This is a genomic window from Streptomyces sp. NPDC050842, from assembly GCF_044456565.1.
In the GTDB taxonomy this organism is placed as follows: domain Bacteria; phylum Actinomycetota; class Actinomycetes; order Streptomycetales; family Streptomycetaceae; genus Streptomyces.
Genome location: NZ_JBITGA010000001.1, coordinates 788954 through 845090, shown reverse-complemented (window position 1 = coordinate 845090; position 56137 = coordinate 788954). Strand labels below are relative to the sequence as shown.

Annotated in this window: 48 protein-coding genes (2 of these 48 cut by a window edge); 17 read left to right on the top strand and 31 right to left on the bottom strand. The window is 72.7% G+C overall.

What is annotated here, in order from left to right:
• Positions 1-237: the start of a GNAT family N-acetyltransferase gene (locus ACIBG6_RS03745; RefSeq protein ID WP_399220851.1), read on the bottom strand. Its footprint begins 237 nt before the window's first position; the window shows 237 of its 474 coding nt (coding positions 1-237); it begins with the start codon at positions 235-237; the stop codon falls past the left edge of the window.
• A 112-nt stretch (positions 238-349) separates the two neighbouring features.
• Between ACIBG6_RS03745 and ACIBG6_RS03740 the strand changes: the two genes are divergently transcribed.
• From ACIBG6_RS03740 to ACIBG6_RS03725, 4 genes are all read left to right on the top strand, one after another.
• Positions 350-571, top strand: a complete 222-nt coding sequence (locus ACIBG6_RS03740; RefSeq protein ID WP_399220850.1) for a hypothetical protein — start codon at positions 350-352, stop codon at positions 569-571.
• A 250-nt stretch (positions 572-821) separates the two neighbouring features.
• Positions 822-1721, top strand: a complete 900-nt coding sequence (locus tag ACIBG6_RS03735; protein ID WP_399220849.1) for a GNAT family N-acetyltransferase — start codon at positions 822-824, stop codon at positions 1719-1721.
• Positions 1722-2019: 298 nt separating this feature from the next.
• Positions 2020-2361, top strand: coding sequence for a DUF5713 family protein (locus ACIBG6_RS03730; RefSeq protein WP_399220848.1), 342 nt, complete (start codon positions 2020-2022; stop codon positions 2359-2361).
• A gap of 135 nt (positions 2362-2496) precedes the next feature.
• The gene (locus tag ACIBG6_RS03725) at positions 2497-3750 is read left to right on the top strand and encodes a serine hydrolase domain-containing protein (protein WP_399220847.1); all 1254 of its coding nucleotides are present in this window, start codon (positions 2497-2499) and stop codon (positions 3748-3750) included.
• On the opposite strand, the gene ACIBG6_RS03720 is transcribed toward ACIBG6_RS03725, so the two are convergent.
• From ACIBG6_RS03720 to ACIBG6_RS03675, 10 genes are all read right to left on the bottom strand, one after another.
• Positions 3741-4463 carry a GNAT family N-acetyltransferase gene (locus ACIBG6_RS03720; RefSeq protein ID WP_399220846.1) on the bottom strand — a complete coding sequence of 241 codons (723 nt, stop codon included), beginning with the start codon at positions 4461-4463 and terminating at the stop codon, positions 3741-3743. The two genes, ACIBG6_RS03725 and ACIBG6_RS03720, sit on opposite strands and share 10 nt — an antisense overlap.
• Complete coding sequence (locus ACIBG6_RS03715; protein WP_399220845.1) at positions 4460-4852, bottom strand: DUF4440 domain-containing protein; 393 nt, start codon at positions 4850-4852, stop codon at positions 4460-4462. The genes ACIBG6_RS03720 and ACIBG6_RS03715 overlap by 4 nt, the downstream gene beginning before the upstream one ends.
• Positions 4853-4924: 72 nt before the next feature.
• Positions 4925-7240, bottom strand: coding sequence for an arylsulfatase (locus ACIBG6_RS03710; protein ID WP_399220844.1), 2316 nt, complete (start codon positions 7238-7240; stop codon positions 4925-4927).
• Positions 7237-8079, bottom strand: coding sequence for a formylglycine-generating enzyme family protein (locus ACIBG6_RS03705; protein ID WP_399221181.1), 843 nt, complete (start codon positions 8077-8079; stop codon positions 7237-7239). The genes ACIBG6_RS03710 and ACIBG6_RS03705 overlap by 4 nt, the downstream gene beginning before the upstream one ends.
• 110 nt (positions 8080-8189) lie before the next feature.
• Entirely contained in the window at positions 8190-10154 is a 1965-nt protein-coding gene (locus ACIBG6_RS03700) for a dipeptide ABC transporter ATP-binding protein (RefSeq protein WP_399220843.1), read from the bottom strand.
• Positions 10151-11017, bottom strand: coding sequence for an ABC transporter permease (locus ACIBG6_RS03695; RefSeq protein WP_399220842.1), 867 nt, complete (start codon positions 11015-11017; stop codon positions 10151-10153). The genes ACIBG6_RS03700 and ACIBG6_RS03695 overlap by 4 nt, the downstream gene beginning before the upstream one ends.
• A gap of 5 nt (positions 11018-11022) precedes the next feature.
• On the bottom strand, positions 11023-11967 hold the full coding sequence (locus tag ACIBG6_RS03690) for an ABC transporter permease (RefSeq protein ID WP_399220841.1): 945 nt from the start codon (positions 11965-11967) through the stop codon (positions 11023-11025).
• 1 nt (position 11968) lies between these two features.
• Positions 11969-13579: an ABC transporter substrate-binding protein gene (locus ACIBG6_RS03685; protein WP_399220840.1), complete on the bottom strand. Its 1611-nt coding sequence runs from the start codon at positions 13577-13579 to the stop codon at positions 11969-11971.
• A gap of 322 nt (positions 13580-13901) precedes the next feature.
• Positions 13902-13973 carry a putative leader peptide gene (locus ACIBG6_RS03680; RefSeq protein ID WP_329625827.1) on the bottom strand — a complete coding sequence of 24 codons (72 nt, stop codon included), beginning with the start codon at positions 13971-13973 and terminating at the stop codon, positions 13902-13904.
• A 76-nt stretch (positions 13974-14049) separates the two neighbouring features.
• Positions 14050-15279, bottom strand: coding sequence for an ROK family protein (locus ACIBG6_RS03675; RefSeq protein WP_399220839.1), 1230 nt, complete (start codon positions 15277-15279; stop codon positions 14050-14052).
• A 515-nt stretch (positions 15280-15794) separates the two neighbouring features.
• Here ACIBG6_RS03675 and ACIBG6_RS03670 point away from each other — a divergent pair.
• The gene (locus ACIBG6_RS03670) at positions 15795-16742 is read left to right on the top strand and encodes a TauD/TfdA dioxygenase family protein (protein WP_399220838.1); all 948 of its coding nucleotides are present in this window, start codon (positions 15795-15797) and stop codon (positions 16740-16742) included.
• 49 nt (positions 16743-16791) lie between these two features.
• On the opposite strand, the gene ACIBG6_RS03665 is transcribed toward ACIBG6_RS03670, so the two are convergent.
• On the bottom strand, positions 16792-17163 hold the full coding sequence (locus ACIBG6_RS03665) for a cupin domain-containing protein (RefSeq protein WP_399221180.1): 372 nt from the start codon (positions 17161-17163) through the stop codon (positions 16792-16794).
• A 308-nt stretch (positions 17164-17471) separates the two neighbouring features.
• Here ACIBG6_RS03665 and ACIBG6_RS03660 point away from each other — a divergent pair, with 308 nt between their 5' ends.
• Both ACIBG6_RS03660 and ACIBG6_RS03655 read left to right on the top strand, forming a co-directional pair.
• On the top strand, positions 17472-17831 hold the full coding sequence (locus ACIBG6_RS03660) for an SPW repeat protein (protein WP_329625412.1): 360 nt from the start codon (positions 17472-17474) through the stop codon (positions 17829-17831).
• A gap of 190 nt (positions 17832-18021) precedes the next feature.
• Positions 18022-19308 (top strand): ATP-binding protein, encoded by a 1287-nt coding sequence (locus tag ACIBG6_RS03655; protein ID WP_399220837.1) that lies wholly within the window; start codon positions 18022-18024, stop codon positions 19306-19308.
• On the opposite strand, the gene ACIBG6_RS03650 is transcribed toward ACIBG6_RS03655, so the two are convergent.
• Positions 19286-20224, bottom strand: a complete 939-nt coding sequence (locus ACIBG6_RS03650; protein ID WP_399220836.1) for a carbohydrate kinase — start codon at positions 20222-20224, stop codon at positions 19286-19288. The two genes, ACIBG6_RS03655 and ACIBG6_RS03650, sit on opposite strands and share 23 nt — an antisense overlap.
• Positions 20225-20332: 108 nt before the next feature.
• Positions 20333-20917: a DinB family protein gene (locus tag ACIBG6_RS03645; protein WP_399220835.1), complete on the bottom strand. Its 585-nt coding sequence runs from the start codon at positions 20915-20917 to the stop codon at positions 20333-20335.
• A 164-nt stretch (positions 20918-21081) separates the two neighbouring features.
• Here ACIBG6_RS03645 and ACIBG6_RS03640 point away from each other — a divergent pair, with 164 nt between their 5' ends.
• The gene (locus ACIBG6_RS03640) at positions 21082-21666 is read left to right on the top strand and encodes a YdeI family protein (RefSeq protein ID WP_399220834.1); all 585 of its coding nucleotides are present in this window, start codon (positions 21082-21084) and stop codon (positions 21664-21666) included.
• Here ACIBG6_RS03640 and ACIBG6_RS03635 read toward each other — a convergent pair.
• Positions 21663-22178 carry a GNAT family N-acetyltransferase gene (locus ACIBG6_RS03635; protein WP_399220833.1) on the bottom strand — a complete coding sequence of 172 codons (516 nt, stop codon included), beginning with the start codon at positions 22176-22178 and terminating at the stop codon, positions 21663-21665. The genes ACIBG6_RS03640 and ACIBG6_RS03635 overlap by 4 nt on opposite strands.
• 96 nt (positions 22179-22274) lie before the next feature.
• On the opposite strand from ACIBG6_RS03635, the gene ACIBG6_RS03630 reads away from it, so the two are divergent.
• On the top strand, positions 22275-22715 hold the full coding sequence (locus ACIBG6_RS03630) for a hypothetical protein (protein ID WP_399220832.1): 441 nt from the start codon (positions 22275-22277) through the stop codon (positions 22713-22715).
• A 274-nt stretch (positions 22716-22989) separates the two neighbouring features.
• Positions 22990-23469, top strand: coding sequence for an anthrone oxygenase family protein (locus ACIBG6_RS03625; protein WP_399220831.1), 480 nt, complete (start codon positions 22990-22992; stop codon positions 23467-23469).
• Positions 23470-23525: 56 nt separating this feature from the next.
• Here ACIBG6_RS03625 and ACIBG6_RS03620 read toward each other — a convergent pair whose 3' ends face one another.
• Entirely contained in the window at positions 23526-24107 is a 582-nt protein-coding gene (locus ACIBG6_RS03620) for a GNAT family N-acetyltransferase (protein ID WP_399220830.1), read from the bottom strand.
• A gap of 132 nt (positions 24108-24239) precedes the next feature.
• Here ACIBG6_RS03620 and ACIBG6_RS03615 point away from each other — a divergent pair, with 132 nt between their 5' ends.
• The gene (locus tag ACIBG6_RS03615) at positions 24240-24911 is read left to right on the top strand and encodes an NADPH-dependent F420 reductase (protein ID WP_399220829.1); all 672 of its coding nucleotides are present in this window, start codon (positions 24240-24242) and stop codon (positions 24909-24911) included.
• Between the two features lie 23 nt (positions 24912-24934).
• Here the strand turns inward: ACIBG6_RS03615 and ACIBG6_RS03610 are convergent, their stop codons facing one another.
• Together ACIBG6_RS03610 and ACIBG6_RS03605 are read right to left on the bottom strand one after the other, a co-directional pair.
• Complete coding sequence (locus ACIBG6_RS03610) at positions 24935-26173, bottom strand: pyridoxal-phosphate dependent enzyme (protein WP_399220828.1); 1239 nt, start codon at positions 26171-26173, stop codon at positions 24935-24937.
• A 32-nt stretch (positions 26174-26205) separates the two neighbouring features.
• Complete coding sequence (locus ACIBG6_RS03605) at positions 26206-27237, bottom strand: hypothetical protein (protein ID WP_399221179.1); 1032 nt, start codon at positions 27235-27237, stop codon at positions 26206-26208.
• A 435-nt stretch (positions 27238-27672) separates the two neighbouring features.
• On the opposite strand from ACIBG6_RS03605, the gene ACIBG6_RS03600 reads away from it, so the two are divergent.
• On the top strand, positions 27673-29178 hold the full coding sequence (locus ACIBG6_RS03600; RefSeq protein WP_399220827.1) for a PP2C family protein-serine/threonine phosphatase: 1506 nt from the start codon (positions 27673-27675) through the stop codon (positions 29176-29178).
• Between the two features lie 146 nt (positions 29179-29324).
• On the opposite strand, the gene ACIBG6_RS03595 is transcribed toward ACIBG6_RS03600, so the two are convergent.
• Complete coding sequence (locus ACIBG6_RS03595) at positions 29325-30818, bottom strand: hypothetical protein (RefSeq protein WP_399220826.1); 1494 nt, start codon at positions 30816-30818, stop codon at positions 29325-29327.
• A 233-nt stretch (positions 30819-31051) separates the two neighbouring features.
• Here ACIBG6_RS03595 and ACIBG6_RS03590 point away from each other — a divergent pair, with 233 nt between their 5' ends.
• The 3 genes from ACIBG6_RS03590 (at position 31052) to ACIBG6_RS03580 (ending at position 36845) form a co-directional block, all read left to right on the top strand.
• Positions 31052-32179: an aminoglycoside phosphotransferase family protein gene (locus ACIBG6_RS03590; RefSeq protein WP_384149985.1), complete on the top strand. Its 1128-nt coding sequence runs from the start codon at positions 31052-31054 to the stop codon at positions 32177-32179.
• A 373-nt stretch (positions 32180-32552) separates the two neighbouring features.
• Entirely contained in the window at positions 32553-34487 is a 1935-nt protein-coding gene (locus tag ACIBG6_RS03585) for an N-acetylmuramoyl-L-alanine amidase (RefSeq protein WP_399220825.1), read from the top strand.
• Positions 34488-34646: 159 nt separating this feature from the next.
• Positions 34647-36845 carry a germacradienol/geosmin synthase gene (locus ACIBG6_RS03580; RefSeq protein WP_399220824.1) on the top strand — a complete coding sequence of 733 codons (2199 nt, stop codon included), beginning with the start codon at positions 34647-34649 and terminating at the stop codon, positions 36843-36845.
• 61 nt (positions 36846-36906) lie between these two features.
• Here ACIBG6_RS03580 and ACIBG6_RS03575 read toward each other — a convergent pair whose 3' ends face one another.
• The 8 genes from ACIBG6_RS03575 to ACIBG6_RS03540 form a co-directional block, all read right to left on the bottom strand.
• Positions 36907-37272, bottom strand: coding sequence for an RNA-binding S4 domain-containing protein (locus ACIBG6_RS03575; protein WP_399220823.1), 366 nt, complete (start codon positions 37270-37272; stop codon positions 36907-36909).
• Positions 37273-37288: 16 nt separating this feature from the next.
• A complete protein-coding gene (locus ACIBG6_RS03570) occupies positions 37289-37789 on the bottom strand; it encodes a hypothetical protein (protein ID WP_024757478.1) in 501 nt (166 codons plus the stop codon).
• A gap of 56 nt (positions 37790-37845) precedes the next feature.
• Entirely contained in the window at positions 37846-40635 is a 2790-nt protein-coding gene (locus ACIBG6_RS03565; protein WP_399221178.1) for an ATP-binding protein, read from the bottom strand.
• Between the two features lie 400 nt (positions 40636-41035).
• Positions 41036-41449 carry an ACT domain-containing protein gene (locus ACIBG6_RS03560; RefSeq protein ID WP_399220822.1) on the bottom strand — a complete coding sequence of 138 codons (414 nt, stop codon included), beginning with the start codon at positions 41447-41449 and terminating at the stop codon, positions 41036-41038.
• Between the two features lie 40 nt (positions 41450-41489).
• Positions 41490-42656 (bottom strand): thiolase domain-containing protein, encoded by a 1167-nt coding sequence (locus ACIBG6_RS03555; protein ID WP_399220821.1) that lies wholly within the window; start codon positions 42654-42656, stop codon positions 41490-41492.
• Positions 42649-43713 carry a thiolase domain-containing protein gene (locus ACIBG6_RS03550; protein ID WP_399220820.1) on the bottom strand — a complete coding sequence of 355 codons (1065 nt, stop codon included), beginning with the start codon at positions 43711-43713 and terminating at the stop codon, positions 42649-42651. Before ACIBG6_RS03550 ends, ACIBG6_RS03555 begins: the two co-directional genes overlap by 8 nt.
• On the bottom strand, positions 43713-44687 hold the full coding sequence (locus ACIBG6_RS03545; protein WP_399220819.1) for a Zn-ribbon domain-containing OB-fold protein: 975 nt from the start codon (positions 44685-44687) through the stop codon (positions 43713-43715). Before ACIBG6_RS03545 ends, ACIBG6_RS03550 begins: the two co-directional genes overlap by 1 nt.
• Before the next feature lie 167 nt (positions 44688-44854).
• The gene (locus tag ACIBG6_RS03540) at positions 44855-45655 is read right to left on the bottom strand and encodes a crotonase/enoyl-CoA hydratase family protein (RefSeq protein WP_399220818.1); all 801 of its coding nucleotides are present in this window, start codon (positions 45653-45655) and stop codon (positions 44855-44857) included.
• Positions 45656-45838: 183 nt separating this feature from the next.
• Between ACIBG6_RS03540 and ACIBG6_RS03535 the strand changes: the two genes are divergently transcribed.
• Complete coding sequence (locus ACIBG6_RS03535; RefSeq protein WP_399220817.1) at positions 45839-47536, top strand: acyl-CoA synthetase; 1698 nt, start codon at positions 45839-45841, stop codon at positions 47534-47536.
• Here ACIBG6_RS03535 and ACIBG6_RS03530 read toward each other — a convergent pair.
• The 4 genes from ACIBG6_RS03530 to ACIBG6_RS03515 all read right to left on the bottom strand — a co-directional run bounded on the left by ACIBG6_RS03530 (position 47523) and on the right by ACIBG6_RS03515 (position 55884).
• Positions 47523-48608: a hypothetical protein gene (locus ACIBG6_RS03530; protein WP_399220816.1), complete on the bottom strand. Its 1086-nt coding sequence runs from the start codon at positions 48606-48608 to the stop codon at positions 47523-47525. The two genes, ACIBG6_RS03535 and ACIBG6_RS03530, sit on opposite strands and share 14 nt — an antisense overlap.
• Positions 48609-48671: 63 nt before the next feature.
• A complete protein-coding gene (locus ACIBG6_RS03525; RefSeq protein WP_399220815.1) occupies positions 48672-53462 on the bottom strand; it encodes a DUF6531 domain-containing protein in 4791 nt (1596 codons plus the stop codon).
• Between the two features lie 150 nt (positions 53463-53612).
• Positions 53613-54278 (bottom strand): signal peptidase I, encoded by a 666-nt coding sequence (gene lepB, locus ACIBG6_RS03520; RefSeq protein WP_399220814.1) that lies wholly within the window; start codon positions 54276-54278, stop codon positions 53613-53615.
• Between the two features lie 85 nt (positions 54279-54363).
• Positions 54364-55884: an alpha/beta fold hydrolase gene (locus ACIBG6_RS03515; protein ID WP_399220813.1), complete on the bottom strand. Its 1521-nt coding sequence runs from the start codon at positions 55882-55884 to the stop codon at positions 54364-54366.
• A gap of 111 nt (positions 55885-55995) precedes the next feature.
• On the opposite strand from ACIBG6_RS03515, the gene ACIBG6_RS03510 reads away from it, so the two are divergent.
• Positions 55996-56137 carry the 5' end (the start) of a pentapeptide repeat-containing protein gene (locus tag ACIBG6_RS03510; RefSeq protein WP_399221176.1) on the top strand. Its footprint extends 695 nt past the window's final position, so the window shows 142 of its 837 coding nt (coding positions 1-142); the start codon lies at positions 55996-55998; its stop codon lies off the right edge, out of view.

Genomic DNA, 56137 nt, shown 5'->3' with positions numbered 1-56137 from the left:
CCGCTCCACCGGACAGAGGAAGACGTGACCGCAGATCTCGCCGCCCGTCTCCGCGACCCAGGCCGACCAGCGGCCATCGCCGAGCCGGTCGCGGATCCAGACCTCGGCCCCTTCCAGGCTCCGCGCAGGGACCGGCGGTCGCCCCTCGTAGTCCTCCTGCTTGAACGTCCACCGCAGTTCAGCCAAGGCCCAGGCATCGGAGGGCCGGGCCGGACGTACCAGGAAATCTGTGGCCATGGGGCGAGCCTCACTCCTGGGGCACGATGAAGCAAACCGATTTCCTTACGAGTCACAGGAAGCACATGCCTTGTCGGCCGGCACGCGACCAGCGGCTGAGAACATCAGTGGCGTGATCACTTGGGTGCACCGCACCCCACGCTGGGCGGTGACGGTGGTGTGCGCCATCGTGACGACCGACCTCGCCGCCAACTGGTACGCCACCTACGGCATCCAGCACAGCAGCCTCGCCGCTCAGCCCGGTCTCCAACGACTGGTCGTCTTCACCGCACTCGTTCTAGGCACGGCGCCGTTCGTCCGACGACTCCTCCAGTACTCCAGCTGTCGATCGTGATCGCCTGTTCCCGTACCGTCCCCACCACTGCAGTCCGCTCAAGGCCCCGCAGGCTTCAAGGGGCGCGGAAATCCGTGGACGGACCCGCGGAAGATCACGTACGGTGTGGATCCACGCCCTGATACACGGATGGAAGGAGGCGAGTGCCGTGCAGTTCACACCTTTCCAGCGCTCCCTCTTCCACTATCCCGGCGTGATTCGTCAATTCTGACCGGGAGCGCTCCAAGCAGCCTGTATCCCGGAGGAATCCATGACCGATCCGGTCATCCGCACGCTCTCCGCGAGCGACGCTCATCTCTTCGACGCCCTCCCCGACCCCCTGGGCGCCCGTGAAAACCATCGGCGTACCCGGTTCCGACCCGACTGGAAGCGCGTCGCCCTGCGCGACGGCGAGGTCGTCGCACGCGGCGCTTGGTGGGGCGGCCCCGACGACTCGGAGCCCGTGAACATCAACTGGTTCGACGTGGCCGAGGGCGAGGAGGAGGCCGGGGCCGAACTCCTGCGTTCCGCTCCCTGGCAGGTCGAACTCGAGATCAACCTGCCCGGCGGCTGGCGGGAGAAGACCGACCAGCGCGCCGCCGCCGAGGCGCGCTTCGCCGCCGCACGATCCGCGGGGTACGAACTCCTGGTGGAACGCTTCCTGTACCGCTGGACCCCGGAGCGGGGTCTGCCCGAGCGGCCCGGACGCCTGCGCTTCAGCGCCGAACCCGACGACACCGTGTTCCTCGACGCGTTGCGCCGCATCCACTCCGTCACCTTGGACGCCCACGCGCTCAGGGCCATCGAGGAGGGCGGCCTCCACCAGGCCGCCCAGGAGGAACTCGACTTCTTCCACTGGTGCCCCTCCCCACGGGAGTGGTGGCAGGTCGCGCGCACGCCGGAGGGTGACCTGGCCGGCATCCACATCCCGGCCCACAACCCCTCCGGCCCGACCATCGGCTTCATCGGAGTCGTCCCGGAACAGCGCGGTCGCGGTTACGCCTACGACCTCCTCGCGGAGTGCACCCACGTCCTCGTCGAGCAAGGCGCGGAGTTCATCAGCGGAGCGACGGACCAGGGCAACTTCCCCATGGCCGCGAACTTCGCCAAGGCCGGCTTCCCCGTCATCAGTGAACGCATCAACTTCCACCCGGCGGGCCAAGCGGCCTAGCGAGGAGTAGCACACGGTGAGCGGTCCGGTCCGAGAGCAGGGCCGGACCGCTTGTCGTGCCCGGTGTCGGTCGGCGACCTTCAGCCCGTGCACTCGCCCTGCCGGGGCGCGGCTCACGGAGGGAGTGACAGCTCCCTCGGGTGAGGGGGATCGTTTCCTCCACGGCCATTCGGGTGGGGAATCGGCGCGAGTCGCGCGAGGGGCCGGTCACGAGCGGGCCGGCGTCCACGGGCGGCGTCGTTGTCAGTGCGTTCGTGCATGATCGGCGCGTCAGTTCTTCTACGGAGGCGGGGAAACCATGCCGATCACCCACCAGCAGATGGCAGCGCACGCGTTTCTGCGGCCGCTCTACGCGGACTCGTACTTCCCCGATCACGTCGTCGACCAGGGCAAGGCGATCCTGTTGCGGCTGTGCGAGCGGATCGAGGCCGACCAGCCGTCGGAGCTGGAGGCGCTGTATGTGCTCACCCGGGCCGCGACGGAGGAGTTCAACCTCCTGGAGGCGGAGTTCGAGGCAGCGGGGAGTGAGATCGAGACGGTTGCCCGTGAGGCGATCGCCGAGGACTTCTGGTCCATCGCGTCGGCGTACGGGTTCACGGACGCGGACGTCGAGGAGCTGATCGCCGACCGGGACTGGTGAGCGGGCCCGTCTCAGCGATCCGCGCGGCGCCGAACGAGTGGACTCGATGGGGCGCTCCTCGGACGGAGGCCTCCGGTGGGGGTCCGGATGGTGATGTGGCTGCCTGCTCCCCGACCTGGAAGAGGCGCCCCCCACATGCGACGCACCCCCACCCGACGTCTGTTCGCCGCAGCGCTGCTCGTGGCGTCCGTGCTGGCCCCGACGGCCTTGGCCCCGGCCCCGGCGGTCCACGCCGCGAGCGTCGACCGGTACGACAAGGACGCGGCGGTCCACGCCGCGAGCGTCGACCGGTACGACAAGGACGACTGCCCGCCGGGCGGTCTCGGCCCCGAGGTGAACGCCCGGCTGGACAAGGCCATCGAGGACGTCCGCAAGCAGGCGGGCATCCCCGGCGTCGTCGTCGGCGTGTGGATGCCGGGCAAGGGGAGCTACGTCCGCGCGACCGGCGTCGCCGACACGGTGACCCGCGAGCCGATGTCCGCCGACTCGTACATCCGGATCGGCAGCGAGACCAAGACCTTCACGGTGACCGCGCTGCTCCAGCTCGTCGACGACGGCCGCGTCGGTCTCGACGACCCGATCGCGAAGTACATCCCCCATGTGCGCAACGGCCACCGGATCACGCTCCGCCAGCTCGCCGAGATGCGCAGCGGCCTGTTCCCGTACACCTCCGACGCGGAGTTCGTCCACGATCTGCTGAGCGACCCGCAGCGGACGTACACGCCGGAGCAGTTGCTCGCGTACGGCATGAGGCACAAGAACACCTTCAAGCCGGGTGCCCAGTTCGAGTACTCCAACTCCAACCTCGTCCTGCTCGGTCTGGTCGTCGAGAAGGTGACCGGCCAGCCGCTCCGGGACGTCATCCGCAACCGGGTGCTGCGCCCGTCCGGCCTGTTCCACACGCTGTTCCCGCAGGGGGCCGAGTTCCCCGAGCCGCACTCGCACGGCTACACCGACCAGACGCTGAGCGGCGAGGTCGAGGACGCGACGGACTGGAACCCGAGCTGGGCCTGGGCGGCCGGGGCGATGATCTCGAACCTGCACGACCTGCGCCACTGGGCCGAGGTCGTCGCCACCGGGAAGCTGCTCAGCCCGGATACCCAGGCGCAGCGGCTCAAGACGCTGCCGACCGGCTTCCCCGGCACCAGTTACGGCCTCGGCATCTTCGAGACCGAGGGCTGGATCGGGCACAACGGCTCCCTGCCGGGGTACGAGACGGTGACCGTCTACCTGCCCTCGCAGAAGGCCACCCTGGTCCTCATGCTCAACACGGACGTCCGCCGCGTCGACAACCAGGAGCCGTCGACGCTGCTCGCCCGGGCGGTCACGCGGATCGTCACCCCGGACAACGTCTACGACGGCGGCAACGTCACCCCGCGTCAGTCCTGAGCGAGCTCGACGGAGAGCTGGGCGCCCAGTTCCTCGAAGCCCAGTGTGGCGGCGACCCGTCGCGAGGCCCGGGGACGGGCGCGCCACTGCGGCAGCAGTCCGGCGGCGAGCGCGTGGGCGACGGCCGCCGATGCCACGGTCCGTGCGAGGCCGCGTCCCCGTGCGGCCGGCGCGGTCAGCACGCTGAGGTGGGCCGTCCGGCGGGGCCAGATACGGTACCCGGCGGCGGCCACCACCTCACCGTGTTCGCGGACCACGCATGCCGGGGACGTGATCTCGTCGAGGGCGGCCTCCACCGCGTCCTCGTGGCCCGCCACCCGTTCCAGGCCGCGCACTGCCGGGTGGTCGCCGGGCAGGTGTGCCACGTCCGAGGCCGCGGCCACCGGGCGGAAGCCTTGCGGAGAGACGTACGACAGTGACGCCGGGCCGAGCACCCGGGCCACGGGCAGTGCGTCGTGGAGCGAGGCGGCGTCCACCACGGCCTCCACGGGCAGGTCCGCCAGCGCGGCGCGCAGTCTCTCCGCGACGCGCTCAGTCGGCGCGGTCGCGATCGCCGACCCTTCTAGGGCGACCACCCCGACCCAACCGGGCGGACACAGCCCCGACTCCGCGGACACCACCACGTTCACCCCGCCCTGCGGCGGGAAGGACACCGGAACCCGCGCCAGGTCCTCCCACAGCTCTCGGGCCGCCGGGGCGGGTCGGGTCGTCATGCGAGGTGCTCGGGTACGGGCGTCCCCTGGTGGTAGTACATCCGCAGGGGCCCGTCGCCCGCCGTGCCGGGGGCGCGTCGCCACAGGGAACTGCGGCGGACGAGACGGCCGTCGTACACACACTCGTACGTGAGGTGGACGATTCCGGGGGCGAGCACCTCGCCCGTGAAGGCGGTGGCTTCGTGGCGCGGACCGTCCTCGGTGCTGCCGGTCAGCTCGGGGAGCGCGGCGAGCATCTCCTCGTACGTCCAGCGGCGGCCGGAGGCGCCGACCTCGACGAACTCGGGGTCGAGGAGGGCGACGGAGAGGGCGTGGGAGGCGCGGACGGCCGGGTCCAGCAGGCGCAGTTCGCCCTCGATGGCCTCGGCGATGTCGGGATCCTGGGTCATGGAGGGATTGTGGCAGGTCAGGAGGGGTGGGTCCCGGGACTTTCTGCCGAGACCCACCCCTCCCGCCTTCTGCTACTCGAAGGCCGCTGCCGCCTCCTTGAGGGCCGCCGCGACGACCTCGGGTGCGTCGGGGCCCGGTGCTCCGGGCCGGTAGGTGACGGAGCGGAGGCGGCCGGTGAAGCGGAAGGAGCGGTGGCGTTCGAAGAGGGGCCAGGAGACGGGGGACTTGCGGTCGATGCCGACGCTGATGCCCTGGAAGGGGGCCATGCCGACGAGCTGGTGGACGCTGTCGGGGGCGGCGCGGTGCTCGCCGTCCACGAGCACGGTGAACCGCCAGCGGAGGCCCTCCTCGGCCGCGGCGACGAGGATGATCTCGTGCGGGCCCGGGGTCAGGGGGCCCGCGTCGGTCTCGTGGAGGCGGCCGTATTCGTTGTACGCGAAGGTCAGCCGGCCGTTCTCGACGTAGAGGCTGTAGCCGCCGCCCTGGTCGCCGTGGGAGACGAGGACGCCGTCGCCGGTCTCCTCGACGGCCACGGCGATCTCGAAGGACCGCAGGGAGACGAGCCGGGAGGAGCGGTAGCGCTCCAGCTCCGGGGTGCCGGGGAGCAGGGTGACGGGGCGGGTGAGGCGTTGCTCCGCGGGGTTGCGGCGGGCGAGGGCGCCGCTGTGGTCGGGCAGCGGGAAGACGCCGTCGCGCCAGGCGGCCTCCTCCCAGGCCGCCGACAACTCCTTGACCAGTGCGGGCTGTTCGGCGGCTAGGTCGTGGATCTCCGTGGGGTCGGTGCGGATGTCGTACAGGGCCCACTCGGAGTCGTCGTAGGGCGTGCCGGGCCGGTGGAGGGTGACGAGTTTGCGGCCGTCGCGGTAGTGGCTGCGGTTGCCGGTCATCTCGCAGTACTGCTCGGGGTGGGTCGACTCGTGGGCGGGGTCGGCGAGGACGGGGGTGAAACTGATGCCGTCGGGTTCCTGGAGGGGGATGCCGCGGCGGCTCTCGGGCCGGGTGAGGCCGGCGAGTTCGAGGAGGGTGGGGGCGATGTCGGTGACGTACTGGTACTGGGGGCGCAGCCCCGTCGCGAGCCTGCCGTCCCGTGCCCCTTCGGGCCAGGAGAGGACGAAGGGGACGCGGACGCCGCCCGCGTAGGTGTGGCCCTTGTAGAGGCGGAAGGGGGTGTTGGAGGCCATGCCCCAGCCGCGGGGGTAGTGGACGAGGCTCCGGGGGCCGCCGATGAGTTCGGGGTCGCGGTCGACGTCGGGGTCCCAGTCGCCGGGGAGGCGGGGGTGGTGGACGAAGCGGCTGAAGTAGGAGCGGGTGCCCTCCGGGCCGCCCTCGCCGGTGCCGCCGTTGTCGGAGGTGAAGACGATGATGGTGTTGTCGAGTTCGCCGAGGGCGGCGAGGGTGTCGGTGAGCCGGCCGAGGTTCTGGTCGATGTTGTCGACGAGGGCCGCGTAGACCTCCATGTAGCGGGCGTAGAGCCGCTGTTGATCTTCCGTCAGGGAGTCCCAGGCGGGGACGTCGAGGCCGGCCTCGCTGTTGCGTTCGGGGAGTTCGGTGCCGGGCGGGAAGAGTCCGGCGGCGAGCTGGGCGGCGAAGCGGCGCTCGCGCAGGGTGTCCCAGCCGTCGTCGTAGCGGCCGCGGTGGCGGGCGATGTCCTCGGCCTTGGCCTGGAGGGGGCCGTGGACGGCGTTGTGGGCGAGGTAGAGGAGGAAGGGCTTGTCCGGGTCGTGGGCGCGCAGTGACGTCACCATGGAGATCGCCTGGTCGGTGATGTCGTCGGTGTAGTAGTAGTCGTCGGGGAACTCGTCGATGTCGAGGGGGCTGTTGTCCCGGACGAGCTGGTGCGGGTGGAAGAGGCTGGTGAGGCCCTCCAGGACGCCGTAGTACTGGTCGAAGCCCTTCTGGAGCGGCCAGTTGGCGCGGTCGTCGGCGGCGTTGGAGGCGGAGTCGCGGACGAGGTGCCATTTGCCGACGGCGTAGGTGGCGTAGCCGGCGTCGTGGAGGAGTTCGGCGAGGGTGGGGATGTCGTCGGCGACCTCCATGCCGTAGCCGGGGAAGCCGGGGTCCGCGTTGGCGACCATGGCGTAGCCGACGCGGTGCGGGTTGAGGCCGGTGAGCAGGGCGGCGCGGGCGGGCGAGCAGAGCGGCATGGTGTGGTAGTTGGTGAGCCGTACGCCGTCGTCGGCGAGGCCGTCGAGGACCGGTGTGGGGATCTCGGAGCCGAACGGTCCGATGTCGCTGAAACCCATGTCGTCGACGAGGACCACGACGATGTTGGGGGCCTTGGCCGGCGGAGTCGTACGGCTGGGCCAGGCGGGTTCGGACTCGGCGAAGGTGCGGCCGACACGGCCGGCGAAACCTTCGTAGGGGTCGCGACGGGGTGCGGTGGTCATGCGGGGGCGGGTCCTTCCGGGAGAGGGAGTGTCCGGGCGGTGCGGAATCCGCCGTGGCCGGTCGAGGAGTCGGGGGTGTTGTGGGAGCGGGCGGCGACCCGGTAGCGGTTGCAGTAGGAGGCGTGGCAGAGGTAGGAGCCGCCCCGGATGATGCGCTCGGCCGGGCGGGCGGCATCGGCCTGGGGGGCGAAGGCGTCCTGGCACCATTCCCAGACGTTGCCGGAGGTGTTGTAGAGGCCGTGGCCGTTGGGGGCGTACGCGGTGACGGGCACGGTGCCAACGCGTCCGCCGGGCCGGTCGGAGCGGTGGGGGAAGTCGCCGGTCCAGGTGTTGCACATCTCCGTGCCGCCGGGGGTGAAGTCGTCGCCCCACGGGTAGCGGGCGCCGTCGAGGCCGCCGCGGGCCGCGTACTCCCACTCGGCCTCCGTGGGCAGCCGGACGCCCGCCCAGGCGCAGTAGGCGAGGGCGTCGTCGTACGAGACGTGGACGACGGGGTGGTCGGCGCGGCCTTCGAGGCCGGAGCCGGGGCCCTCGGGGGTGTGCCAGGCCGCCCCGGTGACCCCCAGCCACCAGGGGGCCTGCGGGACCCGACCGAGGACGTGGCCCGCGGCGGCGGGGTGGAGCAGGAGGTGGAAGACGAAGGAGGAACCGAAGCGTTCGGCGTCGGTGCGGTACCCGGTGGCCTCGACGAACTCCGCGTACCGGGCGTTGGTGACGGCGGTGGCGTCGATCGCGAAGGCATCGACCGTGACCTCCCGTACGGGTCCCTCACGGTCGGCCGGGTAGCCCTCGCCGAAGGCGTCGCCCATGCGGAACGTGCCGCCGGGCAGTTCCACCATGGGAGGGGGCGGCGGGGCGGCGGTCCGTACGGTCGGCAAAGGCAGCAGATCGACGGCGCGGGCGGCTCCGGCGTCCCCCGTACAGCCCCGTCCCGGGGTGCAGCAGGCGCTCACGCGGACACCGCCCCGGCGGGTACCCGGACGGGTACGGGTTCGGGCGCGGCGGCCAGGAGCGCGCGGGTGTACGGGTCGCGGGGGTGCTCGCACAGCTCGTCGGCGGCTCCGGTCTCGACGATCCGGCCCTCGTGCATGACGGCGATGCGGTGGCTGACCTGGCGCACGACGGCGAGGTCATGGGCGATGAAGACGAGGGCGAGGCCCAGGTCGCGCTGGAGGTCGGTGAGGAGGCCGACGATCTGGGCCTGGACGGAGACGTCGAGCGCCGAGACGGGTTCGTCGCAGATGAGGACGGCGGGTTCGGGGGCGAGGGCGCGGGCGATGCCGATGCGCTGGCGCTGGCCGCCGGAGAAGGAGCGCGGGTGCCGGTCGGCGGCGGCCGGGTCGAGGCCGACGAGCCGCAGGAGTTCCGCGACGCGCGCGGCTCGCTCCCCCGGGGCGACGGTCCCGAAGGCCCGCAGCGGTTCGGCGACGATCTCCCCGACGGTCATGCGGGGGTTGAGCGAGGCGTACGGGTCCTGGAAGACCATCTGGACGCGGCGGCGTACGGCGTGCAGCGCGGCCCGGCCGGGGCGGGTGACGTCCCGGCCGTCGAGGAGGATCCGGCCACCGTCGGCGGGGTGGGCGTGGGCGAGGACGCGCGCGAGAGTGGACTTGCCGGAGCCGGACTCGCCGACGATGCCGAGGGTCTCGCCCGCGGCGAGGGTGAGGGAGACGCCGTCGAGGGCGGTGAAGGTACGTCGGCCACGACCCTTGTACGTCTTGCGGAGGCCCTCGCCGCTGAGGACGACGGCACCGGGCGCGGGCCGGTCGATCCGGACGGGCGGCGGGGGCGGCGGCAGCGGCTCCGTGCGCTCGGCGGCGGGCAGGCAGGCGGCGCGGACGGTCTCCGTGACGGCGGTGAGCGGCGGGGTGGCGGTGTGGCACCGGTCCTCGGCGAGCGCGCAGCGGGCCGCGAAGGCGCAGCCCGCGAGGGGCAGGCTCAGGTCGGGCGGGGTGCCGGGGATGCCGGTGAGCCGGGTGCCGGAGGGGGCGGAGAGCCGGGGTACGGCGGCGAGGAGGCCGGCGGTGTAGGGGTGGCGGGGGCGGGACAGGACTTCGGCGGTGGGGCCGTCCTCGACGACGGTGCCGCCGTACATGACGAGGACCCGGTCGCAGGCGCGGGCGACCACGCCCATGTTGTGGGTGATGAGGACGAGCGCCGTGCCTGTGGTGCGGGTGAGTTCGCCGAGGAGGGTGAGGATCTGGTCCTGGACGGTGGCGTCGAGGGCGGTGGTGGGTTCGTCCGCGAGGAGGATGTCGGGTTCGCCGGCGAGGGCCATGGCGATGAGCACGCGCTGGCGCTGGCCGCCGGAGAACTGGTGCGGGTGGTCGTCGAGGCGGCGCTCGGCGTCGGGGATGCCGACGAGGCGGAGCAGCTCGACGGCCCGGGCGCGCCGGGCGGCCTTGTCGCGGCGGGCGGGCCTGTCGGGGTGGGCGGGCCTGTCGGGGTGGGCTGGCCTGTCGGGGTGGGCTGGCCTGTCGGGGTGGGCGGGCCTGTCGCGGCGGGCGGGCCCGGCCCCGCGGTCTGCGGACCCGGCCCGCCCGTCGTGGGCGCGGAGTACCTCGTCCAAGTGGCGGCCGACGGTGAGGACGGGGTTGAGGGCCGTCATCGGGTCCTGGAAGACCATGCCGATACGGGTTCCGCGCACGGCCCGCAGCGCGGACTCGTCGGCGGTGGCGAGGTCCTGCCCGTCGAGCCGGACGGAGCCGCCGCTGATCCGGCCGGTGCCGGGGAGCATCCGGAGCAGGGCGAGGGCGGTGGTGGACTTGCCGGAGCCCGACTCGCCCACGACGGCGAGCGTCTCGCCCCGGCGGAGCGTGAAGGACACGTCCCGGACGGCGTGCAGCGCCCCGCCGTCGGGGGTGGTGAACTCCACCTCCAGGCCCTGGACTTCGAGGAGCGGCGGGCTGGTCATCGGCGTATCTCCCGGTTCAGTGCCTCGGCGGTCAGGGAGAGGCCGAGGACGAGCGCGGTCACGGTCACGAGCGGTCCCGCGGCGAAGTGCGGGGCCTGGGCGAGATAGGGCATGGACTGGCTGAGTACGGCTCCCAGGGTGGGCTCGGGCGGCCGGACTCCCACGCCGAGGAAGCTCATGGCGCCCTCGATGAAGACGGCGACGGTGAGGGAGACGGCCAGCTGGACGACGAGTGGGTCGGCGGCGTTGGGCAGGATGTGCCGGGTGAGGATCCGGCCGCCGGAGGTGCCGCCGACGCGGGCGGCCGTCACGTACTCCCGGCCGCGCTGGACGAGGATGCCGGTGCGGAGGAGCCGCCCGAAGACGGGGATCTCCGCGAGGGCGATGACCAGGATCACGGGTGTCCGGCCGGGGCCGAGGATCGCGGTGACGGCGAGCGCCAGGATCAGTCCGGGGAAGGCGAGGACCAGGTCGAAGGCGCGCTGGACGACGGTGTCCGCGACCGGGTGGGTGGCCGCCGCCAGGGCGAGGAGGCAGCCGAGGGCGGCGCCGAGCGGGACGGCGACGGCGACGATGCCGAGGTCCGCGCGGATGCCGTACAGGAGGCGGGCGAGGAGGTCGCGGCCGAGGTCGTCGGTGCCGAGCGGGTGGCCCGGTGTGCCGGGCCCGGCGAGCGCGAGGGCACTCTGGTCGGTGGGGCCGTGGCCGGAGAGGAGCGGGGCGAGGAGCCCGGCGAGGACGACCAGGCCGACGAGGGCGAGGCCGGCACGGCCACGGGCGGTGGCGAGGGCCGCCCGGTAGGGGTGGCGGGACTTGTGGGGCTGTCGGGCGAGGGGCGGCTTGGCCGCCGCGAGGGTGGTCATGGCGGTCACTCCCACCTGATCCGGGGGTCGAGCCAGGCGTGGACGAGGTCGGTCACGAGCTGGACGAGGACGAAGACGGTGACTAGGAGGAGCAGGAGGTCCTGGACGACGGGGTAGTCGCGGCGGACCAGGGCCTGTTCGGCGAGCTGGCCGAGGCCGGGCCAGGCGAAGATCGCCTCGACGAGGACGGCGCCGCCGAGGAGGTGGCCGGTCTGCATGCCGAGGAGGGTGACGACGGGCGGGAGGGCGTTCGGGAGGGCGTGGCGCCAGAGCAGGCGTCGGGGCGCGATGCCGGCCGCGGTGGCGGTGCGAACGTAGTCCTCGGCGAGGGCGCGGCCGATGCTGTCCTCCAGATAGCGGCCGAGGACGGCGGCGCTGGGCAGGGCGAGGCAGAGCGCGGGCAGCAGCAGGTACTGGACGCCGAGGTCGGGTGCGGTGAGGAGCGGGACGCGGCCGCCCGGGGGCAGGACGCCGAGGAGGACGGCGAAGAGGAGGACGAGGAGGACGCCGGTGACGAAGGGCGGTACGGCGAGCGCTCCGGTGGTGAGGATCCGTACGGTGCCGCGGAGCCAGCGGTTGCGGGAGGTGGCGCCGACGCTGCCGAAGAAGCCGCCGAGGACGACGACGAACAGCAGGGCTCCCAGGGTGAGTTCGACTGTGGCGCCGACGCCGTCGGCGATCAGGTCGGCGGTCTGGCCGCCGATCGCGTAGGAGGGTCCGAGGTCGCCGGTGAGGAGGCCGCCGATCCATCGCGCGTACTGGGCGGGCAGGGGGTCGTCGAGGCCGAGGCGGGCCCGGATGGCGGCCTCGACCTCGGCGCTCGCGTCGGGTCCGGCGAGGACTGCCGCGGGGTCGCCGGGGACGAGCCGCAGGACCGCGAAGACGAGGAAGGAGGCGAGGAGGAGGACGAGGAGGGCGGAGGGGAGCCTCCGCAGCAGATACCCGTGCATCTCAGCCCGCCAGGTAGGCGTCGTCGAGGTTGAGATAGGAGAACTTGTTGAGCGTGACGCCGTGGAGCTTCCTGGCGGAGACCTGGACGGCGCCGCGGATGGCGAGGTCGATGATGAACGCCTCGTCGAGGAGGGTGTCGGTGATCTGCTGCCGGAGGGCGTTGGCGCGGGCGCCGTCGGCGGGCGCGGTCCAGGCCTCGCGGACGACCTTCGTGTAGGCGGCGGAGCGGAACTTGGAGGTGTTCTTGGCCTCGTTGAAGGGGTAGGCGCTGACGGCGAGGGTGGACGGCTGGACCTGGGCGAAGCTGTGGCTCATCGTCCAGAGTCCGGGCATGTTCTGGGAGATGAGGTTCTTCTGGGCGGCGGCGGAGTCGGTGGGCTGGAGCGTGACGTGGACGCCGATCTGCCGGAGGTCGTACTGGACGGCCTCGGCGACGGCCGTCTCGCCGGGCAGGTTGACGTGGAGCAGGGGCAGGTCGAGGCGGGTGTGTCCGGCGGACTTGAGGAGCTCGCGGGCCTTGCCGGGGTTGTGCGTGTAGTGGGTGCGGCCGGCCTCGGTGAAGGCGGGCGAGGACTTGGGCCAGGGGGTGGCGGAGGCGAGTCCGTAGCCGCCGAGGACCTGCTTGAGGATCCGCTCGCGGTCGATGCCCCAGGCGAGGGCCTGCCGGACGGTCTTGTCGTTCAGCGGGGCGACGGTGGTGTTGACGCCGAGGTACACGGCTCCGCCGCCCGTGGAGTACTCGCTGATGGCGAGCTCGGGGCTGGCGGCGACGACGGCAAGGTTCTTGCCGGGGACGCTGAAGGAGAGCTGGGACTGTCCGGTCCTGAGGGAGGAGAGCAGCGCGTCGGCCTGCGGCACGACGCGGATCTCGACGCCGTCGAGGTAGGGGCGGCCGGGCTGCCAGTACGTCTCGTTGCGGCTGAGGCCGAGCCCGGAGCCGGGGCTCCACTTGGTCAGCCGGAAGGGTCCCGTGCCGTTGAGCTTCTTGCCGGTGACGGCGTCCTCGACGCTGGCGCGATCCGTGATGATCATGAATTCGAAGAGGTCGAAGAGGTTGTTCACCGGGTGGGCGAGCTTCAGGACCAGCTCGTGGTCACCGCGCTTCTCGAAGCCGGTGACGGCGGCGGCCGTGGCCCTCAACTGGGCGGCGCGGAGCGGGTTCTGAAGGTTCTTCACCGCGAAGATCACGTCGTCGGCGGTGAAGGGGCGGCCGTCATGGAAGGTGACGCCGCTGCGCAGCGCGAGGGTGATGGCGCGGCCGTCCTTCGCGTACTCCCAGGAGGTGGCGAGTTCCGGCTGCGGCTTCAGCCGGTCGTCGTAGCGGGTGAGGGTGTTGTAGATGAGCCGCTGCTGGAGCGACTGGGCGCTCTGGGCGAAGAGCAGGCTGGGCGTGAAGTCGGCGTTGACGGCGACGGTGAGGGTGCCGCCGCGCCGGGGCGCGGCACTCGCCTTGCCCGCCTCGCCCGCCTTGCCGGACGGGGCGTCGGCTTCGGAGACCGCCGAGCGGCAGCCCGTGAGACCGAGCCCGAGGAGCAGGGCGCCGCCGCCCGCGGCGCGCAGGGTGGTGCGCCGGGTGGGAGCGGTGGGCGTGGTGGGGTACGACTCGGTCATCGTTGCCTGCCTGTGAAAGAGGTCGGAGGCGCGCGGGGTGCGGCCATTCCTTCCGCTGCGGGAGGAATGGCCACGCCAGGCGTGCGGGGTACGCGGAAGTGCGCGGTAGCGGTACGGAACGGGGTGCGGGGCGATACGGCGGTACGACGCGGTACGGCGAGGGGGCCGGCCGACGGGCCTGAGCGCCCGGACGTCCGGGCGCGCCGGAATGCCGGAAAGCCGGAGGAGCCGGAAGGTCAGGGAAGCCGGGGGGAGTTCAGCGGGACCGGGACGGCATCAGCGGACCCGGCGGGGCGAACGGTTCGACGCCCGACGCGAAGGTTCAGACGCGGACGGCACAGACCGCACTGGCCTGTCGACAGAGGTCGACGTGCCTGCGGGAGATGAGGCGCATGTCCGGATTCACGGGAGCAATATGACAGCGGCTGCGCGAGGCGGTCAACCGGCTGCGCCCGCATTCTGAGACGACATCACTTCTCGCTACCCTCGGCGAGGAGCTCGTCGACCGTCTGAAGAGGCCTTCTGAACAGGGGATTCAGTAGAACCGTGCCCGCCGCTACGGGCAGCGTGGCCGGTCCGGCATGTGGACTGACGATGCGTTCGGGGTCGTCGCAGACATGCGAGAGGTCGATCGCCGCCCCGCGGATCTCCTCCAGGTAGTCCGGGTCGAGGACGCTGGAGTGTTCGGTCACGACGACCAGATCCGGGTTCAGGACGTCGAGGAGCAGCGCGACGGCGCGGCCCACCGCCCGCGCGCGCTCGCGCAGCAGCCGGTCGGCGCGCCGGTCCCCCGCCGCCGCCGCGTCCACGACGAGGAACGTGTCGGGCTCGGGGACGATCCCGCGTCGCACGGCGGTGAGTCCGAGCGCGGTGTTCGAGGCGGTGGCCTCCAGGCAGCCCGAACGCCCGCACGGGCAGGGGACGGTGGAGTCGGGTACGGGCAGGTGCGCCACGTCGCCGGCCGCCGAGCCGGGGCCCTGGTGCACGATCCCGGCCAGCCCGACGGCCGCGTCGACGACGTTCCCGATGAAGAGGTGGACGAGGCTGCGCCGGGCCGCGGGCCGCCCGAAGAGGATCTCCGACTGGGCGATGGAGCGGGCGTGGTTGTCGAGCCGTACGGTGTGCCCGCCGAGGCCCCGGGTGAGCTCCGCGGCCAGCGGACGGCGGCGCCAGCCGAAGGCGTCGTGGCGGACGACGACCCCCTCCGCGGGGTCTACCCAGCCGCCGACGGCGGCGCCGACCCCGAGCAGCGGGCGTCCCCCGGTGTGCTCGTCGAGGAAGCCGCGCAGGGCGCGGCCGACGGCGGTGGGCACGCCGTCCGGCGCGATGCCGTCGTGCGGGTGGGTGCGCCGGGCCAGGACGCGGCCGCGCAGGTCGACCAGGCCGAACGTCGAGCTGGGGACGCCGAGGTGGACGCCGCCGACGACCGGTCCGCCGGAGGCGCCGATGTGCAGGTCGATGGGGATCTGCGGACGTCCCACACCCCCGCCGCCGGCCAGTTCCGGCAGTTCGCGCAGGAGTCCGAGCCGGGTGAGGTCGGTGGCCTGGCGCGAGACGGCGGCGGGGCTGAGACCGGAGAGCCGGGCGACGGCGCCGCGGGCGACCGGACCGTGGTCGAGCACGGTCCGCAGCACGGTGGCGGCGTTGGCCTCGCGCCGGCCGTCTCCCGCCATCCGGGAACCGTGGGAGGTGGTCGTCATGGGTACCTCTCTGCGTCACTGTTGCGGCGGTGTGAATTCCCGCGCCGCCGACGGTGGGGCCGTCGCGGCTCCGCCCGTACGGGTCACCCCCTCCGGATTTCTTCGCATCACCGCTGGTCAGCACGGGTGAGCGGGGGTACGGATCTCGGGGGCGCGGGCGGCGGGCAGGCGCCGATTCAACCATCACCAGGCACGGCTCGGGGCCCCGCCGTTCGCTTGACGTCCCGCGACGGCCGCTGCGAGGCTCCGGGACATGTTCGCGACCTCCTCGTGTCCCGCCGGCTCCGGCGCCTGATCCTCGCGACCCTCTCGCGTGCCGGGCTCGCCGCCCGCACCCGTACCCCCGGCGCGCACCTCGCCGCCTCCGTACACCGCGCTCGTGCGCCGCACTCCCGTCATCCCGCGATCCGCTCCCGTGCGACTCCCCCGGCCGAGCCGGTCCCTCGTCGTCACGTCATTGCTTCCGCTCCGGAATTAATCCCCGAGCCGGTTCGCACACTTCCGAAAGGACCACCATGTCGACCGCTACCACCACCACCGTCACCGTCCAGAAGGTCGGCGGCCGCCTCGGCGCCGTCATCTCCGGCGTCCGCCTGGGAGGCGACCTCTCCGCCGGGACCGTCGCCGAGATCCGCGCCGCGCTCCTCGCGCACAAGGTCGTCTTCTTCCGCGGCCAGGACCACCTGGACGAGGACGCCCACGAGGCCTTCGGCAAGCTCCTCGGCACGCCCGTCGCGCACCCCACCGTCCCCTCTGCCGACGGCCGTTACTCCTTCCCCATCGACTCGGACTACGGCGCCCGGGCCAACCAGTGGCACACGGACGTCACGTTCGTGCCGGCGTACCCCGCCTTCTCGATCCTGCGCGCGGTGACCATTCCGCCGTACGGCGGCAACACCCTCTGGGCCAACACCGCGACCGCGTACGCCAAGCTCCCCGAGCCGCTGCGCGTCCTCGCCGACAGCCTGCGCGCCGTGCACTCCAACGACTACGACTACGCGGCCCTGCGCCCGGGCGTCCTGCCCGAACAGCTCGCGCGCTTCCGTGAGGTCTTCGCCTCGACGAAGTACCTCACCGAGCACCCGGTCGTACGGGTCCACCCGGAGACCGGCGAGCGCACGCTCCTCCTCGGCAACTTCGTGCAGCGCATCAGTGGCCTGACGGGCGCCGACTCCCGCGCGCTGCTCGCGCTCTTCCAGGCGCACATCGAGCGCCCGGAGAACACGGTGCGCTGGCAGTGGCAGGTCGGCGACGTGGCGATCTGGGACAACCGCGCCACCCAGCACTACGGCGTGGACGACTCCGACGACCACGAGCGCAAGCTGCGCCGGGTGACCATCGACGGCGACGTGCCGGTCGGCGTGGACGGTGCTGCCTCGGTCCTCCTCGCGCCCGAGTCCGTCCCGGACCCGGCGTTCGGCATCGCCTCCGGCGCGTCGACGGCGGAGCCCGTCACCGTGTGAGCGGAGCCTGCCATCCCGGCGCGCCTCGCGGGGCGCGCCGGGGAAGGCGTCAGGATCCGGGACGTTGGGCGTAGTCGCCGAAGCCGACCCAGTCGAGGGCCACGCAGGCTTCGTCACCGAGGACCCAGGCATCGTGCCCGGGCTTGACCTGCATGAAGTCACCGGCGCCGAACTCCACCGTCTCGCCGTCGTCCATGACCACCTTCATCCGGCCACTGACGATGTATCCGACATGGGACGCCTGACAACTGTCGGTGCCGGCGATCGGCTTCACGTGCTGGGACCACTGCCAACCCGGCTCGAACACGGCGCGGCCGACCGCTCCCTGTTCGGCGTTGATCAGGTCGAGCCTGCCCTTGCCGCCCTCGAAGGGACGGGTCTCGTCCGCTGAATCGAAGCTCTTCTGTACGATGCCGGCCATCACGCCTCCCGGCGGTGTAAAGGCCTGCCCCGAGTCCTCTTCCAGGCTACGCCGGGGTGGTCGGGCCCACCCACGTTTGGTGGTTCCGGGCATATCCACGGCGCGAATTCTGTGCGCTTCCCCTAGCGGTCAAACCTACACATAAAGGGCAGATAAGCGCACAATGGAGCCGCGGCATGATTGCCACACAAGCGGTCAGACGTGCATGACGCCAAAAGGAGGCGAGTCGTATGGCCGACGTCTCTCACCGTCCTGGTGATATCTCGGGGCACCCCGATGCGTCGGAAATGCGGGATCGTTACGCCCGCATGCTCCAGACCCGAGGTGTCGCGGCGGTCGAGGAACTCGTGATCCTCGCCGGAATCTACGCCGCGATCTCCGCGTGGACGGTTCACTTCTCCGCCGCCCGCCCCGAGCTCGCCATCAGCAATCTGGTCGTCGGCATCACGATCGCGGCCCTGGGCCTGTGCATGTCGATGGCCCCCGAGCGGTCGCAGGACCTGAACTTCGTCGTACTGCTCCTGGGCGCGTGGCTGATCATCGCCCCGTGGGTGGTCTCGTCGAACCCCGACACCGGCGTGATCCTGAGCAACGTGATCACCGGCGCGTGCGTCTGCCTGTTCGCCCTCACGGCCGGCGGACTGCTCATGACCAAGAGAAGGACGTGACATTCCGATCTCTCCCGGAACGGCGGCGCCTCCCACCCGTGGAGGTGCCGCCGTTCACCGTGTCCCCGCGGCGACATAGAGCCGGTACGGAGCGTTTGCCCGTACCGCCTTGTGCACGGCGGCGCACGACCCGTGTCCACGGCCGCGCCTAGCCTCGCCGCATCGGCACGAACGAGGGGCGGTACCACCGGTGAACTGGCACATCCACGACTATCGCGAGAGCGATCTCGCGGCCGTCGTCCATCTGATCGACACCACGGCCGAGCTCGGGCAGGAGTCCGTGTTCTCGCTCGCCGAGTGCATCGGAGCCCTCACCTCGCGGCAGCCGGCCGTGGTCGCCGTCCACCAGGGCGTGCCCATCGGCGCCGCGCTCGCCTGCGTCTCCGGCGAGCGTGCCTGGGTGATGCGGATCGCGATCTCCTCGGCGTGGCGCGGCCGAGGCCTGGCCAGCGCCCTGCTCGTGGAGCTGGAGCGGCGGCTGGTGGCGGCCCGCGTCGGGCGGATCGCGTACGTACTGCCGGAGGAGGAGCTCCTCGGCGAGGGGCTCCTGAACGCCGGGTACACCCGGCAGCCGGCCGTCGCGTACTTCGAGAAGGTCGAGCCGCTGCACGGGCCCGCCGCCGGGCTCCTCGACGACCTCGGCGGGCGGCTGCTCCCGGGCGACCTGTGGGCGAAGGTCGCCGGGATGGAGCGGGAGAAGGACCTCATCGAGCGCCGGGTCGTCCTGCCGCTCGCCGAGCCGGAGCGGGCGACCCGGCACGGGGTGCGGCCGCCGCGCGCGGTCTGCCTCTTCGGTCCGCCCGGCACCGGGAAGACGACGTTCGCGCGGGGCATCGCCTCCCGGCTCGGCTGGCCGTTCGTGGAGATCCTGCCGTCCCGCCTCGCCGACGAGGGGAACCTCGCCGCCGCCCTGCGGTCCGCGTTCGCGCGGATCGCCGAGCTGGAGCGGGTCCTCGTCTTCATCGACGAGGTCGAGGAGATCGCCCCGGTCCGCTCGGAGCCCGCGCAGCCCGGCGGCATGCACGGCGTCACCAACGAACTCCTCAAGCTGATACCGGGTTTCCGGGAGCGGGACGAGCGGCTGCTCGTCTGCGCCACCAACTCGATCCGCTCCCTCGACCCGGCGTTCCTGCGCCCCGGGCGGTTCGACTACCTCATCCCGATCGGTACGCCGGACAAGGTGGCGCGGGCCGCGATCTGGGCCCGGTACACGGACGGCCGGACGGACGTCGACATCGACGAACTGGTCCTGGCGAGCGATCTGTTCACCCCGGCCGACATCGAGCACGCGGCCCGGATCGCCGCCCAGGCATCCTTCGAGCGGGACCTGGTAGCGGTCGGCGGCCGGGCGGACGGCCCCGCGCCCGGGGCGAGTACGGCGGACTATCTGGAGGCCATCGGGCAGTGCCGCCCGACGGTCACCCCCGCGATGGTCGAGCAGTTCGCCTCGGACATCACGACGCACGCCCGGATCTGAGGGCGAACTCCTCACGCGCGGCGTCCAGTTCGGCCCGGTCGGGCGGCTGGGCGCCGGCCCGGGAGACGGTGACGGCCGCGGCCGCGCCGGCCCGCGCGAGCAGCCCGGCGAGCTCTTCCGCCGAGAGCGCGCCGAGCGTCGCCCTGTCCTGACCGGCGAGGGTATCGAGGACGGCGGACATGAAGGAGTCGCCCGCGCCGACGGTGTCGACGACGGCGACCGGCGGCGCCCCGACGGCGACGGTGTCGTGCCGGGTGAGGGCGAGCGAGCCGTCCGCGCCCCGGGTCACGAGGACGACGGTCGGGCCGAGGGCCAGCCATCGGGCCGCGACCGTCTGCGGGTCCTCGCCGGGGTAGAGCCATGCCAGGTCCTCGTCGCTCGCCTTGACGAGGTCGCTGAGGGCGACGCAGCGCTCGACCCGGGCGACGGCCTCCGTGTGCTCCCCCATCAACTCCGGGCGGACGTTGGGGTCGTAACTGACCGTGGCCCGGTCGCGGAGCCGTTCGGTCTCGGCGAGCACGGTGTCCGCACCAGGGGCCGTGACGGCGGCGATCGAGCCGATGTGCACATGGGAGGGCGACGCGTCGGCCGGTTCCCCGTCCTCCAGGGTCCAGGCGATGTCGAAGGTGTACGTGGCCCGTCCCCGGTCGTCGAGGCCCACGACAGCCGACGGGGTGCGCGCGGGGGCACCGCCGAGGGCGATCCGCACCCCTACGCCCTTCAGGTGGGCCTCGATCAGCCGTCCGGCGGGGTCGTCGGCGAGCTGGGTGAGCAGGGTGACGTCCCGGCCGAGGCGGGCGAGGCCGTAGGCGACGTTGGCAGGACTGCCGCCCGGGTGGACACGGTCGGCGGCGCCGGACCCTGCGGGGGCACGGACGATGTCGGCGACGCACTCGCCGATCACCAGGAAGGACATGGGTCAGAGCTCCTTGGCGTAGGTGTCCTGGTAGCCGTCCCGGCCGCCGAAGACGCTACCCACGACCGGCATCGTGCCGCACGAACATCACGTCACGTGAGACAACTTCTAAGCCTTGATCGGTGCGGCCGACCTGGCGGCCCGCTCGATCTTCGCGCAATAGGCCGCACGGGCTTCCTCGTCGATCTGCTTCTCGTGTTCGGCACGCAACCCGGTCCGGCCGTCGACGCCCTCGCGCAGGATATCGGCGTGCCCGGCATGCCGGATGGACTCGCCGAGGACATGGACGATGATGGCGAACAGGTTCGTGTGGGTATGAGGCTCCGGCCACCACGGCACGTGGCCGGGAGCGTCGAGGGGAAGCTCGTTGATCGTCACGTCCGAGTGTTCCCATGTGCGCCGGTAGAACCCGATGATCTGATCACGGGTCTCGTCCTCGGTCGCCCACAGGTCGCTGCCGTCGGAGTCCTGCCACCGGGGCAGCGGTTCCGGGGAAGGGCGGTCGAAGACCTCGCCGAAGTACCTGGCCTCGACGGTGGCCAGGTGTTTGACCAGGCCGAGGAGGTTGGTCCCGGTCGCTGTCAAAGGTCGGCGGGCGTCGTATTCGGACAAGCCGTCGAGTTTCCAGAGCAGCGCCTCGCGGTCCCGCCGCAGTCTCCCGTGCAGGTTGTCCTTCGCGAATTCGTCGATCATGCGGCATGAGCCTGCCATGGGCTGCTCGTGGTCTCAAGATCCCGTACGTGGTCCGCAACGACTGACGGAGCCGACCTCTTCCGGCCTCGGTCAAATATCTTGTTCACGAAGGACCGTCGGCGGACTCGCCGGCGGCGTCGGCGGTACGGGGGAAGGGTTTACCGGTGGAGACGGTCGAAACGGTCGAGGGGCTCGCGGTCATCGCGTTCGGCGGCGGGAAGGAGCTGGAGGCCTGGCTGGAAAAGCACCACGGGGACACCCCGGGCATCTGGCTGCTGCTCGCCAAGAAGGGCACGGACCTCCCCTCGCCGACGGCGGACGAGATCCTCGACGGCACGCTCGTGTACGGCTGGATCACCGGCAAGCGCATCACGCGCGACGAGCGCACGTACCTGCAGAAGATCACCCCGCGCCGGAAGCGCAGTCTCTGGTCCCAGGTCAACGTCCGCCAGGTCGAGGCGCTCACCGCCGCCGGCCGGATGCGCGAGCCGGGCCTCGCGGAGGTGCGGGCGGCGCAGGAGGACGGGCGGTGGGAGGCCGCGTACCCCTCCCAGAAGGACGCGACCGTCCCGGACGACCTGGCGGGCGCGCTGGCGGCGGACCCGCGGGCGGCGGCGGCCTTCGAGGCCCTCGGGAAGACGGACCGCTACCTGGTGATCCTGAGCCTGTGGCAGGCGCGTACGGCGAAGACGAGGGCGGCCCGTCTGGAGCGGGCGATCACGGCGCTCGCGGCGGGCGGGAAGCCTTAGGGGGTGACCCTCCGGTACAGGACCTGGCGGGCGTCCCATTCCACGAAGGACTCGGCGTGCTCCAGGCCGACGGCCTCCAGAAGGCGGCGCGACCGGTCGTTGGCCTCCTGCGTGACCGCGACTACGCTCGGCGTGCCTTCCAGGACCCGCGCGACGACCGCGCCGACGGCCTCCCGGGCGTAGCCCCTCCCCCAGTGCTCGGGCAGGAACTGGTACGACACCTCCGTCTCCCCGCTCCGCGCGCCCGGCTCCACGGTGACGAGCCCCAGCAGGACGTCGTCCTCGACCCGGATCACGGCATGGCAACCGGGCGCCCCGACGATGCGCCGCTGCCGGATACGGATGACGGGCTCGGTGACGGGGCCGCCGAGATGGCGCCGCACCTCAGGGTCGGTCCACAGGCGGGACACAGCCGCGACGTCACCGCGGCGAACGGCCCGGAGCAGCAGCCGGTCGGTGGCGAGGGGCACGGGGGGCGCCGTGACGGCGGCCGGGGTCGGAGAGGCGGGCATGGTTCCGATCCTCTCAGGCCGCGCACGGGAACGACGCGGGTGGTCCGCGCGTTTCCGTCGTCGGATCACCGGATCAAGGGTGTGGAGGGTGGGGGCATGGGGACTGTCGTACGACTGTGGGCGGCCGGGGAGATGCCGTACCGCGACGGGCTGTACCGCCCGGACGACACCGGCAGGGAGGTGCACGTGGACGGCCCGGGGGCGTACCACCCGGGCGCCCGGCAACCGATCCCCTTCCGCCTGGGCGATCCGATCGACGTGCTCCAGGCGGTCGAGGAGGACGGCACCGCCGAGGTGGACCACTTCTTCGAAGTCCCGCTGCCGGACGGATCGGGCCGGATGTGCGGAGGTGGCGGCGGCATGGGCAACACCGGCCACCTCGCCCGCCTGGACGCCGACGGCTCCTTGCGCTGGGTGGCCTTCATGTACGAGTCGAATCCCTTCGTGGGCGTGCGCTACGAGGGAGCGACGGCCGTCTTCACCAACGACTGGGGAAACGAACTGCGCCTCGACCTCACCGACCCGGCTCTCACCTGATCTCACGGGATCTCTTCGGTCATGAAGACGCGGCTGGTGCCCAGCTCACCGCTGCGGGCGCTCGGCACGACCCGCGCTCTGACCGTGACGCCCGCCGGCCGCCGGGCATGGCACGACCACCTCGGTCCGCGGCCGAAGCGAGCCACGCGATAGCTTTCACCGTCGTACAGACGTCCAGACGCTTGTACGTCTGCACGCCCAGAGGCCCGGACGCCTCTACGCCGGGACGTCGACGCGCCCCGGCCCACAGCCTCAGCAACGGGAGCCGGCGACCATGAACATCCGCGTCATCCAGGGACTCGCCCTGTTCGCCACCGGCCTCCTCACGGGCGCGTTCGGTTACGGCGCGGCCAACCTGGTCCCGACCTTCAACGCCGTACCGCTCGACATGCGGCTCTCGTTCCACGCCGAGCTGATGAAGATGAACGGCATCACCATGCAGGCGGCCATGGCGGTGTCGACGCTGAGCTCCCTGGCCCTCGCCCTCCTCACACGCGGCCGCGCGCGGCTGATCGCGGGTACGGCGGCCCTGCTGACGCTCGCGTCCTTCCTGATCACGCGACTCGGCAACGTGCCGATCAACGGCCGCATCAAGGAGTGGGCGCTCACCGCGGCCCCCGCCGATCACGCGGAGATCCTGCGGCGCTGGGAGCTGTTCAACAACCTGCGCACGCTCACGGCGCTCACCGCGTTCGTCCTGCTGATCGTCCTCTGCCTGTGGCAGCCGGCGCCGGCGGTCCAGAACCGGGCCTGAGGCCTGGTGTGTGGCTCGGCCCCGATCCTTGGCGGCACCGGCCTGCGTGGAGCGCGTCACCCGGGAAGATCGCGTCCTGCGGGGCAGTAGGGAAGAGCGAAGGGCAGACCGAGGTCGGCGGGCAGGAGAGCCCCGACCCAGGTGTCCCGCAGGCTGTTCCTGCTGGTCTGGGCCGCGCGCAGGGTGCCTTCCCTGACGAAGCCGACCTTCTCCGCCACGGCCCAGGAGGGCGTGTTCCCCGCCTCCGCTCGCCACTCCAGGCGCTGGACCCCTCGTTCGGTGAAGGACCACCTGGCCAGGGCGAGCACCGCCTCCGTCGCATAGCCGCGGCCTCGGTGCTCCGCCACGGTCCAGTACCCGATTCCCCAGGTGTCGGCGTGACGGTGCACATTGACGGACGCCACCATCACGCCGCTTTCCCGGTCCTCCACCGCGAAGTGGTACATCGTTCCGTCGCGCCGGCCCTGCGGCACGACTTCGCGCAGGTAGAAGGCCGCGTGCCGACGCTCGTACGGTGCGGGCAAGTCCGTCCACCGCTGAATGTCGGCGTCTTGGCAAGCGGCGAAGACCGTGTCCTCGTCGCTCGGATCATGCGGGCGTAACAGCAGGCGCTGGGTCGTCAGCGAGATGTGTTCCATGGGCGGTGATTCTGACGCCCCCTCACACGCTCGGCCATTCGATTTGTGTCCAGGCCCTAGGGCGAGAGGCCGACGCGGGTACGGTCCCGCGGCCGAGGCGGGGGCGGCTGTCCGCGCGCCAGGATGATCCGCATGCGAATCGGAATTCTCGGTACAGGCAATGTAGGACGGGCCGTCGCCGCAGCGTGGTTGCGGGCGGGTCATGACGTCGTCCTCGGGTCGCGGCGACCCGGCGACGAAGAGCTTCTGACGGGGGTCAAGGAACTTCTCCAGGCGGGGTTACGGGTCGACGACCCCGCCGGGACCGCCGCGCACGCGGAGGTCATCGTGAACGCGACCCCGGGCACGGCCTCCGTGGCTCTGCTCGAATCGATCGGGGCCCCGGCGCTCGCCGGGAAGGTCCTTCTCGACGTCGCGGTCGGCTTCCTGGAGGACGAGTCGCTCTCGCACCAGGTCGTCAGCCTCGGCGAGGAGATCCAGCGGGCGTTCCCGGACACCCGCGTGGTGAAGAGCCTCTGCACCATCGACCGCGAGGTGATGGTCTCACCGGACTCCCTGGTGGGCCCGAGCACCGTCTTCCTCTCCGGCGAGGACGCCGAGGCCAAGCGCGTCGTGGGCGGCCTCCTGGCCGATCTGGGCTGGCCCGCCGATTCGCTGCTCGACCTCGGCGGCATCGTCACCGCGCGGGGCCAGGAGCACTTCGCCCTGCTCTTCGTGGGGATCGCCCTGGCGACGGGCGACTTCAGGTTCAACATCCGGTTCGTGCCGCCCGCGACGGACGGGGCGAACACCGGGGCTGCCTGACGCCCCGCGCCGCTTCCGGTAGGTCAATCCGTCCTGGCAGCCGTCAGGGCGGATTTGATCGCACGCCAGTCCGGGGCCATCGGCTCGTACGTCTCCCCCGCCGCGGCCACGTCCTTGTAGCCGCTGGACGTGACCACGCACACCACCGGGCCGTCGGTCTCGCACGGCCCGTGGGCCCGCAGTCCGGCGAGGCCGGCCGCCGCCGAGGTCTCGCACCACAGCCCTTGAGCCGCCAACTCGGCTCGGGCCGCCACCATCTGATTGTCCGTCACCGTGCGTGCCGCTCCCCCGGTCGTCCGGACGGCGACGACGCCTCGGTAACTGTTGATCTCGCAGTCGATGGCGTACGCGAGGGTGGGCCCGACTGGGACCCGGGCCGCGGGCCGACCGGTACGGAGGGCCTCGGTGAGCGCACCGGCCGCGGCGGGTTCGGTCGCGTACATCCGGGGGACGGAGCCGGTCACGCCGAGCCGGGCGAGTTCCTGGAATCCCTTGGCCACACCGAAAAGCAACTCCCCGTATCCCGTGGGGAGGTGGACGGCGGCCGGAGCCCTCCCCAGGTCGAGGGCGATCTCGTACGCGAGGGTCTTGTAGCCCTCGGGCCCGAAGGGGTGACCGGTGTGCGCGGTGTCCGTGACGCTGCTGACGGCCTGGAAGCCGAGTTCGTCGACGATCCGGCGCATCAGGGGGCGGACCGTCTCGTACGGGACGGTGAGGACCGTCGCTCCGTAGGCGCGCAGGTGGGAGGCCATGGCGGGCGGCGCGTACGGGGAGGTGAAGACGGCGCAGGGCAGTCCGGCGCGGGCCGCGTAGGCGGCGGCCGCCGCGCCGTGGTTGCCGGAGGAGGAGACGACGATGCCGCGCGCGCCCGAGGCGACGGCCGCGCTGACGGCCACCCGGTTGAGTCGGTCCTTGTGGCTCCAAGTGGGGTTGCGGGACTCGTCCTTGACCCAGACGCCGTCGGGGAGCGCGACCATCGGGGTGTTGCCCTCGCCGAGGCCGGGCGCGGCGAGCGGCGGGAGCAGCGGCGCCCACCGGTCGAGACCGTGGGCCGCCGGACGTGTGAACAGGTCGTCGGGAACCTCGTCGTAGGCGTAGTCGATGTCGAGGGGGTACGCGACCTCGTCCGTGGAGGTGACCGGGCAGCCCGCGGTGAGCGGCGGCCAGAGGGGGTGGCGTACGGAGGGGTCGGCGAGCGAGCGCTGGGCGGTGGCGAGCGAGCGTCGGTCCGTGAGGGACGGGGTCACGCGGTGGCCTTTCATGGGCAGGGGCTCGGCTGGCGCGGCTGGCCGGGTCAGGCCATGCGGCGCCTGAGGGCGGCGAGTGCGCCCGGGCGGCGGCCTGGGACCCGCTCCCGCAGGGCGACGAGGGCGGGGCCGAGGGTGCCCGCCCTCGCACGGTCGCCGATCTGTTCCCACTGGTGGTGGGCCCGGTCGACGGCCGCCTCGACGTCGGGGTCGTCCGCCCGCTGCCGCAGGGCGAGCCTGGACTCGGCTGCGGCCAGCCACAGTTCGCAGCTGCGGGCCGGTTCGCCGGCGAGGCGGGCGAGGTCGGCCCGTACCTCCGTCCAGTGCACGGCCTCGGCGGACCGGGGGCCGTGGTGGCGCAGGGCCTCGCTCTCCCAGGCGGCCGCCAGGCCGGCGGCCTCGCCGTGCCGGCCGGCCATGGCGGCGGCGAGGATCGCGGGATGCGGGTCCTGGGCGACGACCGGCACCGGGGCGGCGGGTGCCGGCACGACGACCGGCGCGGGGGCCAGGTGGAACGCCTCCGGCGCGGTCGCTCGGGCCGCCGCCCGTACGGAGGCTTCGGCGTGCATCGCGGGGACCGGCAGACGGGCGCCGGCGCGCCAGAGTTCCGCCCAGGCCCTGAGGTATTCGGGGGTCGTGGGCTCGCCCCTGCGCGGGGCGGGGGTCACCCGTCCGTACAGGTGCGCTCCGGGCCCCAGGTTCAGCAACTCCGGTGCGGCGGTGAGGCGCTGCCAGACGTCGGGGTCCGCCGCGAGGTCGGCGACGACGGTCGTGGTGCCTGCGGGCCGGCCGCCGAGTTCGCCCGTGAGCCAGTGCCAGGGCAGGGCCGTGTAGCGCAGGGTCGCCGTGGTGGTGCGGGCCAGGGCGAGATGGGGCAGGTACTGCCGCTTGTCGAGGTGGAGTTGGCCCGCGAGGAAGACGACGAGGGGGCCGGGGCTCGCCGCCGCCGCGCGCAGACGCGTGAGGACGGTCTGGGGGTCCAGCGGATCGGCGAGCTCGACGACGGACGCGGTGGCGGTGCCGGTGAGGACGGCGGGCGGCACGGCGGCGAGGACCGGCAGCACGGACGCGGCGTCCATGGCGCGGCCGCGGCCGGCGGGCGCGGCCGCGAGCAGCACCGCGGTGCCCACCGCCGCCGCGCCTGGCGCGCCCGGCGTGCCCGGCGCGCCCTCGCGCGCGTCCGCGCCCCTGCCCGCGCCCCCGTCCGCATGTATGTCCGCACCCGGATACGCGCGGGGCTGCGCGTCGGCCCGCGTGCTCGCACGCGCGCTCGTTTCCCGCACCGGCGTACCTGCCGAGTACGTGCCCACCGTGCCGTTTCCGTCGTCGATCACCACCCCCGCACCGTAACGCGTCGCGGCCTGTCCGATAATCGTCGGGCCGTTGGCATATGTCAGATGCACCACCGGATCGAGTGTTGCCAAATCCCTTACGAGGTGTCGCGGGCTGTGCAACAGTCGTGTGCGGGCCTCCCTTTCCCACCTGGCCGCGCCGCGCCTGTATCGGAGTACGACATGCCGTCCCATCTGTTCGCGGACCGTCCCGCCCAGCCGCCGGAGCCGGGCGCTGTGGACGCGCTGATCTCGCAGACTCGTCGCCTGCGCGGCGAGGTGGACGCCGTCCGCCGGGACGCCGTGACGAACGACGACGACCCCCAGCAGCGGTGGCAGCGTGCTCTGTGCGACCTCGCCGTCCACCAACTCGACGACTTGGGCGCCCACTTGGGTCAGCTCCGCGTCGGCGTCCCGGAGGGGATCGCACCGGGGACCGAATGCGGGACCGACGCCGAGCACGATTCCGCCCCGGACTCCGTCCCGGACGCCGTCCTCGCCTCGGAGGCCGACCCCGGCACCGCCTACGGCGAGGCCGCCCCGGCGCGCACCGGTTCGCTGCTCTCCCGCGTCGGCAGCGCCGAGTGGAACCTCCTTACCGACGAGGTGAGTTGGTCCGAGGAGCTGTTCCAGATCTTCGGCCGCCCGCGCGAGAGCGGCCCGATGTCGCTGGACGAGTTGCCCTCCATGGTCTTCGCCGAGGACCAGTCCGTCCTCCAGGGGCTGGTGACGGACTGCCTCATCGACGGCAAGCCGATCGACGGCGAGTTCCGGATCGTCCGGACGGACGGCCGCGTGCGGACCGTGCACATGACGGGTGAGCCCGTCCTCGACGCCGACGGCTGCACCGCCTCCATGTGGGCCGTTCTACGAGACGTCAGCGAGCTGCGGCGCAGCCAGCGGGCGGTCCGCGAGAGCCGGGACAGCCTGGAGCGCAGCCGCCAGATCGAGCGCACCGAGCGACGCGTCGCGGTCGAGCTCCAGGAAGCCGTGCTCCCGCCGTGGCGCGGCTCGCTCCGCTTCGCCCACGACGGTCCCGCCCCGCTCGACGTGGCGGCCCACTACCTGCCGGCCGCCAGCACCGGTCTCATCGGCGGCGACTGGTACGACGCGCTGGCCCTGCCCGACGGCGACGCACTGCTGACCGTCGGCGATCTCACCGGTCACGGGGTCGCCGCGACCTCCTCCATGGCCATGCTCCTCGGCGCGCTGCGCGGCATGGCCGTCGCCGGGATCCGCCCAGGCGCCCTGATGGGACACCTCAACCAGCTCCTGGAGACCTCCGTACAGCCCGCGCTCGGCAGTGCGATGTGCTGCCGCTACGACCCGGTCGCCCAGACCCTCACCTGGGCGCAGGCCGGCCACCCCGCCCCGCTGCTCTTCCGCGACGGGACGGGGCACGCCCTCCGGCGGCCCGAGGGTGTGCTGCTCGGGGCGACGTCCGGCGGCCGGTACGGCGAGACCGAGACCCGGCTGTTCCCCGGCGACCTGCTGGTGCTGCACACGGACGGACTGACCCGCGGCAGCGGCGTACACGACGACACGGGCACACGGCGGCTGCTCGCCCTCGGCCCCCGGCTCACCGCGGCACGGGACGCGCTGGAATGCGTGCGTGCCGTGGTCGAGGAGTTCGGCGAGGCACCGCGCGAGGACGACGCCTGCGTGATGGTGGTGCGGGTCGGCAGCTGACGGAGACACGGATCGCCGAGGAAGTCCCGGAACCCTGGAAGGGTTTCGGGGCGTCGGCGCGTCCGGTCTCGATCGGCCCTGCCGCAGCCTGACCCCACGAGACTGGCTCAGAGGCCCCTCGCATGGCCCGCTGCCCCGCGAGGGGCTCAGGCCTCACCGGTTCTCGGTCGGTTGACCGGCGACTTGGGGAGGGCCAGCTCGATCTCCTCGCGCAGGACCCCGATCTGCGAGTGGCCCGCGTACTGCCCGGTGAGCCGGTACATCTCCCGCAGCCGGTGCCACGTCCGGTGGGAAGAGGTCTCCCCCATGGAGACGAGGGCGAGCCGGGCGTACCGGTCGGCCTGCTCCGGGTCGTCGGCGATGAAGCAGGCCGAGGCCATCGAGATGAAGTCGAAGAGCTTGGAGCGGTTGTGCCCGTGGCTGCGCAGCTCCAGGGCGAGCCTGGCGTGCCGCTGAGCGGGGACCGCCGCGGAGGCGTCGTGATCGGCGAGGGTCCGGTAGGCGAGGGCCTGCATGCCGTGCATGTCGGCCTCGTCGAAGTTCTGCATCCAGCTGGGCGGTTCCACGTCCGCCCGGTCGGAGACGAACAGCTCCTCGGCCTCGCCCAGCGTCCGCTTCATGGCCTGGCCGCGCCCCATCGATGCCTGTGCCCAGGCCTCGATGGTGTGCAGCATGGCCTGCGTCCGGGGCAGCATCTCCTCGCCCCCGCCGGCCTTGGCCAGCTTCATCAGGTCGAGGGCGTCGTCGGGCCGGCCCAGGTGCACCATCTGGCGGGCGGCCCTGGACAGGGCCTCGCCGGCCCGGGGACGGTCGCCGCCCTCTCGGGCCGCGTGGGCGGCGATGACGAAGTACTTCTGCGCGGTGGGTTCGAGGCCCACGTCATGGGACATCCAGCCCGCCAGGACGGCGAGGTTGGCCGCGACGCCCCAGAGGCGTCGCTGGAGGTGGTCGGCGTGGCGGTAGGCGAGCATGCCGCCCACCTCGTTGAGCTGGCCCACGACGGCCTTGCGCTGGAGACCGCCCCCGCGGGAGGCGTCCCACGCGCGGAACACATTCACCGAGTACTCCAGCGCCTCGATCTCCTCCGACCCGACGGGGGCGGCCTCGTAGCGGTCGAACCCGGCGGGGTCGGCGTGGAGGGGATCGGTGGCGCGCTGGGCGGTGGCCTTGCGTGCGGGGTCGGTCTGCAGCCAGTCGTACATGCTGCTGCTGAGTGCGGAGCCGGCGGCAAGCGCGGCACCCGCGCCCACCAGGCCGCGTCGGTTGAGCATGAGGTCCATTCCCGTGAATTCGGTGAGGACCGCAGCCGTACGATCGGGTGGCCAGGGCAGGTTGTCAGGGTTGTCGTCGTGCCTGACGGCCTGCCGCTTTCCGGCGCGCCCGTGTCGTTCGAACCCGAGGTCCTCGATGGTCACGACACGGCCGAGTCGCTCGGTGAACAGTGCTGCCAGCACCCGGGGGACGGGATCGCGCGGGGTCTCGCCCCGGTCGATCCACCGCCGCACCCGCGAGGTGTCGGTCGCCAGCTGGGGGTGGCCCATGGCCGCCGCCTGCCGGTTGACGAGTCTCGCGAGTTCGCCCTTGGACCAGCCGGCCAGGCCGAACAGGTCTGCCAGGCGGGTGTTGGTATGTCCGGTCACGTCTAAGCCCCCAGGTTCTCGGCTGAGTTGACAGTAACCCCCTGTCATAGGGCTGGCGACTATTCGCCAGGGTTCGCCAGGGTGCGCCCGATGTTCCGCCACCCGCGCCCGGGTGTCAGGTAGGAACGCGCCACCCCGCCCCGCCGACCGGCCCTCATTCCCCAGGGTGCGGACCGGGGGCGGGCGGGGCGACGCACGCAACTCGTCGGACCACGAAGGGATCTGTCACCTCCATGTACACAGCATCGTCCTCCGTGTCCGCCCCGCCCCGGCCGCAGCACCGCATCGTCCCGGCCGGTGCCGGGCCGTACCTCGCCCCCGCGCCCCAGGCCGTACGGCCCCGGCGCTGGACGGGCGGCACCGGCACGCAGCCGGTGAGCGGGAGAATCGACCTGTCCGGCCCGCAGGGGGCGCAGCTGAAGATGGCGATCGCCTCGGTCCACCGCATCTGCCCGGAGTTCAACCCGGTCCAGGTGCTGCGACGCAGCGGCCGCTCCGTCCTGATCGTCGGGACGACCGGACGGACCACGGCGGTCGCGAAGTGTTTACTGGACCACTCCCCCGCGTGGGTCGAGCGGTTCCGGCACGAAATAGCGTCCTACCGGTCCTTCGTCCGTCACCGCCCGCCGGTGCGGGCGCCCCGGCTCATCGCCGCGGACCCGGAGAACTGCACGCTGGTGATCGAGCGGATGCCCGGACGGGCGGCGGCGCTCTCGCGCCACCCCGTCGAGGCCCCGCCCCGCGCCGACGTGCGGGCCGCGCTCGGAGCGATCGCCCGGCTCAACGCCTGGCGGCCGCCGGCCGGGACCTTCGACGCCCCGCTGGACTACGGGACGCGGATCGCGCGCTACCACGAGCTCGGTCTCTTCACCGACCGGGACCGGGACGACCTGCAGAAGCTGCTGCACGGTCTGGCGCACGCGGGCGGACGACAGGGCATGGGCCAGTTCTGCCACGGTGACGCCCTGCTCTCCAACATCCTGCTCTCCCCCGCCGGTCCCGTCCTCGTCGACTGGGAGCACGCGGGCTGGTACCTGCCCGGCTACGACCTGGCGACGCTGTGGGCGGTGCTCGGTGACGCACCGCTGGCCCGGCGCCAGATCAGTCAGCTCGCCCAGCAGGCGGGCCCGGCCTCCCGGGACGCCTTCCTGGTGAACCTGATGATCGTGCTGACGCGGGAGATCCGTACCTACGAGACGGCGGTGCAGCGCACCATCAAGGAGGCTCCGCCGGCCGGGACCGTCCCGGTGCCCTCCGGCGCACTCTCCGCGGGCGAGGAACAGCGGCTGCTGCTGAGGCGGCTGCACGACGACTGCGCCATGGCACGCCGGGCCGTGCGCGCGGCGGTCGGGACGCGCTGAAGGCGCGGCCCAGGCGGGACTTTGACGACAGGGCCCTAGGGTGGCGCGCCGTGCGCCCGGTGCCGACACACCGGGACACGGCGCGCTGTCTTGTCCGCCGCGCGGGCCGCGCGGGCGGCGTCCCCATTGGTCCACTCCACTGACGCGTCCCAGGCCCGGGACCCGTCTCCGCGAAACTCCGCCGAACGGCCTCCATTCCCGCCCTGACGTGGGAACTTCCGTGTGCGCAGGCGTGATTGACGGATCGTCCGGGAGCCGATACCCCTGTACGGGTTCGGTCCCGCACGCCCCCGTGTCACCCCCGCCCCTGGAGGCTGCCTTGCTCCGTTCCGCGTCCGACAGACGTGTGTCGCCCCCGCCGCGGTCTCGCCGCGTGCCGAGGGTGGCGGGCGCCGTCGCGTCCGCCGCCCTGCTGTTCCCCCTGCTGTCCGCGGCTCCGTCCGCCGTCGCCGACGTGCCCGACGCGGGCACGCTCCAAGGGCAGTTCGCGCGGGCGGCCGCGCGCCACGGCGTGCCCGAGAGCGTCCTGCTCGGCGTCTCGTATCTGCAGTCCCGCTGGGACGCCCACGGCGGTGCGCCGAGCGTGACCGGCGGCTACGGGCCGATGCACCTGACGGACGCGGTGACGGCGCTCGCCGGGTCCACCGTCCCGCACCACTCCGACGGCGAGGAGGACGCCCGCGGCGACTCCTCGCGTGCGGCCCGGACGGCGTCGGAGGCTCCCGTCCCCGCGCCCGAGGCGCTGCCCGGCCGGCTGCGGACGCTGGAGCGGGCGTCCGCGCTCTCCGGAATCCCGGCCGAGGAGCTGCGCGGCTCCACGGCCGCGAACATCGAGGGCGGGGCGGCGCTGCTCGCCGCGGCGCAGCGGGAGGCCGGGCTGCCGGCGAGCGCCGAGCCCGCCGACTGGTACGGGGCGGTGGCGCGCTACTCGGGCGCCGACGACTCGGCGACGGCGGCGACCTACGCGAACGACGTGTTCGACGTGATCAGGACCGGGGAGTCCCGCACGACGGACAGCGGCCAGCGGGTGACGCTGCCGGCCGTCCCGACGGTGGCGCCCGCCACGGAGCAGGTCGACGCGCTCGGGCTGCGCCGGCCCGCCGCCGGTCCGGTGGAGTGCCCGCGCTCGGTCGCCTGCGAGTGGATCCCCGCACCGTACGAGGAGTTCGGCGACGGCGACTACGGGAACCACGACAAGGCGGACCGGCCCTCGTCCCAGACGATCGACTACATCGTCATCCATGACACCGAGGCGGTCTGGGACGTCACGCTGAAGCTGGTGCAGGACCCGACGTACGTGTCGTGGCAGTACTCGCTGCGCTCCTCCGACGGGCACATCGCGCAGCACCTGCCGCTCAAGGACGTCGGCTGGCACGCGGGCAACTGGTTCGTGAACGCCAAGTCGGTGGGTCTGGAGCACGAGGGCTTCCTCACCTCGCCGGACTCCTGGTACACGGAGGCGATGTACCGGACGTCGGCGCGGCTCGTGCGCTATCTCGCCCAGCGCTACGACATCCCGCTGGACCGGCAGCACATCCTGGGGCACGACACCGTGCCGGGGACGGTGACCTCGACGATCCGGGGCATGCACACGGACCCCGGACCGTACTGGGACTGGGCGCACTACTTCCGGCTGCTGGGCCGGCCGATCACGCCGAGCGCCGGTCCGAACGCCGGAGTGGTGACGATCCGGCCCGACTACAGCGCCCATCAGCCGGTCTACACGGGCTGCGTGAAGGCGGGCGAGGTGTGTGCGCCGCACGGGAGCGGGGCGGTGCGCCTGCACACCGCGCCGAGCGCCGACGCGCCCCTGGTGAAGGACATCGGGCTGCGGCCGGGTGGGCAGGACTCGACCACCGGGGTCAACGACACCGGGGCGCGCGCCTCGACGGGGCAGAGCTTCGCGGTGGCGGAGCGCCGGGGCGAGTGGACGGCGATCTGGTACCTGGGGCAGCAGGCGTGGTTCCACAACCCGCGCAGGGAGCCGACGGCGGTGAACGCGCGGGGGCTCGTCCTGACCCCCCGGGAGGGGCTCGCGGAGGTGCCGGTCTACGGGCGGGCGTATCCGGAGGCCTCGGCGTACCCGGCGGGGGTTCCGGTGCAGGCGGTGTCGCCGCTCCCGTACAAGCTGCTCGCGGGTCAGCGGTACGTGGTGGGTGACCGCACACCGGGCGAGTACTACTTCGCGCCGGTGTTCGACAGCAGCGGGCACACGGTGGTCCGGGGTCAGGAGGAGTATTACGAGATCCAGTTCGGCCATCGCGTGGCCTTTGTGAAGGCCTCTGACGTGCGGGTTTCGCAGAGCTGACAGAGGTGTGGCCGAAAGGCGTGGGGTGGTGCCGGGGAAACGCTTCGGCACCACCCCGTCGGCGTTCATACGACTATTCGGGAGATCGCGTGTGCCATCCGGGCGACGGGTAAGGCTGGGCCGGTCACAGCACTTGCTCACCGGAAGGCCCTTCAGGAAATGCCTCAGCCCTTCGTTATGCCGGATTTCTATGTTCCGTATCCGGCGCGGCTCAATCCCCATGTGGAGACGGCCCGCACGCACACCCGTGACTGGGCGCGGGAGATGGGGATGCTGGAGGGCTCGGGCGTCTGGGAGGAGCACGACCTCCAGTCCCACGACTACGCGCTGCTCTGCTCGTACACCCATCCCGACTGCGACGCGGAGGCCCTCGACCTCGTCACGGACTGGTACACGTGGGTCTTCTTCTTCGACGACCACTTCCTGGAGGTCTTCAAGCGCACCCAGGACCGGGCGGGCAGCAAGGCCTATCTGGACCGGCTGCCGCTGTTCATGCCGGCGGACCCCGCGACGGGGATGCCCGAGCCGACCAATCCCGTCGAGGCGGGCCTCGCGGACCTCTGGCGGCGCACGATCCCGTCGATGTCGGACGCCTGGCGGGTGCGGTTCGCCGAGGCGACCGAGCACCTGCTCTACGAGTCGCTCTGGGAGCTCGACAACATCAACGAGGGGCGGATCGCCAACCCCGTCGAGTACATCGAGATGCGCCGCAAGGTGGGTGGCGCGCCCTGGTCGGCCGGTCTCGTCGAGTACGCGGCGGGCGCCGAGGTCCCCGATCGGGTGGCGCACTCGCGGCCGCTGCGCGTCCTCAGGGACGCCTTCTCGGACGCCGTGCACCTGCGCAACGACCTCTTCTCGTACCAGCGCGAGGTGGAGGACGAGGGCGAGAACAGCAACGGCGTGCTGGTCCTGGAGAAGTTCCTCGGCTGCACGACGCAGGAGGCGGCGAACGCCGTCAACGACCTGCTGACCTCCCGGCTCCAGCAGTTCGAGAACACGGCCCTGACCGAAGTGCCGGTGCTCGCCGCGGAGAAGGGCCTGAGCCCGGTGGAGTGCGCGGCCGTGGCGGCGTACGCGAAGGGGCTCCAGGACTGGCAGTCCGGCGGGCACGAGTGGCACATGCGCTCCAGCCGGTACATGAACGAGGGCATGGTGGGCGGCCCCTCCGGTTTCGACGGGGTGCTCGGCACCTCCGCCCTCGACATCCGCACGCTCTTCGGGCGTCCGGCCGCGTCCCGGCTGCGCGCGCTCACCCACACGCCACACCAGCACGTGGGGCCCTCGCTGCTCCCGGAGTTCGACCTGCCGTACCCGCTCACCCTCAGCCCTCACCATCAGGAGGCACTGCGCCTCTCGGTGGACTGGGCCGAGCGCATGGGCTTCCTGAACGACATCTGGGACCGGCCGATGCTGGAGGGCTTCGACTTCGCGCTCTGCTCGGCGGGGCTCGACCCGGACGCCACCCTGGAGGAGCTGGAGCTCAGCGCGGAGTGGCTGACCTGGGGGACGTACGGCGACGACTACTACCCGCTCGTCTTCGGGCGGCCGCGTGACCTCGGCGGCGCGAAGCGGTTCACGGACGGGCTCAAGTCCTTCATGCCGCTGGAGGACCCGGCGTCCGGAGCGGCGCTCGCCTCACACCCCCTGGAGGTCTCCCTCGCCGACCTCTGGGCGCGCACGGCCGGCCCGATGGGGCCCGAGGCGCGGGCGCAGCTCAGGGTGGCGCTGGAGGCGATGCTGGACAGCTGGCTCTGGGAGCTGCACAACCAGGCCCAGCACCGTGTGCCCGATCCCGTCGACTACATCGAGATGCGCCGGACCACCTTCGGCTCCGAGCTGACGATGCTGCTGTGCCGGCTGCGGCACACGGAGGCCCTGCCGGCGGAGATCTACCGTACGGGTACGGTCCGCGCGCTGGAGAACTCCGTCGCCGACTACGCGACGCTCATCAACGACCTGTTCTCGTACCAGAAGGAGATCGAGGTCGAGGGCGAGGTGCACAACGGCGTGCTCGTCCTGCAGAAGTTCTTCGACTGCGACTACCCGACGGGGGTGGCGATGGTCGACGACCTGATGCGGGGGCGGCTGCGTCAGTACGAGCACCTGAAGAAGAACGAAGTCCCGCTGCTGTACGAGGACTTCGCACTCGACCGGGAGGGCAGGGCGGCCTTCGAGGCGTATCTACGGGAGCTGGAGGACTGGCTCGCGGGCATCCTCAACTGGCACCAGAGCGTGCGGCGTTACGGCGCGGAGGACGTCCATTTGGGCAGCGGCACCCCGCTGGTGGGGCGTGGCCCGACGGGCCTCGGCACCTCGGCCGCGCGGGTCGCCGCGCTGATCGGCTCCGCTCCGCGCTGACACGGACGAGGGCCGTCTCCGGGATGCTCCGGGGACGGCCCTCGTGGGGAACGGGTGTACGTCAGGCGCGGCGGCCGCGCAGGTCGTCGATCTCGCGGCGCTCGCGCTTGGTGGGGCGGCCCGCGCCCCGGTCGCGCACCGCGGCGACGGCCACGTGCTCGCGGGGCGGCGGGGGCGGGCTGTTGTCCACGTACGCCTCGACGGCGACGGGCGGCCCGACCCGCTTGATGTGCAACTCCTTGACCACGACGATCCGTTCACGGCCGCCGTGGAAGAGTCGGACCTCGTCGCCGGGCTTCACGGACTGCGCCGGCTTGGCCCGGTCCCCGTTGACCTTCACGTGCCCGGCCCGGCAGGCCGCGGCGGCCTGGGCCCGGGTCTTGGTGAGGCGGACCGCCCAGATCCAGGCGTCGACGCGCGCGCTCATCGGCCCCCGCTCCCCGTCAGCCCTGCTGGAACAGCTCGGCGGGCAGGGGCTTGAGCAGCGCGTAGAGGTCGTCGGTGATCGGCCGGTCCCAACTGGCGATCGTCACGAGGACGTTGTCGCTGCGGTCGAACTGGACGCAGGAGATGCGGCTTTCGGAGAGCTTGAGGCGGCGGACGATGAGGAGATTGTCGCCCTGCATCACGGGGACGTCCTCGGTGTCGAGCACCTCGACCGGCTCGTCGTTCTCCAGGGCCGCGAGGAGCTGGGCGACCTCGAAGGGGATCTGCCCGTCGGCGAGCTCGCGCGCCGGGGAGCCCTCGGGGAGATTACCGATGATCATCGCGGGGCCGCGGCCGCCGAACAGGTCGTACCGGAGGAACACGCCCTGGCAGGAGCCGTCGGGGGCGGGCAGCAGACCGGCGCCGAGATTGCCGGGCCAGTCGCCCGGATCCATGGCCAGGACATCGAAGTCCGGGCCCGCGGGAGTGGCGGCGCTGCGGCGGCGGAGGAAGGACATACGGCCATGGTACGTGCCCCGGCGCGCGATGCCGCGCGCCGGGCGCCCCGCTCCGGTCAGGCCTGCTCACCGGGGCGGCCCGTGTTCCGCAGGGCCTGGTCGAGGCCGGTCCGGTCGGTGCCCAGTTTCCGGTAGACGGCCGAAAGCAGCCTGCTGACGGTGGCGGCGTCGACGCCGAGGTGGAGGGCCGCGTCCCGGTCGCGGACGGTGAGCTCGGCGGCCTGGCGCTCACGGGCGGTGAGCGTGTCCGTGCCGGCCGGGTGGAGGGCGCGGGGGCGCAGTCCTGCCGCCGCGAGCTCGGCCCGGGCCTCGTCGACCAGGCCGTCGGCGCCGCAGTCCTGGGCGGCCTCCAGGCCCCGGTAGAGGTGCTCGGCGGCCTCGCCCGCGCGTTCCGTGCGGCGCAGGGCGGTGCCGAGGGCGACGAGGGAGCGGGCCAGCTCGTACGCGGCGGGCGACTGGTCGAGCCAGTCGACGGACTCCTCCAGGAGCTTCACCCGGTCGGCGGGCGCGGAGACCTCGGCGAGCACCCGGAGCGCCGAGCCGATCGCGGAGGGTGCCCCGTACTGCCGGGCGCGGGCGACGGCCTCCTGGGCGGTTCTCCGGGCCCGTGCGGGGGTCGTGACCGCCTCGGCGACGGCGAGGTGGAGCATCCAGGGGCACCAGGCGGGGTTGCGCATGCCGCGCGGGTCGAGGCGGCGGCCGACGGCGGCCAGCTCGGCGGCGGCCTCGTCGGTGCGGCCGCGGGCGAGGAGCAGCTCGGCGTGGACGGTCTGGGAGTCGGGGAAGGTGACGGCGGCCGGGAAGGGCTCGCCGAAGTCGTGGTCGCGGGCGATGCGGTCGGCCTCCTCGACCCGGCCCCGGGCGAGCAGGACCTCGATGGTGACGCCGACCGCGTACCACTGGGCGGGGGTGCGGGGTCCGACGCGCTCGGCGAGGCGCAGTCCGGCGCGGACGAAGTCCTCGGCCTCGACGAGGCGGCCGCGGCGGTAGCGGATGTAGCCGAGCAGGGTGTACGCGAACGAGAGGTGTGCCCCGCGCCAGCCCTGGCGCTCGAACTCGGCGGTGCCGTCGGCGAACAGCTCCTCGGCGCGGCCGGGGCGGTCGGCGTAGAGGAAGGTGAGGGCGGTGAGGACCGGGACCTCGAAGCCGCGGCTCTCGTCGGCCCAGCTGAGGCCGCCTTCGAGGGCGCGCTCGGCGTGCCCCACGGCGATGGAGGAGGGTTCGGCGCGCAGGGTGGCGTCCCAGGCGCGCAGGCCGATGACGTACCGCTCGGTGAGGTCGCGGCCGGTGAGCCGGTCGGCGAGGGCGGTGAGGCGGCGGGAGCGGGCCGGCGACTCGGGTTCGTCGGCGCGGAAGGCGTCCCACATGAACTTCTCGGCCTGCATGCGGAGGCGGCTGCGGGCGTCGGTGGTCTGCCGGGCCTCGCGGCCGAGGAGTTCGGAGGCCTCCACGAGCCGGTCGCTGTGGGCGAGGACCTGGGAGAGGCGGTAGACGATGCCGTGCCGGAGGGCCGGGTCGGCGATCGGTTCCTCGAGGGCGGCGCGCAGGTGGTTGACGGTGGTGGCGGGTTCGGTGAGGAGGGAGGAGCAGCCGAGCTCGAAGAGGACGGCGGCCCGGTCGTCGGCGGTGGGGGGCTCGCGCAGGGCGCGGGCGAGGAAGCGGCGGGCGGCGTCGGGGGCGCCGGCGCGGAGGTTCTCGCGGGCGGCGGCGCGCAGGTGGCCGACGGCCCAGGAGTCGCCCTCGGGGTGGGTCTCCAGGAGGTGGCGGGCGGCGGCGGTGGAGCCGAGGCCGGCGTCGACGACGCACCAGGCGGCCTGGCCGTGGAGGGCGACGCGGGTGGCGGCGGGGATGGAGCGGTAGACGGTGCCCGCGATCAGGGGGTGGACGAATTCGAGGGGCTCGTCCGGGCCGTCGGACTCGGCGAGCACCCGGGCCTCGCGCAGGCGCGCGGCGGAGTCGGCGACGGCCTCCTCGCCGAGTCCCGCGACGGCCCCGGCGAGCTGCGGGGAGATCTCGGTGCCGAGGACGGCGCAGGCCCAGGCGAGGCGGACGGTGGCGGGGCCGAGGCGTTCGAGCCGGGTGACGAGGCCGCTGCCCTTGAGGGCGGCGGCGAGGTCGCGGAGTTCGTGGGCGCCGCCAGCGGTGGGTTCGAGACCGTGGTCGCGGACCTTGGCGGCGAGTTCGACGGCCTCGAAGGGGTTGCCGGAGGTGACGGTCCAGCACTCGCGGCAGAAGGTGTCGTCGGCGTGGGCACCGACGCGGTCGCGGACGAGCTGCGCTATGGCCTCGGTGGTGAGCGGGGCGAGGCCGAGGGGCCGCTGTCCGGAGCGGTGGCCGGTGAACTCCGCGCCCTCGTCGGAGAGTTCGTCGGGTCGGTAGGCGACGACGAGGAGCATGGGGAGCTCCTCGGCGCGCGGGGCGAAGGCGGCGAGCCAGCCGAGGGACTCGGGGTCGGCCCAGTGGGCGTCGTCGAGGACGACGACGAGCGGGGCGCGCCGGACGGCGAGGTGGGTGAGGACCCAGTCGAGTCCGTCGCGCAGGCCCTGCGGGTCGGGCGGGGAGCCGGCGCCGGTGGCACGCAGCCCGAGGGCGGGGCCGACGATGTCGTACCAGGAGCCGAGCCGCTCGCGGAGTTCGGTGTCGGAGGCGTGGGCCAGTTGGGGCTGGAGGAGCTGCCGGGCGACGTGGAAGGCGACCCGCTGCTCCTGGTCCCCGCCCCGGGCGGAGAGCACGGTGCAGCCGCGGGCGGCGGCGAGGCGGCGGACCTCGGCGAGGAGGGTGGTCTTGCCGAGCCCGGCGGGGGCGGCGTAGGCGAGGATGCCGCCGCGGCGGGTGGCATGCGGCAGGTCGGTGGAGGCTCCGTCGAGCGCGTCCGCCGGGGCGGGGAGGTGTCGCGGACCGGTGGCGGGTTCCACGCCCGGGCCGGGGGCGGGCCGACCGGGGGTCGGTCCTCCGTCGGGGACCGCGACGAGACGGGGGCCGCGGGGCTCGCGGGGTGCGGGCACGCGGTCGGGCCGGGCAGGGAGCTCCTCGGCGAGACCCGTCAGGAGGTCGAGTGCCTCCTCGGCCGCCGTGAGCGCCGCCTCGCGTTCGAAGAGGCCGAATCCCTTACGGGCAGGCCTGCCGTTCCCATGTACCACGTTCCACCCCCACACCGGGGGCGCACGCCCGGCGCACGGTGCGGGGTGCCGGGCGGGAGGCCCCGCGAAAGCCCCAGCGTACGCCGGATGGCGTCCGCTGTGACCGTCAATCGCGCCAACTTCCCGTGCCCTCCGCGAGTCCGTTCAGGACGGCCAACGCCTCCTCCGCCCTGGCGTGTTCGACGAACAGGTGGTCGTGGTGGAATCCGGCCACGACGTTGCAGCTCATGCCCGCGTCGGCGAGTGCGCCCGCGACGGCGGCGGTCAGTCCGACGGCGTCGAGCGCCGAGTGGATCCGCAGGGTGATCCACCCCGCGACGTAGTCGTAGGCGAGGGCTGCGGCGTCCGCCTCCTCCTGCCGTACGACGAGGGTGAGGCCCTCCCGTTCGGCGACGGTGACGACGGGGGCGACCCCGGCCGGGGCGGCGGGGCCGGCCACCGTGGTGAAGACGTACCGCCCGGGGGCGAGTTCCGGCCGCATTCCGGCGAGGAGCCGGGTCAGATCACGTTCCGCGTTCATGGGAGCCAGCGTAAACGGGGACCTGTCCGGATCCACGGGCTCAGGAGGCGGGCGGGGTGTCCCCGACGAGCCACATGGCGAAGAACTGAGCTCCGCCGCCGTAGGCGTGGCCGAGCGCCCGTCGTGCGCCCTCCACCTGGTGCTCGCCCGCCTCGCCGCGTACCTGGAGTGCGGCCTCGGCGAATCGGATCATCCCTGAGGCGCCGATGGGGTTGGTGGAGAGCACTCCGCCCGAGGGGTTCACGGGCAGGTCTCCGTCGAGTTCGGTCACTCCGGCCTCGGTGAGCTTCCAGCCCTCGCCCTCCTCGGCGAAGCCGAGGTTCTCCAGCCACATCGGCTCGTACCAGGAGAACGGCACGTACATCTCGACGGCGTCGATCTCCCGCCGGGGGTCCGTGATGCCGGCCTGCCGGTAGACGTCGGCGGCGCAGTCCCGGCCGGCCTGCGGCGAGACGAAGTCCTTGCCGGCGAAGAGGGTGGGCTCGCTGCGCATCGCGCCGCCGTGGACCCAGGCCGGTGGCCGCGGCGCACGGGCCGCGCCCCCGCTGTCGGTGAGGACCATGGCGCAGGCGCCGTCCGAGGACGGGCAGGTCTCCGAGTAGCGGATCGGGTCCCAGAGCATCGGGGAGGCCTGGACCTTCTCCAGGGTGAGGTCGTGCTCGTGGAGGTGGGCGTACGGGTTCTTGAGGGCGTTGCGCCGGTCCTTGTACGCGACGAGGGAGCCGATCGCGTCGGGGGCGCCGGTGCGGCGCATGTAGGCCCGGACGTGCGGGGCGAAGAAGCCTCCGGCGCCGGCGAGCAGCGGCTGCTGGAAGGGGACGGGCAGGGACAGGCCCCACATGGCGTTGGACTCGGACTGCTTCTCGAAGGCGAGGGTGAGGACGGTCCGGTGGACGCGCGCCGCGACGAGGTTGGCGGCGACGAGCGCGGTGGAGCCGCCGACCGATCCGGCCGTATGGACCCGGAGCATGGGTTTGCCGACGGCGCCGAGCGCGTCGGCGAGGTACAGCTCCGGCATCATCACGCCCTCGAAGAAGTCGGGGGCCTTGCCGATGACGACGGCGTCGATGTCCGCCCAGGTCAGCTGCGCGTCCTCCAGGGCCCGGACGGCGGCCTCGCGGACGAGTCCGGCGATCGAGACGTCCCGGCGGGCGGCGACGTGCTTGGTCTGGCCGATCCCTACGATCGCCACGGGCTCTTTAGGCATCGGAGTCCCCTTCCAGGACGGCGACCAGGTTCTGCTGGAGGCAGGGCCCGGAGGTGGCGTGGGCGAGGGCGCGGTCGGAGGCGCCCCGGTGGATGCGGGCGGCGGCCTCGCCGAAGCGGACGAGCCCGGCGGCCATGACGGGGTTGGCGGCGAGGGCGCCGCCGGAGGGGTTGATGCGGATGGTGTCGTCGAGGCCGAGTGCCTTGGCGAGGACGACCTCCTGGGAGGTGAAGGGCGCGTGGAGTTCGGCGGTGTCGACGGGCCTCTCGAAGGCTCCGGCGCGCTCGGCGGCGAGGCGGGTGGAGGGCGAGTCGGTGAGGTCGCGGACGCCGAGGGAATGGGCCTCGATGCGGTGGTCCATGCCCCGGATCCAGGCGGGGCGCGCGCAGAGTTCTCGGGCGCGGTCGCCGGCGGCGAGGATCACGGCGGCGACCCCGTCGCCGATGGGCGGGCAGTCGCCGGTGCGGAGGGGCTGGACGACGTACTCGCCCTGGGGGCGGGCGCCGGGCAGCTGGGCGTGCGGGTTCGCCGCGGCGTCGGCGCGGCTGCGGTCGGCGATGGCCGCGAGGGCGGTTTCGTCGGTGTGGCCCGCGTCGACGAGGGCCTGGGCCTGGAGTGCGGCGAGGGCGACGGAGTCGGGCCAGAGCGGGGCGAGGTAGTAGGGGTCGAGCTGACGGGTGAGGACGTCGCGTACGGAGCCGGGCGAGGACTTCCCGTAGGCGTAGACGAGGGCGGTGTCGGCCTCCCCGGTGAGGAGCTTCACCCAGGCCTCGTACAGGGCCCAGGCGCCGTCCATCTCGACGTGGGACTCGGAGATCGGCGGCCAGGCGCCGACGCCGTCGAGGGCCATGGTGAAGGAGAAGGCCCGGCCGGCGAGGTAGTCGGAGGAGCCGGAGCAGGTGAAGCCGATGTCGGAGGCCTTGAGTCCCGTCTGCCGGAGCACGTCGTGCAGGACGGGCATGACCATCTCGACCTCGGAGAGGTCGTCGGTGCGGCGGCGGTGGTCGCTCTGCGCGAAGGCGACGATCGCCACCTCTCGTTCCGGCCGGTGCGGCATCACAGCAGCTCCTTGTAGGCGTCGTAGTCGGCGTCGGGCTCGCCGGTGGGCCGGTAGTGGTCGGGGTAGCGGCCGTCCTCGCTCCAGACGGGTTCGACGCGCAGGCCCATGCGGACCTCGTCGTAGGGGATGCCGGCGATGCGGCCGTGGAGGGCGAGCCCGGCGCCGTCGAGGGCGATGTGGGCGTAGACGTACGGGACCTCGATGGCGGCGCCCTTGGCCTTGATGTTGACGATGCAGTAGGTGGTGACGGTGCCGCGGGGGCCGACCTCGACCTGGTCGGTGGTGGCGACCCCGCAGGTGGGGCAGGCGCCCCGCGGCGGGACGTACACCTTGGTGCAGGAGGGGCAGCGTTCGCCGACGGTGCGGCGCTCGGAGAGCGCGTGGAGGTAGCGGGTCTGGGCGCGGCCGGGGCTGTAGGTGTAGTCGAGGCGGGCGGGGGCGACGATGCCGGTGACGGCGTCGTCGCCGCCGAACCGGCCGTCGTGGAGCTGTGGTTCCGCTGCCGGGGCGTCGCTCTCGTACGGCTCGAAGCAGGCGATGTCGGTGATGGCGCCGGAGCGTTCGGCGGCCCAGCGGATCCGGACCCGCAGTCCGGTGCGGACGGCTTCGGGGCCGGGGGCGTCGAGGGCGTGCAGGAGGGCGGTGTCGGCGCCGTCGAGGCGGACGAGGACCCAGGCGAAGGGGGTCGCGAGCGGTTGGCCGGCGCGGGGCTCGGGGTTCCAGGCCCAGGTGGTGACGGTGCCGGTGACGCCGACCTCGACGAGCTCGCGGAGCTCGGCGGCGGTGACGGGGTCGTACTCGACGGGCGGGACGAGCACGTCGCCGGATTCGGTGCGCACGCCGAGCACGGTCCGGTCGCGCAGGCCGGTGAGGAAGGCGGACTGGACGGGGCCGAGGGAGCGGGTGAAGGGGAACTCGACGACGAGGGGTGCGCGGAGGGCCTCCGGCGGGGAGGTGGGGATGGGGGTCATGGGGCGGCTCCTTCGTTGGGGGTGGGGGCAAGCTCCCGGAATTTCAGCCCCGCTGGGGGTCCCCCCACGCCCCCAGGGCGTAGGGGGAGTTTGAGGCGCGGGGGTCCGTGGGCGGAGCCCCCGGTTACGGGAAGGGGCGGGGTGGGGTGGGGCGGGGTGGGGAAAGGTCACTCCCGCCGATACACCGGCGTCCGTTTCTCCGCGAACGCCCTCGCCCCCTCCTTCGCGTCCGCCGTGTCGAAGATCGGCCAGCCCCGCTTCAGTTCGGCGGCGAGACCCTCCGTCTCGGTCATCTCGGCCGTCTCGTAGACCGACGCCTTCACCGCTTCGACGGCCAGCGGGCCGCACGCGTTGATCCGTTCGGCGATGTCCAGGGCCGCTTCCAGGGCCGTGCCGTCGGGGACGACGCGCCCGACGAGGCCGATGCGGGCCGCCTCGTCCGCGGTGTACGGGCGGCCGGTGAGGAGCATTTCCAGGGCGTGGGTGCGGGCGATCTGGCGGGGCAGGCGGACGGTGGAGCCGCCGATGGGGAAGAGGCCGCGCTTGACCTCGAAGAGGCCGAAGGTGGCGGAGGCGCCGGCGACCCGGATGTCGGTGCCCTGGAGGATCTCGGTGCCGCCGGCGACGCAGTACCCCTCGACCGCCGCGATGACGGGTTTGCGGGGGCGGTGGTGGCGCAGCATCGCCTTCCAGTGCAGGTCGGGGTCGGCCTTCAGCCGGTCCCGGTACTGCTCGCCCTCCATGCCCTTGCCGGCCAGCGCCTTGAGGTCCATGCCGGCGCAGAACGCCCCGCCCGCGCCGGTGAGGACGATCGAGCGGATGCCGTCGTCGGCGTCGGCCTCCAGCCAGCCGTCGTGCAGGCCGACGAGCATCGGCAGCGAGAGGGCGTTCTTGGCCTCGGGCCGGTTCAAGGTGAGGACGAGCGTGGCGCCTTCGCGCCGCACGTCCAGATGTTCGGTGCCACCCATGGGGTCTCCCGTCTCCAGTTCTGGAACAGGTTGCAGGAGTGGGGGGTCCAGTTCAATAGTTTCCTGACACTCAGTCAGATTCTTCTGCGCATCCCCTTCCCCCCGTCGCCGGTCGGCGCTCTAATGACCGCCGAGTCACTGCGTACCCGTACGAGTCAGCGCGAGCCGGGGTCAGGAGGAACGGTGGAGTACAACCTTGCCGACCTGTTCGAATCGGTGGTCGACGTGGTCCCGGACCGCGAGGCTCTGGTGTACGTCGATCACCCGGGCACGGGTGAGGAGCGCCGCCTCACCTACGCCGAACTCGACGCCGCGGCGAACGGGATCGCCCACCACCTCGTCGAGGCGGGCATCCGTCCCGGTGAGCATCTCGGCCTCCACCTGTACAACGGCGTCGAGTACCTGCAGACGGTCCTCGCCTGTCTCAAGGCGCGGATCGTGCCGGTGAACGTGAACTACCGGTACGTGGAGGAGGAGCTCGTCTACCTCTACCGCGACGCGGACCTGGCGGCGCTCGTCTTCGACGCCGAGTTCACGGAGCGGGTGGCGGCGGCGCTGCCGCAGACGGAGAAGCTGCGGCACCTCGTGCGGGTGGGGACCCCGCCCACCCGTCGCCCGACCACCACCCCTCAAGGAGCTGCTGCGCAGCAAAGCCCCGAATTCGAGGGAGCGCCGGCGCTCGACTGCGTGCCGTTCGCCGAGGCGGAGGCCTCCGGGTCGGCGGAGCGGGGTTTCGGGCCGCGCTCCGGGGACGACCTCTTCATCATCTACACCGGCGGGACGACGGGGATGCCGAAGGGCGTCCTGTGGCGCCAGGAGGACCTGTTCTTCGCGGGTCTGTTCGGCGGCGAGCCGTCCGGCGAGCCCGTGAAGCGCCCCGAGGAGCTGGCCGAGCGGGTCGCGGCCGGCGGTCCCGGCATCACCTTCTTCCCGGCGCCGCCGCTGATGCACGGCACCTCCACGCTGACGGCGTTCATCGCCTTCAACTACGGCCAGCGGGTCGCGCTCCACCGCAAGTACGTGCCGGAGGAGGTCCTGCGCACCCTGGAGAAGGAGAAGGTCTCCAGCATCTCCCTGGTCGGCGACGCGATGCTGCGCCCGCTCGTCGACGCCCTGCGCGGACCGCTCAAGGGCACCGACCTGTCGGCGCTCTTCAGCCTCTCGTCCTCCGGGGCGATCATGTCCGACACGGTGCGGGCCCAGCTCCAGGAGCTCATGCCGAACGTGCTGCTGCTCAACAACTTCGGCTCCACCGAGTCCGGTTCCAACGGCCGCGCGACGGACGACTCCGGCCCGGACAAGGGCTTCCGGCTCCATGTCAACGAACGCACCCAGGTCGTCGACCCGGTGACCCGCGAGCCCGTCGCGACGGGCGAGACGGGCCGCCTGGCCCAGCGCGGCCACGTCCCGCTCGGCTACTACAACGACCCGGCCAAGACCGCCGAGACCTTCTTCGAGAAGGACGGCGTGCGGTGGGTGCTCCTCGGCGACATGGCGACCGTCGACGAGCACGGCGTCGTCACCGTCCTCGGGCGCGGCTCGCAGTGCATCAACACGGGCGGCGAGAAGGTCTACCCGGAGGAGGTGGAGCAGGCTCTGAAGTCCCACCCCGACGTGTACGACGCGCTGGTCGCCGGAGTCCCCGACGCCCGCTGGGGCAACCACGTCGCCGCGGTCGTCCAGCTCCGCGCGGACGCCCCGCCGCTGGACCTGGAAGCGGTGCAGAACCACTGCCGGCCGCGCCTGGCGGGGTACAAGGTGCCCCGCCAGCTGGTCCTCACCGACCGCATCCAGCGCTCCCCGAGCGGCAAGGCGGACTATCGCTGGGCCCGTTCGGTGGCCGTGGACGCGGACGCGGCCACCGAGGTCACTGGAAGCTGAGCCGGTGCGGGTGGGTCGGGTCGGTCGGGCAGGTGTGGACGCGCATGAGGCCGCGGCCCAGGTAGACGCCGACCGGGTCGATCACCCGCGGGTCGTCCGCCGCGGCACGGTCCTCGACCGGCAGCCAGCTCCGCGAGGCGCCGTCGCACTCCACCGTGGCGACGGTGAGCAGCGGTGGCATCGGCGTCCCGCACGCGGCGCAGTCCACCGGCCTCGGATCGGTCAGGTGCCAGGAGGCGAAGCCTCCGACCTTCCAGCCCGGGGCGATCGACAGGTCGCTCATGTAGTCGATCTCTTCGGGCTCCTGCGCGCGGGCGGCCGCCATGGCGGCCTCGTACTCCTCGTACGTCGCGTAGTTCGCGGGTGAGGACGAGTCGTACGCGTCATCCTCGTCGTCCTCCTCGTCGAGGAGGCCCTCCTCCCACTCGGAGATCTCCTCCTGGAGGTCCTCGCCGAGCAGCCCGAGGTACTCGTGCTCGACGACCCGCTCCGGGTGGACGACGCAGGACGTGGGGACGCACTCCTCGCGGCCCGCGACCGGCGGTTCGGGCTGCGGGGCGAGGACCGCGCCGACATCGGCGGAGCGCCGCCACCTCAACTCCACGTCGATGGTCCGCTCGGGACCGTGGACCTCGAAGGGGCACCAGAACACCTGGAGCAGGTCGTGTCCTTCGGGGACGGTGAGGTCCGGTACGTCCCGGGCGTGGAGCTGGGCGACGGCCAGCATCGGCAGCGGGTCCTCGTCGTGGAGGTCCGGAGCGTGCGTCCCGGACGTCATCCCGTCGAGGAGCCGCCGCTCCTCGTCGGTGAAGTCCCGCCCCCGGGCCTCGTCCTGGATGCGTCGGCGGGCCCGTACGTCGGCCAGCAGGTGCCCTGTGCCCTTCGGGTGCACGGCGGTGCACACCGGCCAGGGTTCGTCGGCGGGCCACAGCAGCGGACCCGCCACCGAGCTCTCCTCCGGCTTCGCCGTGCCCTGCCGGGGGTGCAGCCGCGTCGCCGTCCGCCGGTACGCGGCGAGGGCGGGGAAGACCGCTTCGATGTCGACGGGACGCGGGGGCGTGGTGCGGGTCATGCGCGGATCCTCCAGGGGCGGTTCGGCTTCGATGCTATCGGCCGGCGGTCGGAATCCGGGCGGCTACAGGCCGGGGACGGCGGTGCGGACTCCCGCGGCCGGGTTCTCCAGACTGTGGGTGAAGGAGAAGCCCTTGTTGCCGAACGCCGTGAACTCCAGCCGGATCGGGATCGGGTTGGTCCCTTCGTAGATCGGCTTGATGTGGTACTGCACGACTTCCTTGTTCTTCGTCACCTGGTCGAAGATGACCTGCTCCACCTGGTCTCGCTGGTCGGGCGAGTTCGTCGGGGTCTGGGTCTGCGTGACGAGGTTGTGCCAGGCGAGTCGTCCCTTGCCCGCGCCGCCGAGCCGGTCGGCGAGGAGATGGCCGCGGGCCTCGTTGAAGGCGGTGCCGTCGCCGCGCCAGCCCGGCGGTTTGAGCTTGCCGGCCTCCGTGCCCTTCTTCGCGTCGATGATGTCGGGCCGCAGGCAGGCGTACACGCCGGTGGGCCTGCCCAGGTGGTCGAGCCGTCCGTACCGGATCGAGCCGTCCCAGTCGTAGGCGTCCATTTGGCACCGCTTCGGCGCCAAGCCGAGCGGGTCGGTCCACACCCACGGATTGACCACGTACGTCGAGGGGTTGGGCGCCGGGGCGAGGCCCAGCGGGTCGGGGCTGGTGAAGCGCGCGGTGTCCGGGTCGTAGTGCCGGAAGTAGCTGGAGTGGAGGCCGGTCTCGGGGTCGGCGTACTGCCCGGGGAAGCGGAGCGGGGTGTAGGCGGTGGCCGCGGTGTTCCACCCGGTGGCGCCCCAGGTGGTGGACCGGCTGCGCCAGGCCGTGTCCCCTTCGGGGGAGACCAGTTCGGTGGGGGTGCCGACCAGGTCGGTGACGACGGCGAAGAAGCGCGCGTCGACCTCGTCGTCGTCGAGCGGCCTGCGTTCGTACTGGACCAGCGGCCGGTGCCCCTCGTACTCCCAGGTGAGGATGGTGCCGGCGGTCTCGTCGTACTGCTCGACGAGGAGCGGGCCGTCCCAGGTGAAGCGGATCGTCTCGACGACGGTGGTGCCGTCGCCGGCCATCCGGTGTTTGGCGCTGCGGCGGCCCAGCGGGTCGTACGTGTAGGTCCACAGGGTGTCGTCGGGCGTGGTGCACGCGACGAGGCGGTCCTCGGCGTCGTAGGCGTACCGCCACACGTCGGGCTTGCGGGACAGGCGGGTGCGGCGGCGCAGGACGACGCGGCCGGCGGCGTCGTGCTCGTAGTGGACGCCGCCCGCGGAGACGAGGTGCGCGCCCTCGTACCGGCGCGGGCCGCGCGCCTCGGTGTGTCCCGCCGCATCGGGCCATTCGGCCGAGGTCTGGTTGCCGGCGGCGTCGTACGCGTACCGCTCGACCCAGTCGGGTGCCTCGACGGACAGCGGCCGGCCCACGGGGTCGAGGCTGATGTGTTTGTCCTTGCGGGTCCGGCCTCCCGTGGTCTCGCCCAGGGCGACGGGGTAGCCGTCGGCGCGGTAGGCGTAGTCGCGGGCGCGCACCGGGTCCGGTGAACCGGACGCGGACAGCGTCTGGCGGACCGGCCGGCCGATCCGGTCCCAGTCGGTGGTGAGCGTGGTGGCCGTCCCCTGGCCTCCCCAGCTGCGGGTGAGTTCGCGGCCGAGGGGGTCGTGGGTGAACGTGAGCGCGTGACCCCCGGTGATCAGGGCGACCCGGTCTCCCGCCGCGTCGTACAGGAGTTGGCTGATCACGCCGGTCGGGGTGATGCGCGTGACGCGGCGTCCCGCGGTGTCGTAGGCGTGGCGGAGGGTGCGTCCGTCCACGGTCTCGGCGAGCGGCCGGCCGAGCGCGTCCCGTTCGACGGTGAGCGTGGAGGTGGCGGTGCGGGCCTCGACGAGGGCGCCGGAGCGGTCGTAGGCGTAGTGGGTCACCGCACCGTCGGCGTCGCGCGCCACCAGGCGTTCCATGGCGTCCCACGTGTAGGTGACGCTCCGGCCGAGGGGTGTGGTGCGGGTGGTCAGCCGGTTCGCGGCGTCGTAGCCGTACGTGAGCTCCCGGCCGTCGAAGTCGGTCTCCGCCTCCAGTCGCCCGGCCGCGTCGTAGCGGTACTGCCAGTCCTGGCCGAGCGGGTTGGTCACCCCGAGCAGTCGCAGTTCGGTGTCGTAGCGCAGTTCGTGGCGGGCGCCGTCCGGTGCGAGGCGTGCCAGCGGCTTGTCGAAGGGGCCGTACTCGGTGGTCCAGACGCCGCCGGCGGCGTCCGTGTACGCCAGGCAGTTGCCCTCCGGGTCCCAGGTCCAGGATTCCCGCGTCCCGTCGGCGGCGGTCCGGTTCCTCAGCCGGTCGTCGTGGTCCCAGGCGAACTCCTCGCGTCCGCCGGACGGGTCGGTGATCACGAGGGGCCGGCCCCGGTGGTCGCGCTCCACCGTGGCCACCCCGCCGTCGGATCCGGTGATCTCCACCGGGAGTCCGGCACGGTCGGAGCGGATGCGGAGGGTGGCGCCCAAGGGGTCGCTGACGGAGGCGACGGCGCCCGTGGGTCCGTGGGTGAAGCGCGTGACCGCGCCGTCCGGGCCCTCGGTGGACGTGCAGTTGCCGAGGTCGTCGAAGGTCTGCCGCCAGGGCGTGCCGTCGGCGGCGATCACCTCCAGCGGCAGGTTGCGCGCGTCGTAGCGGGCCGTCGCCGTGCTCCCGTCGGGCAGCCGGACCTCGACGAGGTTCCCGTCCTCGTCCCAGGTGAGTTCGGTGGTGTGGCCGAGCGGGTCGGTGCGGCTCAGCGGACGGTCGTACGCGTCCCAGGTGAGGTGGGTGGTGTGGCCGAGGGGGTCGGTCTCGGCGACGACCTGGAGACGGTCGTTGAGGACCAGGGTGGTGGTGGCGCCGGTGGAGTCGGTGTACCGCGTGATGCGGTGGCCGGTGTTGGGGTGGACGTCGTAGGCGAACCGCGAGGAGAGAATGCCGTCGGGGCCGACGGTGCCGGAGACCCGGCCCTCGGCGTCGTAGACGTACCGGAAGGTCGTGTCGTTGCGGTCGGTCCAGGACGTGATCCTGCTGTCGCCGTCGTACGTGAAGGTCATGACCGGGCCGGCGGGGCCTTCGGGGCCGGTCAGACGGGTGAGGTCGCCCGACGGGGAGTAGGTGTAGCCCACGAGCGCGGTCGGCTCTCCGGTGCCGCGGACGGCGAGGCCGGTGACGCGCGAGGCGTCGGCCGTTATCTGGAGGACGTAGCCGCCCGAGTGCGAGACGGCGGTCGGCGCGCCGTCGGAGCGGCGCGAGAAGCCGATCCGGTTGCCGTTGCGGTCCTCGATGGCGGACAGCCAGTAGGCGGTGGAGCTGCGGTAGGGGCTGCCGGTGTAGACGCGGACCTGGCCGCTGTGCGGATCGTGGATCTCGTACGAGGTCTCGTCGCCGGCCACACCGCCGTGGAGGAGCGGCAGGCGGTCGCCCTCCAGGGGCATGACCCGGTCGTCGCCCGGGCGGGGCAGTCGCGGGAAGATCAGTACCGCGCCGTCCTCGCGTGTCCAGATGGCGCCGCCGCCCGACGCGTCGACCTCGATCCGCTCGTCCAGGGTGGAGGCCCAACTGCGGCCGAACCACTGGCCGTAGCGATATGTCGAGACGTGGGTGCGGCGCAGGACGAGCGGCAGGACGCCGGGCAGGGTGAGGTCCGTCTGGGGCAGCAGCATCTTGCCCGTGGCGACGTCGACGGGGTCGTTCTTGCAGACCGTCTTGTCGAGGGAGACACCGTGGGTGCGGGGGTCGTCCTTGGCGTCTCTGACGGAGTTGGGCCTCGTCCGGACGTCGTCACCGGGGTCCCTGCGCGGCGAACCGTTCCCCTTGCCGCCGCCGTCGTTGTCGTGGTCGCCCTTGCGCTGGCGGGCGAAGCGGTCGCGGAGGTTGTCGTCGGTGGTCTTGTGGTCGACGGAGATCTGCTTCACGGCCTTGGGCAGCGTCTGGCCGACGTGGTCGCCCATGTTCTTCACGGCCTTGGTGAGCGCTTCGAGCGCCTTGTCGGCGATCGGGTCGATCGCGTCGGCGATCGAGTCACGCCCCCGCGTCCGGCCGTGCGCCGTCTTCGCCTTCGCGAGCTTGCCCGCCGTCTTGCCGTGGATGCCCGCGCTGACCGTGTTGAGCTGGGTGGAGGCGTGGTCGTGTTCCTGGTGCTCGATGTGCAGGTTCTTCAGCCCGCCACCCGGGCCCTTCCCGCCACCGGCGGAGGCCAGGTTCATGGCCTCCTTGCCCGTCTGGACGCCTTCCTTGAAGCCGTCCTGCCCGGCCTCCTTGGTCTGGTCGAGGTCCACCCCGTCCTGCAGACCGATCGCCACCGCGCCCAGCTGGACGACGAGATCGGCGGCCATGCCTTCGAGGGCCGCCACCGCCGGCTCGGTCATCGCGGCCACGACGTAACCGACGGCCTCCTCCACGCACTCCTTGATCAGCCGCTTGATGACCTCCTGCGTGGCCCGCATCGCCCCCGCGCCGATCAGCGCCGACAGACCACCCGTCACCGGAATGAGGGAGATCGCGATACCCGCCTCGGCCGCCAGATAGCCCAGCTGGACGATCGCCGCGAGCTTCATGCCCTCGATCGCGCCGGCCGCCGTGTCCAGACCGCCCGCGACCGTCCGCGCCGCACCCGAGATGTCCTTCAGATGCTTGGTCTTGACCTTCGCCCAGTGCTCGTTCAGCGCGTCGAGCGCCTCACCCTCACCCGACGACAGCAGCCGCTCGAAATGGTTGTTCGCGAGCTGACCGTCGTCCTCCAGGTCCTCCGCGAACTCCCTGAGCGCGTCCGCCATCTCGCGATACGCGTCCTCGTCGACGTTCGGCCACGCCACCCCGATCAAATCGAGAAGCGTGTCCGCCCAGCCCGGAACCGTGACCGCCACGTTGTGTTCCCCCGTCCGTGGAGACGTTCCCCGGCCAGCCGCGTCGACTGGCCGGAACAGTCCTACCACGAACGCCTGTTGAGAGATCATCGGCGAGGGTGAACCTCCACGCACCCTCCCCGAACGACCGGCCGGCGGCAGGCCCCGGTCTCAGGCCACGGGCCAGGGCTGCACAGGCGCGAGGGGTCGCCGAGCGCGCCGCCCGGCCGCGTACCCCCCGATCCCCAGACCGGTCCCGACCAGAGTCAGCGTGATCCCGAGGACCCCGGCCGCCAGCCACACCATCGGTACGGGGAACCCCGTCCGCACTCGGGCGAGCACCCCGGAGGCCGCGACGCTGCCCGACCGCTCGCCGAGGAAGAACCGCGAGTCGTGCGAGTTCCCCCGGTGGTCGCCCAGCAGGAACAGCCGTCCGTCCGGCACCCGCACGTCGTACGGCTCGGTTCCCGCGTTCACCTCGCCGCGCATCACATACGGCTCGTCGACCGGCTGCCCGTTCACCGTGATCCGGTCTCCGTCGCACACGACGTGATCGCCGCCCACGCCGATGACCCTCTGCAGGACCGGTCCGCCCCGATACCGCTCGGGCACGTGAACGAGGACGAGATCGCCCCTGCGCACCTCCCCGGCGTCGATGCGCTCGGCGACCAGCCGATCGCCCTGGTGGTACGTGGGCTCCATCGCCTGGCTCATGACGGTGACGCCCTGGAAGTTGCCGAAGAAGTACCCGAAGCCGCCCAGCGCCAGCACGAGCCCGAGCGGTATCAGTACCCGGGCCGCGACTCTCAGCCCGCTGCCCGCTCCTCGCCGCCGCATGCACACTCCTCCGTCGAACCGCCCGTGGCCGGGCTGACCAGCAGAGAGGGTACGCGGCCGCGGGGACGTCATCGCACCTGGCTCCCTACAGCCCGAACTCCCTTATAGCGCTGAGGAATTCGTCCGGCCGGGACGCGTGGATCAGATGCCCGGCGTCGATCGTGACCAGGCGGGCGCCCGGAATGCGCTCGGCGAGCCAGGTCAGGTGGTCCTGGGGCACGTGGCTGGACGGGCCTCCGGCGAGTACGAGTGTGGGGGCAGTGATCGCGGTGAGGCCCTCGCGCCAGGCGGGGTCCGGGGCGTTCAGCTGGGCGTCGGTGGTCGTGACGACCTCCCAGTCGAAGGCGAGCCGGCCGTCGGGGCGTTCGGCCACCGGGCGCGCGGGGTCGAGCGGGAAGAAGGCGGGCGCCTCCTCCAGGACGAGGCGGCCGATCAGGGCGGGTTCCCGCTGGGCGAGCAGGTACGCGGCCGCGCCGCCCATCGAGTGGGCGACGACGGTCGCCCCGGCGAGGCCGAGGGCACGCAGGAACCCGCCGAGTTCGTCGCGGAGGTCCTCGAAGCCGTAGCGGCCCGGGTGGTCGCTCAGCCCGTGGCCGCGCAGGTCGAGCGCGTACACCCGGTGGTCGGCGGCGAGTTCCTCGGTGACACCGCGCCAACCGGTGCCGTTCTCGCCCCGGCCGTGGACCAGGACGACGGGCGGGGCGTCCTCGGGGCCGTGCACCCGGTAGGCGAGGCGTACGCCGTCCACGGTGACCGTGCGGACCTCCGGGTCGAGGAAGGCGGCGATGGGGCGGACGAAGGCGTCCGCGTCGTCCACCCAGGGGAAGTGGCCGGCGCCGGGCTGGACGACGAGCTCGGCGTCGGGGAAGCAGGCCGCGATCTCGGCCGCCCTGGCCGGGGTGGGGCCGGCGTCGTACTCCCCCGCCAGGATCAGCACCGGCGCCGTGAGCGCGGTGAGCGCGCGCCGGGTGGCCTCCGGTTCGTAGGCGCCCTCGCCGTGGTAGGCGGAGGCGGCCTCCCAGCGGATCTCCTTCTCCGCCGTCGCCGCGTGCTCCTGGGCGGCCTCGTCCCAGCGGCCGTAGCCGAAGGGCGCCACGATCTCCAGGACGCGCGGCAGGGGCGTGTCGGGGCCGATCGTCGCGAGCCCGGCCCGGGCCTCCGCGTACCACGGCCGGTCGGCGAAGACCTCGACGGCCTCGTCCCACTCCTCGTCGGTGGTGCCGAGTCCGAGCGCCCATCCGTTGGAGGTGACGAGGACGAGCGAGCGGACGCGCTCGGGGTGGGCGGCGGCGTACAGGGTGGCCAGGTTTCCGGCGGCGGAGTGGCCGAGGAGGTCGATCCGCTCCAGGCCGAGGTGGGCGCGGAGGGCTTCGACGTCGCCGACCTGGCGGTCGCAGCGGTACGTGCCGGGGTCGACGGGCTCGGCGCTCGCTCCGGTGCCGCGGGAGTCGAGCACGATCAGGGTGCGGTGGGCGGCGAGTCCGCCGAGGTCGCCGAGGTAGGCGGCGTCGCGCATGGGACCGCCCGGCAGGCAGATCAGCGGCTCCCCCTCCCCCTGCATCCGGTAGGCGAGTTCGGTGCCGTCGTACGTCGTGAAGGTGGGCATGCCGCCGATCATCACGGCCCGTTGTTGATCTTCGCAACGGATTTCGCCGAGGGCTGCATGATCGACAAGACGTCCCCTGGGGGCGCGATACGGTGGACGGACGTCCCCGACATGCGAAGGAACCGTTCCACCGTGCCCGAGACCCGGGAATCCGCGCTCCGCGGCGACTGCGCCAACTGCTTCGGGCTGTGCTGCGTGGCGCTGCCGTTCGCGAAGTCGGCCGACTTCGCCGTGAACAAGTCGTCCGGTGAGC

Coding starts and splice junctions, on each gene's coding strand:
- ACIBG6_RS03735 (WP_399220849.1), top strand. CDS start 822: ATGACCGATCCGGTCATCCGCACGCTCTCCGCGAGCGACGCTCATCTC.
- ACIBG6_RS03730 (WP_399220848.1), top strand. CDS start 2,020: ATGCCGATCACCCACCAGCAGATGGCAGCGCACGCGTTTCTGCGGCCG.
- ACIBG6_RS03725 (WP_399220847.1), top strand. CDS start 2,497: ATGCGACGCACCCCCACCCGACGTCTGTTCGCCGCAGCGCTGCTCGTG.
- ACIBG6_RS03720 (WP_399220846.1), bottom strand. CDS start 4,463: ATGACGACCCGACCCGCCCCGGCGGCCCGAGAGCTGTGGGAGGACCTG.
- ACIBG6_RS03715 (WP_399220845.1), bottom strand. CDS start 4,852: ATGACCCAGGATCCCGACATCGCCGAGGCCATCGAGGGCGAACTGCGC.
- ACIBG6_RS03710 (WP_399220844.1), bottom strand. CDS start 7,240: ATGACCACCGCACCCCGTCGCGACCCCTACGAAGGTTTCGCCGGCCGT.
- ACIBG6_RS03705 (WP_399221181.1), bottom strand. CDS start 8,079: ATGGTGGAACTGCCCGGCGGCACGTTCCGCATGGGCGACGCCTTCGGC.
- ACIBG6_RS03700 (WP_399220843.1), bottom strand. CDS start 10,154: ATGACCAGCCCGCCGCTCCTCGAAGTCCAGGGCCTGGAGGTGGAGTTC.
- ACIBG6_RS03695 (WP_399220842.1), bottom strand. CDS start 11,017: ATGACCACCCTCGCGGCGGCCAAGCCGCCCCTCGCCCGACAGCCCCAC.
- ACIBG6_RS03690 (WP_399220841.1), bottom strand. CDS start 11,967: ATGCACGGGTATCTGCTGCGGAGGCTCCCCTCCGCCCTCCTCGTCCTC.
- ACIBG6_RS03685 (WP_399220840.1), bottom strand. CDS start 13,579: ATGACCGAGTCGTACCCCACCACGCCCACCGCTCCCACCCGGCGCACC.
- ACIBG6_RS03675 (WP_399220839.1), bottom strand. CDS start 15,279: ATGACGACCACCTCCCACGGTTCCCGGATGGCGGGAGACGGCCGGCGC.
- ACIBG6_RS03670 (WP_399220838.1), top strand. CDS start 15,795: ATGTCGACCGCTACCACCACCACCGTCACCGTCCAGAAGGTCGGCGGC.
- ACIBG6_RS03665 (WP_399221180.1), bottom strand. CDS start 17,163: ATGGCCGGCATCGTACAGAAGAGCTTCGATTCAGCGGACGAGACCCGT.
- ACIBG6_RS03660 (WP_329625412.1), top strand. CDS start 17,472: ATGCTCCAGACCCGAGGTGTCGCGGCGGTCGAGGAACTCGTGATCCTC.
- ACIBG6_RS03650 (WP_399220836.1), bottom strand. CDS start 20,224: ATGTCCTTCCTGGTGATCGGCGAGTGCGTCGCCGACATCGTCCGTGCC.
- ACIBG6_RS03645 (WP_399220835.1), bottom strand. CDS start 20,917: ATGATCGACGAATTCGCGAAGGACAACCTGCACGGGAGACTGCGGCGG.
- ACIBG6_RS03635 (WP_399220833.1), bottom strand. CDS start 22,178: ATGCCCGCCTCTCCGACCCCGGCCGCCGTCACGGCGCCCCCCGTGCCC.
- ACIBG6_RS03630 (WP_399220832.1), top strand. CDS start 22,275: ATGGGGACTGTCGTACGACTGTGGGCGGCCGGGGAGATGCCGTACCGC.
- ACIBG6_RS03625 (WP_399220831.1), top strand. CDS start 22,990: ATGAACATCCGCGTCATCCAGGGACTCGCCCTGTTCGCCACCGGCCTC.
- ACIBG6_RS03620 (WP_399220830.1), bottom strand. CDS start 24,107: ATGGAACACATCTCGCTGACGACCCAGCGCCTGCTGTTACGCCCGCAT.
- ACIBG6_RS03615 (WP_399220829.1), top strand. CDS start 24,240: ATGCGAATCGGAATTCTCGGTACAGGCAATGTAGGACGGGCCGTCGCC.
- ACIBG6_RS03610 (WP_399220828.1), bottom strand. CDS start 26,173: ATGAAAGGCCACCGCGTGACCCCGTCCCTCACGGACCGACGCTCGCTC.
- ACIBG6_RS03605 (WP_399221179.1), bottom strand. CDS start 27,237: ATGGACGCCGCGTCCGTGCTGCCGGTCCTCGCCGCCGTGCCGCCCGCC.
- ACIBG6_RS03600 (WP_399220827.1), top strand. CDS start 27,673: ATGCCGTCCCATCTGTTCGCGGACCGTCCCGCCCAGCCGCCGGAGCCG.
- ACIBG6_RS03590 (WP_384149985.1), top strand. CDS start 31,052: ATGTACACAGCATCGTCCTCCGTGTCCGCCCCGCCCCGGCCGCAGCAC.
- ACIBG6_RS03580 (WP_399220824.1), top strand. CDS start 34,647: ATGCCTCAGCCCTTCGTTATGCCGGATTTCTATGTTCCGTATCCGGCG.
- ACIBG6_RS03575 (WP_399220823.1), bottom strand. CDS start 37,272: ATGAGCGCGCGCGTCGACGCCTGGATCTGGGCGGTCCGCCTCACCAAG.
- ACIBG6_RS03570 (WP_024757478.1), bottom strand. CDS start 37,789: ATGTCCTTCCTCCGCCGCCGCAGCGCCGCCACTCCCGCGGGCCCGGAC.
- ACIBG6_RS03560 (WP_399220822.1), bottom strand. CDS start 41,449: ATGAACGCGGAACGTGATCTGACCCGGCTCCTCGCCGGAATGCGGCCG.
- ACIBG6_RS03555 (WP_399220821.1), bottom strand. CDS start 42,656: ATGCCTAAAGAGCCCGTGGCGATCGTAGGGATCGGCCAGACCAAGCAC.
- ACIBG6_RS03550 (WP_399220820.1), bottom strand. CDS start 43,713: ATGCCGCACCGGCCGGAACGAGAGGTGGCGATCGTCGCCTTCGCGCAG.
- ACIBG6_RS03545 (WP_399220819.1), bottom strand. CDS start 44,687: ATGACCCCCATCCCCACCTCCCCGCCGGAGGCCCTCCGCGCACCCCTC.
- ACIBG6_RS03540 (WP_399220818.1), bottom strand. CDS start 45,655: ATGGGTGGCACCGAACATCTGGACGTGCGGCGCGAAGGCGCCACGCTC.
- ACIBG6_RS03530 (WP_399220816.1), bottom strand. CDS start 48,608: ATGACCCGCACCACGCCCCCGCGTCCCGTCGACATCGAAGCGGTCTTC.
- lepB (WP_399220814.1), bottom strand. CDS start 54,278: ATGCGGCGGCGAGGAGCGGGCAGCGGGCTGAGAGTCGCGGCCCGGGTA.
- ACIBG6_RS03515 (WP_399220813.1), bottom strand. CDS start 55,884: ATGCCCACCTTCACGACGTACGACGGCACCGAACTCGCCTACCGGATG.